General features: G+C 66.2%; 72 protein-coding genes, 1 tRNA gene, 2 pseudogenes and 2 CRISPR repeat arrays (2 of these 77 cut by a window edge). Of the genes and pseudogenes, 40 read left to right on the forward strand and 35 right to left on the reverse strand.

Going from position 1 to position 51,745, the window contains the following annotated elements:
• From BN976_RS17410 to BN976_RS17445, 8 genes and pseudogenes are all read right to left on the reverse strand, one after another.
• Positions 1 to 471, reverse strand: partial view of a hypothetical protein gene (locus tag BN976_RS17410; RefSeq protein WP_036372495.1) — the start only. It extends 1,674 nt beyond the left edge of the window; the window shows 471 of its 2,145 coding nt (coding positions 1-471); its start codon is at positions 469 to 471; the stop codon falls past the left edge of the window.
• Positions 468 to 2,288, reverse strand: coding sequence for a hypothetical protein (locus BN976_RS17415; protein ID WP_036372496.1), 1,821 nt, complete (start codon positions 2,286 to 2,288; stop codon positions 468 to 470). The genes BN976_RS17410 and BN976_RS17415 overlap by 4 nt, the downstream gene beginning before the upstream one ends.
• 3 nt (positions 2,289 to 2,291) lie before the next feature.
• Complete coding sequence (locus BN976_RS17420) at positions 2,292 to 3,623, reverse strand: site-specific integrase (protein ID WP_235622068.1); 1,332 nt, start codon at positions 3,621 to 3,623, stop codon at positions 2,292 to 2,294.
• Positions 3,624 to 3,816: 193 nt separating this feature from the next.
• Positions 3,817 to 4,662, reverse strand: a pseudogene (locus BN976_RS17425) (type I restriction-modification system subunit M); the annotation flags it as partial.
• A gap of 155 nt (positions 4,663 to 4,817) precedes the next feature.
• Positions 4,818 to 5,120 (reverse strand): hypothetical protein, encoded by a 303-nt coding sequence (locus BN976_RS17430; protein ID WP_036372498.1) that lies wholly within the window; start codon positions 5,118 to 5,120, stop codon positions 4,818 to 4,820.
• A 39-nt stretch (positions 5,121 to 5,159) separates the two neighbouring features.
• Positions 5,160 to 5,459, reverse strand: a complete 300-nt coding sequence (locus BN976_RS17435; protein ID WP_036372500.1) for a hypothetical protein — start codon at positions 5,457 to 5,459, stop codon at positions 5,160 to 5,162.
• Positions 5,460 to 5,523: 64 nt separating this feature from the next.
• A complete protein-coding gene (locus BN976_RS17440) occupies positions 5,524 to 6,828 on the reverse strand; it encodes a hypothetical protein (RefSeq protein WP_051558470.1) in 1,305 nt (434 codons plus the stop codon).
• A gap of 62 nt (positions 6,829 to 6,890) precedes the next feature.
• Entirely contained in the window at positions 6,891 to 9,155 is a 2,265-nt protein-coding gene (locus BN976_RS17445) for a hypothetical protein (protein ID WP_145977964.1), read from the reverse strand.
• 151 nt (positions 9,156 to 9,306) lie between these two features.
• Here BN976_RS17445 and BN976_RS17450 point away from each other — a divergent pair, with 151 nt between their 5' ends.
• Positions 9,307 to 9,543, forward strand: a complete 237-nt coding sequence (locus BN976_RS17450; RefSeq protein WP_145977965.1) for a hypothetical protein — start codon at positions 9,307 to 9,309, stop codon at positions 9,541 to 9,543.
• A 72-nt stretch (positions 9,544 to 9,615) separates the two neighbouring features.
• On the opposite strand, the gene BN976_RS17455 is transcribed toward BN976_RS17450, so the two are convergent.
• Positions 9,616 to 9,855: a hypothetical protein gene (locus BN976_RS17455; RefSeq protein ID WP_036372503.1), complete on the reverse strand. Its 240-nt coding sequence runs from the start codon at positions 9,853 to 9,855 to the stop codon at positions 9,616 to 9,618.
• Positions 9,856 to 9,857: 2 nt separating this feature from the next.
• Complete coding sequence (locus tag BN976_RS17460; protein ID WP_235622069.1) at positions 9,858 to 10,934, reverse strand: transglycosylase SLT domain-containing protein; 1,077 nt, start codon at positions 10,932 to 10,934, stop codon at positions 9,858 to 9,860.
• 165 nt (positions 10,935 to 11,099) lie between these two features.
• Between BN976_RS17460 and BN976_RS34425 the strand changes: the two genes are divergently transcribed.
• Together BN976_RS34425 and BN976_RS17470 are read left to right on the forward strand one after the other, a co-directional pair.
• Entirely contained in the window at positions 11,100 to 11,930 is an 831-nt protein-coding gene (locus BN976_RS34425; RefSeq protein ID WP_235622070.1) for a chymotrypsin family serine protease, read from the forward strand.
• Positions 11,927 to 12,529, forward strand: coding sequence for a hypothetical protein (locus BN976_RS17470; protein ID WP_036372504.1), 603 nt, complete (start codon positions 11,927 to 11,929; stop codon positions 12,527 to 12,529). The genes BN976_RS34425 and BN976_RS17470 overlap by 4 nt, the downstream gene beginning before the upstream one ends.
• A gap of 410 nt (positions 12,530 to 12,939) precedes the next feature.
• Here the strand turns inward: BN976_RS17470 and BN976_RS17475 are convergent, their stop codons facing one another.
• The 3 genes from BN976_RS17475 to BN976_RS34430 are packed head-to-tail and all read right to left on the reverse strand — an operon-like array spanning position 12,940 to position 14,959.
• Positions 12,940 to 13,410, reverse strand: a complete 471-nt coding sequence (locus tag BN976_RS17475) for a hypothetical protein (protein WP_051558473.1) — start codon at positions 13,408 to 13,410, stop codon at positions 12,940 to 12,942.
• Entirely contained in the window at positions 13,407 to 14,318 is a 912-nt protein-coding gene (locus BN976_RS17480) for a tRNA(His) guanylyltransferase Thg1 family protein (RefSeq protein ID WP_084182323.1), read from the reverse strand. Before BN976_RS17480 ends, BN976_RS17475 begins: the two co-directional genes overlap by 4 nt.
• Entirely contained in the window at positions 14,315 to 14,959 is a 645-nt protein-coding gene (locus BN976_RS34430) for a molecular chaperone DnaJ (protein WP_235622071.1), read from the reverse strand. Before BN976_RS34430 ends, BN976_RS17480 begins: the two co-directional genes overlap by 4 nt.
• Positions 14,960 to 15,536: 577 nt before the next feature.
• On the opposite strand from BN976_RS34430, the gene BN976_RS17490 reads away from it, so the two are divergent.
• Complete coding sequence (locus tag BN976_RS17490) at positions 15,537 to 15,875, forward strand: DUF732 domain-containing protein (RefSeq protein ID WP_051558474.1); 339 nt, start codon at positions 15,537 to 15,539, stop codon at positions 15,873 to 15,875.
• A gap of 69 nt (positions 15,876 to 15,944) precedes the next feature.
• Here BN976_RS17490 and BN976_RS17495 read toward each other — a convergent pair whose 3' ends face one another.
• Entirely contained in the window at positions 15,945 to 16,517 is a 573-nt protein-coding gene (locus BN976_RS17495; protein ID WP_036372511.1) for a 5' nucleotidase, NT5C type, read from the reverse strand.
• A 129-nt stretch (positions 16,518 to 16,646) separates the two neighbouring features.
• On the opposite strand from BN976_RS17495, the gene BN976_RS17500 reads away from it, so the two are divergent.
• The 12 genes from BN976_RS17500 to BN976_RS17545 all read left to right on the forward strand — a co-directional run bounded on the left by BN976_RS17500 (position 16,647) and on the right by BN976_RS17545 (position 20,698).
• Positions 16,647 to 16,994 (forward strand): hypothetical protein, encoded by a 348-nt coding sequence (locus BN976_RS17500; RefSeq protein WP_051558475.1) that lies wholly within the window; start codon positions 16,647 to 16,649, stop codon positions 16,992 to 16,994.
• Positions 16,991 to 17,368 (forward strand): hypothetical protein, encoded by a 378-nt coding sequence (locus BN976_RS17505; RefSeq protein WP_036372515.1) that lies wholly within the window; start codon positions 16,991 to 16,993, stop codon positions 17,366 to 17,368. Before BN976_RS17500 ends, BN976_RS17505 begins: the two co-directional genes overlap by 4 nt.
• The gene (locus tag BN976_RS17510; RefSeq protein WP_036372517.1) at positions 17,365 to 17,907 is read left to right on the forward strand and encodes a DUF262 domain-containing protein; all 543 of its coding nucleotides are present in this window, start codon (positions 17,365 to 17,367) and stop codon (positions 17,905 to 17,907) included. The genes BN976_RS17505 and BN976_RS17510 overlap by 4 nt, the downstream gene beginning before the upstream one ends.
• The gene (locus BN976_RS17515; RefSeq protein WP_145977966.1) at positions 17,892 to 18,089 is read left to right on the forward strand and encodes a hypothetical protein; all 198 of its coding nucleotides are present in this window, start codon (positions 17,892 to 17,894) and stop codon (positions 18,087 to 18,089) included. Before BN976_RS17510 ends, BN976_RS17515 begins: the two co-directional genes overlap by 16 nt.
• Positions 18,086 to 18,511 carry a hypothetical protein gene (locus BN976_RS17520; RefSeq protein ID WP_036372521.1) on the forward strand — a complete coding sequence of 142 codons (426 nt, stop codon included), beginning with the start codon at positions 18,086 to 18,088 and terminating at the stop codon, positions 18,509 to 18,511. The genes BN976_RS17515 and BN976_RS17520 overlap by 4 nt, the downstream gene beginning before the upstream one ends.
• Before the next feature lie 4 nt (positions 18,512 to 18,515).
• Entirely contained in the window at positions 18,516 to 18,689 is a 174-nt protein-coding gene (locus tag BN976_RS33835) for a hypothetical protein (RefSeq protein WP_158498026.1), read from the forward strand.
• Between the two features lie 109 nt (positions 18,690 to 18,798).
• A complete protein-coding gene (locus BN976_RS17525) occupies positions 18,799 to 19,233 on the forward strand; it encodes a hypothetical protein (protein WP_145977967.1) in 435 nt (144 codons plus the stop codon).
• Positions 19,230 to 19,469, forward strand: a complete 240-nt coding sequence (locus BN976_RS17530; protein ID WP_036372526.1) for a hypothetical protein — start codon at positions 19,230 to 19,232, stop codon at positions 19,467 to 19,469. Before BN976_RS17525 ends, BN976_RS17530 begins: the two co-directional genes overlap by 4 nt.
• A 15-nt stretch (positions 19,470 to 19,484) precedes the next feature.
• Entirely contained in the window at positions 19,485 to 19,703 is a 219-nt protein-coding gene (locus BN976_RS32120; protein WP_051558476.1) for a hypothetical protein, read from the forward strand.
• Complete coding sequence (locus tag BN976_RS32125; protein WP_051558477.1) at positions 19,703 to 20,035, forward strand: hypothetical protein; 333 nt, start codon at positions 19,703 to 19,705, stop codon at positions 20,033 to 20,035. Before BN976_RS32120 ends, BN976_RS32125 begins: the two co-directional genes overlap by 1 nt.
• Positions 20,035 to 20,247, forward strand: a complete 213-nt coding sequence (locus BN976_RS17540; RefSeq protein ID WP_036372532.1) for a hypothetical protein — start codon at positions 20,035 to 20,037, stop codon at positions 20,245 to 20,247. The genes BN976_RS32125 and BN976_RS17540 overlap by 1 nt, the downstream gene beginning before the upstream one ends.
• 52 nt (positions 20,248 to 20,299) lie before the next feature.
• Positions 20,300 to 20,698 (forward strand): hypothetical protein, encoded by a 399-nt coding sequence (locus BN976_RS17545; RefSeq protein ID WP_051558478.1) that lies wholly within the window; start codon positions 20,300 to 20,302, stop codon positions 20,696 to 20,698.
• A 28-nt stretch (positions 20,699 to 20,726) separates the two neighbouring features.
• Here BN976_RS17545 and BN976_RS33840 read toward each other — a convergent pair whose 3' ends face one another.
• Together BN976_RS33840 and BN976_RS17550 are read right to left on the reverse strand one after the other, a co-directional pair.
• Entirely contained in the window at positions 20,727 to 20,885 is a 159-nt protein-coding gene (locus BN976_RS33840; protein WP_158498027.1) for a hypothetical protein, read from the reverse strand.
• A 1-nt stretch (position 20,886) separates the two neighbouring features.
• On the reverse strand, positions 20,887 to 21,081 hold the full coding sequence (locus BN976_RS17550) for a hypothetical protein (protein WP_036372534.1): 195 nt from the start codon (positions 21,079 to 21,081) through the stop codon (positions 20,887 to 20,889).
• A gap of 786 nt (positions 21,082 to 21,867) precedes the next feature.
• Here BN976_RS17550 and BN976_RS33845 point away from each other — a divergent pair.
• The 4 genes from BN976_RS33845 (at position 21,868) to BN976_RS32130 (ending at position 26,528) form a co-directional block, all read left to right on the forward strand.
• Positions 21,868 to 22,428 (forward strand): hypothetical protein, encoded by a 561-nt coding sequence (locus tag BN976_RS33845; RefSeq protein WP_158498028.1) that lies wholly within the window; start codon positions 21,868 to 21,870, stop codon positions 22,426 to 22,428.
• 64 nt (positions 22,429 to 22,492) lie between these two features.
• Complete coding sequence (locus BN976_RS32730) at positions 22,493 to 23,161, forward strand: helicase associated domain-containing protein (protein ID WP_158498029.1); 669 nt, start codon at positions 22,493 to 22,495, stop codon at positions 23,159 to 23,161.
• Positions 23,158 to 25,734: a DEAD/DEAH box helicase gene (locus tag BN976_RS17570; protein WP_051558480.1), complete on the forward strand. Its 2,577-nt coding sequence runs from the start codon at positions 23,158 to 23,160 to the stop codon at positions 25,732 to 25,734. The genes BN976_RS32730 and BN976_RS17570 overlap by 4 nt, the downstream gene beginning before the upstream one ends.
• A gap of 35 nt (positions 25,735 to 25,769) precedes the next feature.
• Positions 25,770 to 26,528 (forward strand): hypothetical protein, encoded by a 759-nt coding sequence (locus BN976_RS32130; protein ID WP_051558481.1) that lies wholly within the window; start codon positions 25,770 to 25,772, stop codon positions 26,526 to 26,528.
• A 129-nt stretch (positions 26,529 to 26,657) separates the two neighbouring features.
• On the opposite strand, the gene BN976_RS33850 is transcribed toward BN976_RS32130, so the two are convergent.
• Positions 26,658 to 26,834: a hypothetical protein gene (locus tag BN976_RS33850; RefSeq protein WP_158498030.1), complete on the reverse strand. Its 177-nt coding sequence runs from the start codon at positions 26,832 to 26,834 to the stop codon at positions 26,658 to 26,660.
• A 189-nt stretch (positions 26,835 to 27,023) separates the two neighbouring features.
• On the opposite strand from BN976_RS33850, the gene BN976_RS17580 reads away from it, so the two are divergent.
• Entirely contained in the window at positions 27,024 to 28,013 is a 990-nt protein-coding gene (locus tag BN976_RS17580) for an IS481 family transposase (protein WP_036373165.1), read from the forward strand.
• A gap of 121 nt (positions 28,014 to 28,134) precedes the next feature.
• Here the strand turns inward: BN976_RS17580 and BN976_RS33610 are convergent, their stop codons facing one another.
• Together BN976_RS33610 and thrC are read right to left on the reverse strand one after the other, a co-directional pair.
• On the reverse strand, positions 28,135 to 28,332 hold the full coding sequence (locus BN976_RS33610; RefSeq protein WP_145977968.1) for a hypothetical protein: 198 nt from the start codon (positions 28,330 to 28,332) through the stop codon (positions 28,135 to 28,137).
• Positions 28,333 to 28,430: 98 nt separating this feature from the next.
• Positions 28,431 to 29,462 carry a threonine synthase gene (thrC, locus tag BN976_RS17585; protein WP_084182325.1) on the reverse strand — a complete coding sequence of 344 codons (1,032 nt, stop codon included), beginning with the start codon at positions 29,460 to 29,462 and terminating at the stop codon, positions 28,431 to 28,433.
• Positions 29,463 to 29,763: 301 nt separating this feature from the next.
• Here thrC and BN976_RS17590 point away from each other — a divergent pair, with 301 nt between their 5' ends.
• Together BN976_RS17590 and BN976_RS17595 are read left to right on the forward strand one after the other, a co-directional pair.
• Positions 29,764 to 30,063: a DUF6247 family protein gene (locus BN976_RS17590; protein WP_235622072.1), complete on the forward strand. Its 300-nt coding sequence runs from the start codon at positions 29,764 to 29,766 to the stop codon at positions 30,061 to 30,063.
• Positions 30,064 to 30,153: 90 nt separating this feature from the next.
• A complete protein-coding gene (locus BN976_RS17595) occupies positions 30,154 to 30,903 on the forward strand; it encodes a metallophosphoesterase family protein (RefSeq protein ID WP_036372544.1) in 750 nt (249 codons plus the stop codon).
• 63 nt (positions 30,904 to 30,966) lie between these two features.
• Here BN976_RS17595 and BN976_RS17600 read toward each other — a convergent pair whose 3' ends face one another.
• On the reverse strand, positions 30,967 to 31,305 hold the full coding sequence (locus BN976_RS17600; RefSeq protein ID WP_036372547.1) for a hypothetical protein: 339 nt from the start codon (positions 31,303 to 31,305) through the stop codon (positions 30,967 to 30,969).
• Between the two features lie 579 nt (positions 31,306 to 31,884).
• Here BN976_RS17600 and BN976_RS17605 point away from each other — a divergent pair.
• The 6 genes from BN976_RS17605 to BN976_RS17630 all read left to right on the forward strand — a co-directional run bounded on the left by BN976_RS17605 (position 31,885) and on the right by BN976_RS17630 (position 35,220).
• The gene (locus tag BN976_RS17605) at positions 31,885 to 32,553 is read left to right on the forward strand and encodes an exonuclease domain-containing protein (protein WP_235622073.1); all 669 of its coding nucleotides are present in this window, start codon (positions 31,885 to 31,887) and stop codon (positions 32,551 to 32,553) included.
• 39 nt (positions 32,554 to 32,592) lie between these two features.
• Positions 32,593 to 33,588 (forward strand): nucleotidyltransferase domain-containing protein, encoded by a 996-nt coding sequence (locus BN976_RS32735; protein ID WP_084182326.1) that lies wholly within the window; start codon positions 32,593 to 32,595, stop codon positions 33,586 to 33,588.
• On the forward strand, positions 33,589 to 33,987 hold the full coding sequence (locus BN976_RS17615) for a HepT-like ribonuclease domain-containing protein (protein ID WP_036372549.1): 399 nt from the start codon (positions 33,589 to 33,591) through the stop codon (positions 33,985 to 33,987).
• Between the two features lie 13 nt (positions 33,988 to 34,000).
• Positions 34,001 to 34,390 carry a hypothetical protein gene (locus BN976_RS17620; protein ID WP_145977969.1) on the forward strand — a complete coding sequence of 130 codons (390 nt, stop codon included), beginning with the start codon at positions 34,001 to 34,003 and terminating at the stop codon, positions 34,388 to 34,390.
• Between the two features lie 31 nt (positions 34,391 to 34,421).
• Positions 34,422 to 34,631 (forward strand): hypothetical protein, encoded by a 210-nt coding sequence (locus BN976_RS17625; RefSeq protein WP_036372554.1) that lies wholly within the window; start codon positions 34,422 to 34,424, stop codon positions 34,629 to 34,631.
• A 160-nt stretch (positions 34,632 to 34,791) separates the two neighbouring features.
• Complete coding sequence (locus tag BN976_RS17630; protein WP_145977970.1) at positions 34,792 to 35,220, forward strand: hypothetical protein; 429 nt, start codon at positions 34,792 to 34,794, stop codon at positions 35,218 to 35,220.
• On the opposite strand, the gene BN976_RS17635 is transcribed toward BN976_RS17630, so the two are convergent.
• From BN976_RS17635 to BN976_RS17645, 4 genes are all read right to left on the reverse strand, one after another.
• A complete protein-coding gene (locus BN976_RS17635; RefSeq protein WP_145977971.1) occupies positions 35,221 to 35,508 on the reverse strand; it encodes a hypothetical protein in 288 nt (95 codons plus the stop codon).
• Positions 35,501 to 35,806, reverse strand: coding sequence for a hypothetical protein (locus BN976_RS17640; protein ID WP_051558483.1), 306 nt, complete (start codon positions 35,804 to 35,806; stop codon positions 35,501 to 35,503). The genes BN976_RS17635 and BN976_RS17640 overlap by 8 nt, the downstream gene beginning before the upstream one ends.
• Positions 35,803 to 36,012 carry a hypothetical protein gene (locus BN976_RS33615; RefSeq protein WP_145977972.1) on the reverse strand — a complete coding sequence of 70 codons (210 nt, stop codon included), beginning with the start codon at positions 36,010 to 36,012 and terminating at the stop codon, positions 35,803 to 35,805. Before BN976_RS33615 ends, BN976_RS17640 begins: the two co-directional genes overlap by 4 nt.
• A gap of 105 nt (positions 36,013 to 36,117) precedes the next feature.
• Positions 36,118 to 36,756, reverse strand: coding sequence for a hypothetical protein (locus tag BN976_RS17645; RefSeq protein ID WP_036372561.1), 639 nt, complete (start codon positions 36,754 to 36,756; stop codon positions 36,118 to 36,120).
• Between the two features lie 225 nt (positions 36,757 to 36,981).
• Between BN976_RS17645 and BN976_RS17650 the strand changes: the two genes are divergently transcribed.
• Positions 36,982 to 37,446, forward strand: coding sequence for a hypothetical protein (locus BN976_RS17650; protein WP_145977973.1), 465 nt, complete (start codon positions 36,982 to 36,984; stop codon positions 37,444 to 37,446).
• 232 nt (positions 37,447 to 37,678) lie between these two features.
• Here the strand turns inward: BN976_RS17650 and BN976_RS17655 are convergent, their stop codons facing one another.
• From BN976_RS17655 to BN976_RS17665, 3 genes are read right to left on the reverse strand one after another with little or no spacing between them, the layout of a single operon-like run.
• Entirely contained in the window at positions 37,679 to 37,864 is a 186-nt protein-coding gene (locus tag BN976_RS17655; RefSeq protein WP_036372565.1) for a hypothetical protein, read from the reverse strand.
• A gap of 6 nt (positions 37,865 to 37,870) precedes the next feature.
• Entirely contained in the window at positions 37,871 to 38,080 is a 210-nt protein-coding gene (locus tag BN976_RS17660; RefSeq protein WP_036372566.1) for a hypothetical protein, read from the reverse strand.
• A complete protein-coding gene (locus BN976_RS17665; RefSeq protein WP_036372569.1) occupies positions 38,080 to 38,334 on the reverse strand; it encodes a hypothetical protein in 255 nt (84 codons plus the stop codon). The genes BN976_RS17660 and BN976_RS17665 overlap by 1 nt, the downstream gene beginning before the upstream one ends.
• 184 nt (positions 38,335 to 38,518) lie before the next feature.
• Here BN976_RS17665 and BN976_RS33855 point away from each other — a divergent pair, with 184 nt between their 5' ends.
• Genes BN976_RS33855 through BN976_RS17675 form a run of 3 tightly spaced genes read left to right on the forward strand, consistent with a single transcriptional unit; the run spans position 38,519 to position 39,453 of the window.
• Positions 38,519 to 38,674, forward strand: coding sequence for a hypothetical protein (locus BN976_RS33855; RefSeq protein ID WP_158498031.1), 156 nt, complete (start codon positions 38,519 to 38,521; stop codon positions 38,672 to 38,674).
• 18 nt (positions 38,675 to 38,692) lie between these two features.
• Positions 38,693 to 38,875, forward strand: a complete 183-nt coding sequence (locus tag BN976_RS17670) for a hypothetical protein (RefSeq protein ID WP_036372571.1) — start codon at positions 38,693 to 38,695, stop codon at positions 38,873 to 38,875.
• 8 nt (positions 38,876 to 38,883) lie between these two features.
• A complete protein-coding gene (locus BN976_RS17675) occupies positions 38,884 to 39,453 on the forward strand; it encodes a putative endonuclease domain-containing protein (protein WP_036372574.1) in 570 nt (189 codons plus the stop codon).
• 196 nt (positions 39,454 to 39,649) lie between these two features.
• Here BN976_RS17675 and BN976_RS17680 read toward each other — a convergent pair whose 3' ends face one another.
• A complete protein-coding gene (locus BN976_RS17680; RefSeq protein ID WP_036372575.1) occupies positions 39,650 to 39,991 on the reverse strand; it encodes a hypothetical protein in 342 nt (113 codons plus the stop codon).
• A 166-nt stretch (positions 39,992 to 40,157) separates the two neighbouring features.
• Here BN976_RS17680 and BN976_RS17685 point away from each other — a divergent pair, with 166 nt between their 5' ends.
• Complete coding sequence (locus tag BN976_RS17685; RefSeq protein ID WP_036372576.1) at positions 40,158 to 40,406, forward strand: hypothetical protein; 249 nt, start codon at positions 40,158 to 40,160, stop codon at positions 40,404 to 40,406.
• A 141-nt stretch (positions 40,407 to 40,547) separates the two neighbouring features.
• On the opposite strand, the gene BN976_RS33620 is transcribed toward BN976_RS17685, so the two are convergent.
• The 4 genes from BN976_RS33620 to BN976_RS17705 all read right to left on the reverse strand — a co-directional run bounded on the left by BN976_RS33620 (position 40,548) and on the right by BN976_RS17705 (position 46,480).
• A complete protein-coding gene (locus BN976_RS33620; RefSeq protein WP_036372579.1) occupies positions 40,548 to 40,799 on the reverse strand; it encodes a hypothetical protein in 252 nt (83 codons plus the stop codon).
• Positions 40,800 to 41,140: 341 nt separating this feature from the next.
• Positions 41,141 to 41,845: a CRISPR direct-repeat array (repeat unit 29 nt).
• 94 nt (positions 41,846 to 41,939) lie between these two features.
• Positions 41,940 to 43,253: direct repeats of the CRISPR family, unit length 29 nt; unit sequence GGATCAATCCCCGCTTGCGCGGGGGAGAC.
• A 440-nt stretch (positions 43,254 to 43,693) separates the two neighbouring features.
• A complete protein-coding gene (locus tag BN976_RS17695) occupies positions 43,694 to 43,885 on the reverse strand; it encodes a hypothetical protein (RefSeq protein ID WP_036372586.1) in 192 nt (63 codons plus the stop codon).
• 85 nt (positions 43,886 to 43,970) lie between these two features.
• A complete protein-coding gene (locus tag BN976_RS17700) occupies positions 43,971 to 44,411 on the reverse strand; it encodes a MerR family DNA-binding transcriptional regulator (protein WP_036372587.1) in 441 nt (146 codons plus the stop codon).
• Between the two features lie 536 nt (positions 44,412 to 44,947).
• On the reverse strand, positions 44,948 to 46,480 hold the full coding sequence (locus BN976_RS17705; RefSeq protein WP_036372588.1) for an HNH endonuclease signature motif containing protein: 1,533 nt from the start codon (positions 46,478 to 46,480) through the stop codon (positions 44,948 to 44,950).
• Positions 46,481 to 46,541: 61 nt separating this feature from the next.
• Here BN976_RS17705 and BN976_RS34435 point away from each other — a divergent pair, with 61 nt between their 5' ends.
• The 4 genes from BN976_RS34435 (at position 46,542) to BN976_RS32745 (ending at position 49,596) form a co-directional block, all read left to right on the forward strand.
• Positions 46,542 to 47,642, forward strand: a complete 1,101-nt coding sequence (locus BN976_RS34435) for a hypothetical protein (RefSeq protein ID WP_235622074.1) — start codon at positions 46,542 to 46,544, stop codon at positions 47,640 to 47,642.
• Positions 47,643 to 47,703: 61 nt separating this feature from the next.
• The gene (locus BN976_RS17715) at positions 47,704 to 48,309 is read left to right on the forward strand and encodes a biotin transporter BioY (RefSeq protein WP_011780434.1); all 606 of its coding nucleotides are present in this window, start codon (positions 47,704 to 47,706) and stop codon (positions 48,307 to 48,309) included.
• Complete coding sequence (locus tag BN976_RS17720; RefSeq protein WP_011780433.1) at positions 48,302 to 48,997, forward strand: energy-coupling factor ABC transporter ATP-binding protein; 696 nt, start codon at positions 48,302 to 48,304, stop codon at positions 48,995 to 48,997. Before BN976_RS17715 ends, BN976_RS17720 begins: the two co-directional genes overlap by 8 nt.
• On the forward strand, positions 48,994 to 49,596 hold the full coding sequence (locus BN976_RS32745; protein ID WP_011780432.1) for an energy-coupling factor transporter transmembrane component T family protein: 603 nt from the start codon (positions 48,994 to 48,996) through the stop codon (positions 49,594 to 49,596). The genes BN976_RS17720 and BN976_RS32745 overlap by 4 nt, the downstream gene beginning before the upstream one ends.
• Here BN976_RS32745 and BN976_RS17730 read toward each other — a convergent pair.
• The 3 genes from BN976_RS17730 to BN976_RS17740 form a co-directional block, all read right to left on the reverse strand.
• Positions 49,554 to 49,648 (reverse strand) — tRNA-Ile (locus BN976_RS17730). The genes BN976_RS32745 and BN976_RS17730 overlap by 43 nt on opposite strands.
• Positions 49,628 to 50,698, reverse strand: coding sequence for a cation diffusion facilitator family transporter (locus BN976_RS32750; RefSeq protein WP_084182328.1), 1,071 nt, complete (start codon positions 50,696 to 50,698; stop codon positions 49,628 to 49,630). Before BN976_RS32750 ends, BN976_RS17730 begins: the two co-directional genes overlap by 21 nt.
• Positions 50,695 to 51,105, reverse strand: coding sequence for an ArsR/SmtB family transcription factor (locus BN976_RS17740; RefSeq protein ID WP_011780430.1), 411 nt, complete (start codon positions 51,103 to 51,105; stop codon positions 50,695 to 50,697). The genes BN976_RS32750 and BN976_RS17740 overlap by 4 nt, the downstream gene beginning before the upstream one ends.
• Before the next feature lie 95 nt (positions 51,106 to 51,200).
• Between BN976_RS17740 and BN976_RS17745 the strand changes: the two genes are divergently transcribed.
• Both BN976_RS17745 and arsB read left to right on the forward strand, forming a co-directional pair.
• Complete coding sequence (locus tag BN976_RS17745) at positions 51,201 to 51,569, forward strand: ArsR/SmtB family transcription factor (protein ID WP_011780429.1); 369 nt, start codon at positions 51,201 to 51,203, stop codon at positions 51,567 to 51,569.
• Positions 51,566 to 51,745 (forward strand): annotated as a pseudogene (gene arsB / locus BN976_RS17750) (ACR3 family arsenite efflux transporter) (its annotated part continues 925 nt past the right edge of the window); the annotation flags it as partial. The gene BN976_RS17745 and the pseudogene arsB, both read left to right, overlap by 4 nt.

Below are 51,745 nucleotides of genomic sequence, written 5' to 3' on the forward strand. Positions count from 1 at the left end.
GCCCACGTTCTCGCGGGAGCCGCGGTGTCGTTTGAGGTGCTCGGCGTATTCGTCGTAGATGGCGTCGGTGACCGCACTGAATTTGTGAATGTCCTTCTCTGCCAGCCACGTCATCCACTGCCGCAGGAAGCGCGCGAACGTGCACACCGTTGCCGGAGCGAGTTGACTACGCGCCGCAGACGAGCGCTCCAAATCTTCTAGCGGTGTCGGCTTGTTGATGCTCGCCCAGATCAGTCGCTTGGCCGTGGCTACATAGCGCGGCGGGAAGGTGTCGAAGGCGATGCTCAACGCGCCCGACACGGTCTGCTTCTGTACCAACGGTGTGAGATCCCACCGGTTGTCGCCCACGGTGGAGAGATCTCCTCGCCGTGCTTCAGGCACGCGTTCGATGTCGGCGATGACCGGTTCGGCGTCGTCAAGTTCGAGCTGACCAGTCTGTTGTGGCCACGAGTTGGCTGCTGCGGTGCTCACGCGTCAAGATTCCTTGCGATGAGCGCGGTGACGACTTCGCGGTCAGCGTCGGTGACGTGGCGGCGGGCATCGCCGATCTCGGCGTTGGTTGCGTTCTGGTCGAGAATCGCTTGCAGTCGGCCGTAGTGGTCTCGGTAGTCGGACTCCCACCGGGCTGGGGCAACGAGGGTGGCGACGTTGTCGAGGGCATCCAGCAGTGTGACCAGCCGCGGCAGATGATCAGGGGTGATGACGGCGTTTGTACAGGTAAAGCAGGCGAAGAATGAGGCCGGACATGGCTCGCCTGGGTGGGCGGAGAATGGGCTGTTCAAGAAGTCGGTGCACGCGGTGGCGGCGGTGTCGAGGCTTCCAGCGAGCAGTAGCTTCAGTGTCGGCACCGGGATGCCAAGCTGTGTCGCGGAGGTTTCCGGGTCGGTGCGGGCGGCGGCCACTTCAGCGGCATTCAGCGAGCGGATCGTGACCGTGGCTTTGGCGTGAGCCACAGCATCGGCTTGTCCGTCAATGATGGTGTCGGCGGCCCCTTCTGCGGTGGCCGGGTCTGGGCTGCGGTAGGTGTCTTCGCTGACGGATTCGCTGTTCTGCCGGGCATGTTGGTTCAACACCTGCTCGGACAACCGCAGCCTTCGCAGACTCACCCGCAACGCTGTCCCGCCGTCTGTCAATAGGCCCGCATCGGCCATGTAGTGATCGCCGATGCCCGCGGTCAACCATTCCTGCCGGAACGGACCATCGCCGGTGAGGTTCTTGTGCCGGTGGGCGATGAGCAACTTCTCCGACGGGGTTCCGAGCACTTCCAGTGCCGTGCGGCATGGCTCGGTCAAGCGGACGGCGTTCTCCCACAGCTTGCCGGCCTCGCCGGCAAGGATTTCGGCGCTGAAGCGCTTGATCCCTCTTCTCGGTTTGTCGGTGTTGACGGTATATACCGAGTCTTCACCAGCACCGTCGGATGCCCTGACCGACGTGACCGTGAGGTTGTCCATGACCGAGAGGTTGAATCCTCGCTCACACACGAGAAGTACCATCAAGAAATAGATTTCCCGTATAGACGGGAACAGCGCCTGCGCCGGATTCGACACACCGGCCAGGTCGAAGCAGCCCTTCAGGACCACCCGGTTCGCGAGGTACTGAGAGGGAAGCATCCCGTTTCGCGACAGATACTCCAGAAGGGATCCTGTGTTCCAACGAGTCCCGCCGACATTGAACGTGATTCCGTCCCCGACGTCGCCAACCTCGCGGTACTGGTGCAGCCTCTCGGTGTTGGTCCGGATTCTTCGGAGCGCTTGACGGACCTCGCCCTTGGCGGCATTGCGGATCCGTCCGAACTCGTCGCGGCTCAAGGAATCATTCTCCGGCAAGCGTTTCCGAGGCTTCACCGCCTTCGCGCGCATCGCCTTCCGTGTGGTTTCAGGAAGGCGCGGGGACTCCGACAGCACGGCCCGCATGAGGTTCACTTGCCCCGGCCAACGGGCCTGGCTTTCCTTGACAGTCCGCCACGCCCACCACACCTCGGGACCGAAGTCAGCAATCGTGTGGACCTCAGGAAACTCCGTACACAGGTAGGTGATCAGTTGCCGCGCGGCACTCACCGCCGCATCCACGGTCGCCAGTGTGCGCCAACGACCACCGGATTGGGATCCGTTCGCCAGTGCGGTGACCAGGTCGTCGATCAGTTCGGCGGGCCCGTGGACGTCATCGAATGAGAATGTCCTCGTGCGTCCCGCCTCGTCGGTGAAGCAGAGCTGCCGAAGCTCAGGGTCTACCGGGCTGGGTCGGGCGTACTTGCCTGCCGGGAGTGCCGCTGTTCTACGCGAGGCCACCGCTCACTGCTCCTCGGTGTCGACGATGCCGGGAGCCGCTGCCGCGATGTGCGTGATGAAGTCGGCGATCGATGCGTCCTCGGCCATGTCGTCATTGAGGAACAGGTCTACCTGCAGTCCCGACACGGGTTCGAGATAGCAGTTCCGTGTGGTTTCCAAGTTTGCGTGGCCCAGTAACGTTTGAACTAAAACCCAAGGGTCACCGAAGATGTGGCGATACTCGCGGCGTTCGGCAGGGGTGATGCCCATCTTGCGTTCGTGTGCGTAGATCAACGTGACCAACATCCTCAGGGCGAACGAGTGGCGCAGCATATGCGGGTGACAATGGATGTCTACCCCAAGGGTCTGACACCGATCGTTGGCCGTGGAGAAGATCGCCTCCCAGGTGCGATACGGCAACGGCAAACCCGCTTCGGATAGCCACACCATCCATGGTTCAAGCCCGCGATCAGTGTTGATGTAGAAGTTGAGCCGATCATCCGCGTCGAGACTGTCCAGCGGGATCGTCCCCTTGCTGCCGTCCCGGTTGGTGAAGTGGACACGGCGGTGATGGTCCACCGTGTCGACGACCTTGATGTCGGTCAGTGCGTCGTAACGACCTTCGGAATGGGCCCGGACAACAGCCGCCGCTCGGGTTGAAATACGGTAATTGTCAATGCGTTTCAGTGCTGCGGTACTGATCCAGAAATCGCGGCCGCGACCTTTCGCGACGGCTTGACCGACTCGGGCCTTGGCGTAGCGCACTTGGCTGTCAGCGTTGGGGATTTCTCCCAGGACCAGTGTTCCGGCTTCCCGCAGTCGCAGTCCGCTTGACCATAGAGCTTCGGCGAACGCGACGTTGCGGCCGTCGTTGCGGCCTCGCCAGGTCGCATCCCGTCGTCCGTCGCCGCGGTAGCCGCCGAGGCCGACGTCGCGCCAGCGTTTGTAGGCTCGGGGCGTCAGCCACTTCAATTGGACCGAGCGGACAGCGTTCGGCTGCAGCCGCGTGGAGTCCGAGTCCCCAGTCGAGCTGGACTGGTGCCGGCTGACAGGAGAAACAGCCACGTTGCCGCGCCACTGCTGCCAGTCGTAGAACTTCTTGATTGCCGCCAGATCTCGTGAAAATGTAGCCGCACCAACACGATCCGGGTTCTTCTGGTCGCGTCGCCGCCAGAACTCATAGTCGGCAAGATGCTCGAACGTCGCTGTTCTCCAGTCGATGCCTTGAACGGACAGGAAGGAGAGAAACAGCTGGATGTCCGGGGCGTAGGACTCCTGCGACCCGGCCGCCAACGATTGGAACGCCGCCGACCGGAAGAATTCCAGGACCTCAACGTCCGGACGGCCATCGGCCATCAGGAGAAACGGCTGCCCGGGGCGAATTCCGAGCGCAGCCTCACGCTCGGCTAGATCCGGGAAGTCTGCAAGGACATCGGACCTCGCGGTGTACGACCGGCTAGGCTGGCGCGCCCAACACAACCTCCAGCGGGAGCCGTCGTCGTGTTGTTCCACAGCAACAGAACCTGCCACAACACACCGACATTCTACGGAAAGGCGGGTTCGACATGCAGTAGTCGAAGGTGCGGTCCCAGAACTGATCATCGGACAGGGTGTCACCGAGGCGGATATTGCCGGCGTCCTGGCCTTTGGCGAGCATGTCGGACTTGCAGATGGCATAGGACTGGTCGTTGATCTCCTGGCCGTAGAGGCGCAGCCGCGCATCGGGGTTTCGCTCCAGGAGCCGTTCCTCGGCGACCGAGAGCATGCCGCCGGTACCCGCGGTGGGGTCGTAGATGGAGCGGATGGTGCCCGGCTCCAGCAGTGCCTCGTTGGCCTCGGCGAACAGCAGGTCGACCATCAGCCGGATCGCATCGCGCGGTGTGTAGTGCTCGCCGGCCTCCTCGTTGGAGGCCTCCGCGAACTTGAAAATCAGGAACTCGAATAGGTCACCCATCTCAGCGTTGGGCACCGTGTCGGGGTGCAGGTCGACCTCGGCGAACTCGGAGGCGATCAGGTAGAGCCGGTTCTTCTCGTCCAGGGTGGCCAGCTCGTTTTCGAACTTGAAGCGCTCGAAGACGTCGATGTTGGCCGAGAAACTGGTGATGTATTCCATCAGGTTGGCGCGCAGGCCCTCGGGCTCTTTCAGCAGCAGGTCAAAGTCGAAGGCACTGGTGTTGTAGAACCCGAGCTTGGTCTTCTGTTTCACCTTCACGTCGAGTGCGCCGCCGCTGTACTTGTCGGCCAGGGCGCGCACCTCGTCGCGGGTGGGTTCCAGGATGCAGTCCAGTCGCCGCAGGATCGTGAACGGCAGGATCACCCCGCCGTACTGGTGCGGCTTATAGACCCCGCGCAGCTGATCAGCGATGCCCCACACGAAATTGCCCAGCTTGCTCAAGCTGATCTTCCCCTCTGTCACGTCCTGCGTGGATGAACTGTAACCGCAGCCGGTGGCGGTATGGGGGAGGTCGGCGCACGCACTCCGAACAGCAAAGAGCCCCGCAACGAGTAATCGTTGCGGGGCTCTCGGGGTTTGCCGGAGGGGGAGGTCGGCTACGCCCCGGTCATCTTGCCGCCGGCGATGCTCTGGTCGTAGCCGATGGTTTCGGCGATCGCCTGGTTGGTCGTGGAGGTGCACTGCTTCACGACATCGTGGACGCTGTTGATCGCGGCGTTCTGCTGCTGGGAGAACTCGGTGGCCGAGTCCATGCCAACACCCTGAACGGAGCCGGACAGCTTCTGATACGAGGTCAGCTGCTGGCTGGCCTCGTCCTGCAGGATCGCGAGATCCTTTTCGAGGTCCGCGACATCGGAGCTGGCACCGGGGATGTCGAGGTGGAGTTTTCCTGCGGCCATGTTCTAAGTCCTTTTCCTAGTTCGGTTTCGGTGGTTCCGCTACACCCGGAGGATCGCGGCGCCCTCGTTCTCCTGGCGCTCCATCTGAACGCGGATCACTTCGCGGGTACCGGCGACCGCTGCGTCGGCGGTGTTGAGGACGTCGGTGAGCTGCTTGCGCGACTCGGATTCGAACTTCGTCTGGAAGGCGGTCATTGTCGCCGAGATGTAGTGCGCGCCGGCCAGGTCGGCGATGTTGGACCCGAGCGCGTCGAGGCGGACACGCATCGCGTCGGTGTGCCCCTGCAAGTCGTCGCAGATGGCGAGAGCTTCTTCGGGGGTGATGCCCACAAGTGACATGGTGTCTCCATTACCTTTGTCGATCGAGGATGTTCCTGGTCACAGGGTAACGCAGGATGCAGAATCAGCCCCCGTTGTAAGCATCGATTAACGCATTTATCCCGTGTGTGATACCGGTCGCGTTGCCGGACGTGTAGGTGATGCGCCGAAACTTCCCTGAACTGGTCGGGTAGGACGCCACGATCCCCTTGCCGCGCAGAAACACCAGCGCCAACGCGCCGGGATCACCGCGGGGGACATCAACATTGCTGGTAGACACGGTTATTTGTGCCAGCGCGTGAGTGGTTGACGCGGCGATTTCGGCGATGGCTGTCTGTGATGCTGCCGGCGTTTTGGCTGCCCGCAGTAGCCGGGTAGTGGCCGCACGGGTGCGCTCACGAGCTGCGGTGTCGTCGGCAAATGCGTCTGCATCTACATCGGTATCTACATCGGCATCAAAGAGCGCGGCGGCGGCTTTGTCGCCGGCCAGTTCGTCGACGACCGCGGCGGGCAGCACGATTGGGCGCGGCAGCGGATAGGCCGGCCAGCCCCCGTCGGGGTTCAGCAACTCCAGGATCGCCGATGCGGCGTCGGTGGCCTCGTCGGCGCGGCGCAGTCGGCGGGTGAACACCACGCTGATGTTGTTGACCAGCGCGCATACCACTTCCCGCGTCGTCAGGCCGATCACGAACGTCACCCGGGGCACGTCGCGCACGGCGGCCTCCAGTCCGAACTGTTTGAGCTCTGGCGGCACCTGGGCGCGAGCGCGTCGCTGTGCGTAGAGCAGTACGGTGCCGTACACGGTGAGGTTGGCGTGGCCGGTGACTGCGCCGAACATCGCTTCGGCCTCGGCTGTCAAGCGTCCCTGTGGATCCAGCGCGCCCCACGCGGTGAGGTCGTGGGTGATCTGGGCTTCGGAGGTCAGCAGGTGCGGAAACGTCGGCCCCAGCTCGGCGGGCATCCGGCGGACCTTCCCGGTAGCCGCCAGCCAATGCCAGTGCGACACCGTGAAATACGGCGATGTCTCAGTGACCGGTGCGGCTGCGGCGTTGTCGGCCGATAGCCACTCGCCGATGCTGCGGTGCGTGCCATCGGTGGGCGCCTTGTCACGTCCTGGGACCAGTGCGCGCATCGCTGCGCGCAGGGCGGGGGAGACGATCAGCGTTCCGTCGGCGCCCATGCGGATCTCGGACTTGGCTGCCTCGGCGATCGGGGCAATCTGCGGGTTGTGTTCTGCTGCCAGGTCGATGAGCGAGTGCCGGCGGGCCTGTGCCTCGTCGCTGGGGCGGCCTCCGGCCGCCTCTGCTGCCGTTTCGGCGGCGCGGTCTGCAGCGTCGTCCGGGGCGGGGGCCGTGCTGTCGAGTAGGGCTTGCAGTCGCGGATCAATCACGGCGGTGATGATGCCCAGAAATGCAGCCGGTCAGCGCAGGCGGCGCGCACACCGTGAGGAGGTCAGCCCAGTGCACGGCCCTGGTAAGCGACCTGCTGCGGCAGCCCGCCGGTACCGCGCGGTGCGGACTCATCGGCGGGTGCCTGCGCCGGCGGCGCAGGTGTGGCCACCGGCGGCGCGGGCTCGGCGGGTGCGGCGGGCTCGGCGGACTCGGCGGGCTCGGCGGGCTCGGCGGGTGCGGGCGCAGGGGCGGGTGCTGTACCAGCCTCCGGCGGGGTGGGAGCTGCAGGCGCGGGTTCAGCCGCGGGAGGAGGCGCTGTCACGTCCGCTGCGGGAACGGCTGCCTGGGGCGGCAACGGCTCCAGCGGGGGCAACGGGGCCGCACTCGCTGATGACGGCGCCGTCTGCGCGTCGCCGGCGGGTGTCTCCTCGGGCAGTTCGGGCAGCGGCACCTCTGCGATGAACCCGTCTTCGCCGACGACGGAGTCCAGGTCAGTCACTTCGCCAGTGGAGGTCAGCACGCGGCCATCGCCGAGGTAGATGCCGGACTTCTCCGCACCGATGACGGCGTTGCCTGTCTCGGCCTGGGCCGGGTCGATCGGGTCGCCGAGCGATGTGATGTCCATGCCGGCAGCCTTGGCGGCGTCGAGCACGGAGACCGGCCGATCTTCCCCGGCACCGGCCATCTGCAGCATCATCTCGCCGATACGTGGGTCAGGCACACCGGCGACCTGCACGTTGGCGCCGTCAACAGGGACCGCCAAGTCGAACGGCTTGACCGTTTTCTTTGACAGCGGCACGGCATCCTTGTCGACTTTGCCGTCCCCGTCCCTGTCGACCGGCTTGCCGTTGGCGTCGAGCTGGTGGGTGCGCGCATCGCTGCCCGGAACACCTAGCCCGGACACCGGGGCAGCTGCGGGCAGCACCACGGTTGGCGAGGTGGCGGCAGCCCGGTCGCTGTCGGCGGCGCGTGACGCGGCGGTGTCGACGGCGGCTGCCTTGTCGTTGGCCGGATCTGCACCGCGCAACGCTTTGAGCAGTTCTTCTGGCATCGTTTTGACCGCCTGATTGAGCGGTTCGGCGGCTTGGGCCAGCGGCTTGGCGGCCTGCTGTGCCGCCTGGGCCAGGGGCGCCATGGCCTGCGCGGGGTTGGGAATCTGCGGCATCGCGCCGCCTCCGAGCCCGGAGAGCAGCTTGGCCAAATCGTCGGTGGATTTGCCGCCGCTGGCGTTGCCCGATCCCGCACTCGAGCCGGGGCCGCTAACACCGGCAGGTGCACCGCCCGCCCGCGCAGCGGGGGCAGCCGAGGTGGGTGTGGCTGAACCTGACGCGGGGCGAGCCGCCGGTGCGGCGGCGGAGGTGCCGGCAGCGGTGGCCGGAGCGGGAATGCGGGCCGCCAGCGCGCCGATGTCACGTCCCTGTCGTTCTGCCGCATCCGCCTTGTCCAGATGTGCCGCGACGGCAGAGATCTCCGTCAACCGGCCTTCGCGGGTCGCGACGATCTCGCTGATCTGACGACGTTTGTCCAGTGCTTCGCCGCGCATCTGATGGAAGGTGTCATTGGCTGCGACGCCGCCCGCGGCGAGCATCGTGTTCAGCGGGCGCGAGTCCTCCGCTGCGGTGCTGAGCCGGGTGATCGGCTCCCGCAGCGCGTCGAGCTGCTGATTGATCAGGTACTCGCCGCTGCCTTCCAGGGCCGTGCGCAGCTCTTCGATCCGCGTGCGCCACAACGGGATGAGTGTGCTGGCTTTGTCGTGCGCCCCGCCGAGGGTGGAGACGTTGGTCCCGGTCACCGGCAGCCTGGCCCCGTCGGGGAACCACGCCAGGCTGGGGTTCACACCGAACAACGTGGTGTTGTGGGACTCGATAGCCGCGTCGAGCCGGTCGAGCGCAGCGGAGGCCTCATCGCTGAGGAGAGGCAGTGACGAGTTGCCGGGCAGCCAGAGTCGGCCGTCACTGGGGGCATCGGCTGGCGCCCCGGCCGCGACGGGGACCGCGGGCGCAGGGGTGGGAGCTGCGGGTGCTGGCGCTGCGTCCAGGCGCGGATACTGCTCGGCGAAAGTGTTGGCGATCTTCACCGGGTCGATGAGGGTGTGGCGGTCCAGCTCCCGCGCCATGTCTGCTGCCGCTCGGTCGCCGTAAGCGGTGCGTGCCCAGTCGATGAGCTGGCGGCGCTGCTCGGCGGTCGACATCGCCAGGATGTTGGCCAGTGCCGGCCCGCTGTGGTTGCCGCGCGACACGTCCCCGAGGATCTGGTTGTAGGCGATGGCGCTTTGCAACGCGGCTCCATCGGCGCGGATCTGCTCATCGGTCATCACGGGCGGCATCGCATCTCCTGGGTCCCCGGCCCGGCCGCCGCGCGGCAGCCGGATCCTGTCTGCCGATTCCTACACCCGTGCGGGTGTGCGTGGGGGTCACGGCGCGGGAACCGACCACAACTGTCGAACAGGTGTTCGGCATCGCAGTATTGTGGAGGACGTGACAGATCACGGTCTGCGGCGCACCCGGCTCGGCTGGGCCGAGCCGCCCCCGCCGCCGCAATGCGTAAACGGCCACCCGCTGCGCGGAGGAAACGGAATGGTCGTCGGCATCGCACACTGCGCTCACTGCGGGCTGCACCGCGCGATCAGCTGTGGTTTCTGCGATGCGGTGATCTACCGTCCGCCGCGAACCGAACAGTGCAGTTTCGTCGCCATGGACGGCCGGCGCGGCTGATCTTGCTCGAACAGCAGCACGCCCCGCACCGATGTTGGGGGAGGTCGCGGTGCGGGGCGTGCTGGGTCTGGGCTATCCGTTGTCGGCGAAGAACCGTCGCACCCACTCCGGGCCGAACTCGCCGAAGCGGCCGGGGTCATCGACGTGGGTCTGCATGCCGCTGGCGGTCACCATCGTCACTGGGCCGCCGTAGGTGCTGCCGACAAACTGCACCGTGCTCGCGGATTCGCCCGGATAGGTGACAGCGACCGAATAGCTGATCTGGCCTGCGATTCCGTTCTCTCGGCGGATCTCACCGAGCTGCGGGGCCATCGTCAGTACCCCACACCGCGGCCGGTGCCGCGTCCCATGAACGCATCGAGCCCACTGCCGGTGTGCAGATCCACCTTGTAGCGCGAGTTGATGTAGCGCCACGCTGCGGCGATGTTGGCGTGCGGGTCATAGATCGACAGCGACGTCCCCGGTGCGTGATAGGCGGCGAACGTGCCCGGAATCGTCTGCATCAGACCGCGGCTGCTGTTTCCCGGAGCGCCGTCGGCCTGCGCGGCGCCGCGGGCATTGGAGTCCCACCGGTTCACCGCGTTGGTCGAGCCACCCGACTCGCCGCCGATGATGACGCGAGTCGCCTCGACGAACGTACCCAGCAGATCGGGGCTGACCCCCGCCGAGAGCAGGCCGGCGTGGATGTCGGTATCGGTCACCTGCTCCACGGGGTGTGCGTCATAAATGATCGCGGACTTGTCCACCGCGGCCTCGGCCACCAGCGGATGCACCAGCAGTGTCGGAGCCGGCACGGGTCCGGGTGTCAGCACCAGCGCCCTCGACGGAGCCGGGCCGGGGATCGCTGCCGGTACGACGACCGCCCCGGGGATCGCTGCGGGATCGGGGACTACCACGGGTGCAGCGAGCGGCGCATCGATGCCGGGTAGCGCGCCGGCAGGCACCGTCGCCGAGAGCAGTGTCGGCACGGTGGTCGTGTCGGCCGGGACCGGTACGAGCACGACCGGCCGCTGCGGTTCGGCCATGACCATGTCCGGCGCGGGCGCCCCGAACGACTCCGGGGCTGGTCCGGCAACGGGCAACGCCGCGGGCACGGGGGCAGTCGGCTGTGCGGGAATCGGTGCGAGTGGCGGCACAGTCAATGCGGCTGCCATCAGCGCCGGGGGAGCGGGCGGAACTGGACCTACCAGCTGTGCTGGGCCCGGCGCCGCGCCGGCGAACTGGCCGTGCAGCGCCACTGGAGCCGCGGGAAAGACAGCGGTGTCGGTGACCGGAACGGGGGCCGGGGCAGAGGTTTCCGCCGCTGCGGTCCCTTCGGCCAGGGCAGTCAGGGCCGCAGCTGCCGCCGCAGCGGCCAACCCTGACAGAGCCAGTCGTGTGCCAGCAGACATAGGTTCGGACTCCCTGTGTTTCAGTCGCCCGTCGGCGCAGGCGTGTGCGGCAGAAACTAGACCGAAGCTCATCGCAGACACGGTCGCGGCGCGAACGCAATGCCGATACCGATGCCTCGCGCGATGCACGTAGAGGTTTATGCACCCGTAGGTATGCTGCCCGCCATGACAGCCAGAAAGCACCGGCGCCGCAGGCTCACTCGTGCTTGTGCCACGACCGCCGCCTGTGCGGCGTCAGCAGCCGCGATCACACTGACTGGCACCCCGACAGCTGTCGCTGCACCGATCGATGCCGGTGCAGTTGGTCCATGGGTAGCCATCGCGGGGGTGTACGGCACCGGGCATATCGCGGACTTCACCGCGGCGTCGGAACCCGCACCCGGAGTCAGCATCCTGCAGCCGGCGCCCGACGGGACCGCCTCGCTGTGCACCGCCGGATGGGCGGTGATGAGCGTGCGCCGCGACATTGGCTATCTCACCGCGGGACACTGCGATCAGGATGAGGGCTCACCGCTGTGGATGTACACCGACACGCACGGGCAACAACGGATGTCCCTGCTACCGCTCCAGAACGCCGAGCGTGGCGCCGATGATGGCGGTCGCTCCTATGACGCGGCGCTGTTCTTCCTCTCGCCCGACCAGCAGTCCAGCGGATTCGGCACCGACGTCGCCGACGGCGTGCACCTGCGCGGGGTACTCACCGTCGACCAGGCGCAGACGCTGGAACCCGGAACCCCGATCTGCATGCACGGTTCGCGATCGGGCATAACCTGCGGCCCGCTGATCGCCGCCGGCAGCGACGAACTGCTGTGGGGAGGCGCCGCCGTCAAAGGCGACTCGGGTGCACCGGTTTTCGTGGTCAACGCCGACGGGGACGCCATGGCAGTCGGTACCCTCGCCGGCGGCCCGGCGGTCGATCAGAACTACGCGACCTACCTGGCACCGGTGCTGGACCGACTCAAGCTGCGTGCCATCGTCGAACAGGCCGCCCAGTGACCGCCACTGCCCAGCGCCACCTGAGCGCGCACGGGGCACAGCAGCTGTACGACACCGCTGCCCACGCTGCGACCACCGCGCTGACAGTCGCCGCTGCGCTGGCCGATCCGGTGCGGTCGCAATCCTCGCGCACCATCTATCCGCTGATCGGCGCGGCTGCCAGTGGCGACGGTGCACAGGCGCGGGCCCGCTGCGGGCCGCTGTGCACGCTGGTCGCAGACGTCCTTGGTGCTGCCGGTGACGACGATCCTCGGGCGAAACTGGTGCTGGCACTGGAGCGCTGGCTGCTGCACCCGGGTCACCGCACCGCCGAGGAACTGGTCGAAGCCGCAGCTGATGTCGTCGGTGCGCTGTGGGCCGCCGATCCCGACACTATGGACCAAGCGTGGCTGGTCGGCGCCGGAACCGATGCGGCACTGGACGCTGCGCGGGAGAACCGCCTCGATCACTGCGGCGCGCAGGTGAGCCTGATCGCCGCTGCGACTGCCTCGCTGGTACCTCTGGTATGGGTGGCCCGCGAACTCGACGTCACCCGAGCGGTGATCTACCGCCACACCCGCAGCGCCGAACCGGACCGCTGGCGCGAACTGCTGCCCTGAACAGCGCGGAACTCGAAGACTTCATCCCCCGCAGGGAACCATCGGCCGCCACAACCCCGACGGCGCCGGAACGGCAGCAGGTCGGACGCGCAATCCAGAACACGTTCGGCGCCGCTGCCCAGAGCGGCGATGAAGCTCCCATCGTCGCCGGTGAGTGTCCAGGTGTAGTCACCGGTACGGGTCAAGACTGCGATCGGCGCACCACGATCAGCGCACACCGCGGCGGACCTCCTGCACACAGAGCGCGCAACACGCCGTTCCGTGATGCAGCCAGTCGCCGCATCCGGGGCAGGTGTGCAGGTCGAGATCGCATGCGGGGCAGAGGGGATCACGCGGTGCAGGCTGACCGTGCACAGTCTGTGGCGTGACCACCGTCGTCACGGCGGCACCGTCGTGCGCTGCCTGAACGCTCACCTGAGTTTTGTTTCGCCGCGGCGCTTATCTGCCCGTTCACGCAGGCTGTCACCGCCGTTGTGGGCGATGACCTCCGCCAGCGTCATCGGCGGCAGCAGCGGTGCCGGCCACCAGCTGGGCCCCTGCTGCCAGGTCCGCTTGCGGTAGCACCAGTCGTTCTCGCCGCGCTTGCGATAGAAGCCGAGATTGGCCCCGCCGTCGATGTCGTACGGCGCGAACTCGCGCATCCGACTGCGGTAACTGGGGCGGTACCAGTACGTGCAGTAGTCGTCGAGGTGGGCGGCCACCATGCGCACCTCGTCGTCGGTCGGCACGAGTCCCGGGTCCAGGTAGGGAGTGTCGTTCACCACGATGCCGGTGACGTAGTGCCACCGGGGATATGCCGAGTTCAGCAGCGGCACCCGCAGCTCGGTCGCCATTGCGGTCTGCGCCGCGTCGATGTCGGTGCCGGGATGATAGGTGCTCACTGGGTGTCTCCGTTGGTCGTTGCCGGCGAGCGAGTGTCTTCGATGGCCTCCCACCGGTCTGCGTACAGCCGCCCCCGGCGTATCGGCAGGCAGATGAATGTCCCGTTGTGTGCGCACTGCGGGTTGCGGCACTGGTAATTGGCGAGCGCCGCGTGCACGGTCAGCGGGACAGAGCAGAACGGACAGGGACGGTGGGTGATCTGAAACGGGGCGGGTTCTGCGATCGTCTCGTCAGCGGTGTTCTGTGCCTCGCGGATCCAGGCGTCCACCTGCGCGTAATCGATGCGGTCGTGGCGCAGGTCTCCGCCAGGCAGCACGAATGTGCCGCTCTTCATCTGGTCGGTCAGCCGTGTCCAGTTCACTCCGCGGGTGTGCAGCATGTCGTGGATCTCGGTGTGGCTCTTTCCCTGCAGCTGCGCGTGAGTGAAATGCGACTGGGCCAGCATCTGGAGGCTGTTGCGTTCCCAGTCACGCTGGCGCCACACGAACGCATTCGGTGCGTCCTCGCGCGGGATCGAGAATGCCCGTGAATCGAACGTCGCCAGCTCCGTGCCGGGCCAGGCTTTGTTGAACGCGGCGGTGAACAGCGATGCCGACAGCGACACCAGCTTGTGCACTTTGTTGCCGAACCAGGGCTGCGACTGCAGCGATGACAGATCGTCGATCAGGAACGTCGCCTCATCGGACTGCACGTAGGCCAGCCGGAATCCAGCCATGTCCGCGGCGGTGTACTGCGCCGCGATGACCATGGCGCGGATGATGTCGCGATCGAACGGCCGCTGGCACTCGCGCGTGAACGTGTGGAACGCGCGGCCGTCGACACGGATCATCACCGGTGTGCGCGGCATCAGCGTGTGAGCGGAGGCGGCCTCGTACTGCTTCATCCGCCCGCCGAGACTGTCGTTCACCGGATCTTCCCAAGGCGCCGCAGCAGTTCGCCAGCCGCGACAATTTCGGTCCACATCTTCGCGTTCTCGCCGGTGTTGGCGACGCGATCGGGATGGGCGTTGGCTCGGGCCACGCGATACACCCGGTTCAGATCGGTTTCGTCGGCCAGTCCCGACACCCGCCGCAGCAGTGCCTCCGCGTCCTCGGCGCCGGTGGCCGCGACTGCCCCGGCTGCCGGAAGCGCCTTCCATCCCGCGTACTGCTCGTTGGCCGAGGTGATCCCGTAGCGCTCCAGGCGACGCAAGCCGTTGAGTCCGAGCGTGATCGCCCGCAGGTTGTCGGTCCAGCTGTCGAACTTGGCGCATGGGTAGGACAGCGGCCCCACCATCGACTCGATGTAGAGCACCACGCCGGGGTGATCGGGACGTGCGTTGGCCCGCGGCAGACCATCGACCTTGCGGAAGTCACCTTCGCTGAGTGCCATCGCCAGCACCGACGGCGCGTTGCGGCTGCCGGTGCCCAGGTACCACAGCTCGCGGTCGAGTTCGCTCAGCGTCGTCGACAGCGGTGCCGAAAACGGTGAGCGCACGTGCTCGGTCGGGAACGGGCCTGGCCAGCTCTGGCTGGGACGCAGAACCATTCCGTCGGGGTATCGACTCACGGCTTTTGCTCCTTTGCAGGGTTCTCTAAAACAGAGAATATCTCACAAGCGGTGGGCAGGTGATGCCTGGTGGCGGAATCAGCTACGACGACCGCATCTGAGACCACCGCATCTGAACTGCGGACGGATCGGCAAACGGGGCGCGAGTCACCAGCCGGGCGGTGAGCGGAGTCGTCTGAGGCGAGTCGCGGGGCGCGGATCCGGTGACCGCTCCGGACGCTGTTGCTGACGGGGTCACTCGAATGGGCCTCTGGGGTTCCACCGTGGGGTCACTCGGAAAAGTGCCCTGACCTGAGACGATGCAAAAATGGGGTCTTTGGGGTCTTTGGGGTCTTTGGGGTCTTTGGGGTCTTTGGGGTCACCCACAGGGTCCATCCACCCCCGAAGGCTTCCGATACAAAAGAAAACCTCCTCCGGAGTTCTCCAGAATGACTGTCACGTCCTCCTGATGTGGTCCGGTTCGGCACGCCGAAACGCTGATGTCGCGGCTCGGGAAGGGCGCGGGCCGTTTAGGGCGCAAGATGCGACCCCTGGTGCCGCTACGGCGCCGCCAACCGTCACGAGAGAAGAGAACGCCATGTCCCGTATCCGATCCCAGATGCTCGTACGTACCGCCGCGGCCGCACTCGCCGGCGCCGCCGCGCTGACCGTCACGGCAGCTCCCGCCTCGGCGTGGCCCATCCCGATCACGGGTGAGCAGCAGAATTTCATCAACCAGGCGCGCAACGCAGGTTTCCCGGGCGGCGACGACAACATCCTGATGGCGGGCATGCAGGCCTGCCGGGTCCTCTACACGCGCCAGGGCCACGACGCGGCGGTCGCCTCGGTGATCGCGCCCTACGGCGCCAGCCCCCAGCAGGCCGCAGCACTCGTCGGTGCAGCGCGCGGCATCCTGTGTACACAGGCCCCCGGCTGACCCACACACAACACGGGACGTGACAACGCCGGGGATGCAGTTGCGTACCCGGCGTTGTGCTGTCAGCGTTCAGGCAGCGCTGCGCACAAACCGGCCGGCGCGCACCATCGCGGCGAACTCCGCCAGCGACGTCACCCGGGGCCCGTCCACATGGCGGTTGTAGGTGGTGTCGCGCACCACGCCGTGACGTCCTGCGGCGCGGATCTCGGCGATGTTGTGCGGGGCGTCATCGAGGTAGACGTCGCAGCCGGACCGGCTCTTCACCGCTTCGAAATGCAGCTCGTCGAAACCGATCCCGTGCTGGTGCAGCCACTGCGACAGGCCGGACCGTCCGTCTGGCTCGGGGTCTCGTGCGGTGACGATCGTGACGCGGTGCCCCGCAGTGCGCAGGTGGGCGACCGCAGCGGGGGCGGTGGAATCGAACAGCGTCAACTTCTCGAGCCCGTCGAGGTGCACCGCTCGCATGACCGCAGCTGCCGTCGCGGCGTTGGGGAACCATCCCGGCTCCACCAGTCCGTACGTCAGGGGTGCGGCGTCGGCGATCTGGTGCCCGTGGATGCGGCCCATCTGCGCAGCTGCGCCCATGTAGTCAGCCAGGACGCCATCGACGTCGAGGCCAATGTGCAGCTTCTCGGTGGGCACGGGATTCTCCTTCTGGGCCGGGTGTGGCTCATCGTTGCCGGGCGGTCCGACAGCGCGGCTTGCGCATTTGTCGCCCGCCGTGTGTATTCTCTGTTTTAGAGAATCATAGCCGACCGGAAAGGGCTGACTGTGACCGCCACCGTGACCGTTTACCTCAATGACAAGACCGATTTCTTCGGCCCATTCGACGCCGCCACCGCCCAGCTTCGCGAGGCCGTTCGATTCGACGTGGACGCACCGGCAACCGCCACGGAGCTGAACCGGTTGCTCTCCTCTGTCTTCGAACAGCTCAACATCGACGCACCCGCCGCGGACTGGGCACGGCGTTACCGCGATGAGCGCAACCGCAGCCTGTCGGTCGGTGATGTCGTGGTGGTCGGCGAAACTGCCTGGGCAGTCGCGCGGCTCGGATGGGACCAGATCACCAGCGATGCCCTGGCCGCCGGACTTGGACGCCAGACCGGAACGGCCCGATGAGCGCCCCCGCCCTGCCGGTCCTGGACACCTCACGTGCGGACCTCGTCGCCGCCATCGCCGCCGTCGGCGCCAAACACGGTGTCGCGCACCTCGACGCGCACCCCGAAGGCGACGTCATCGAATGCGTCTGCGGCTGGTTCTACGTCCGCGAGGACCACGAGCTGCACCGTGCCAAAGAGATCGCCGCGGCACTCGGCGCAGCGGCGATCCACGCACCGGTGATCGTTGCCGAGGACGGCACGTGCACACCGCGCTTCTCTGAGACCTTCGACGACCGCAACCAGGCTGCGAAAGCGGCTCACGACGAGGGCCTCCCGGTGGGCACCGCCTACATCACCGCCTGGACCACTTCTCATGACGGGACTGATCAGTGAGCGCCGTCCTGCGCCAGTACCGCGTCACCAGCACCGCGCGGCCCGCCGAGTTCTTCTGCGACACCTCCGATGCGCCGCGGTTCGACCTCGACCAGCCCTACCAGCGCGGCGTCGTGTGGGGCCTGCGACGACAGCAGAACCTGATCAAGTCACTGCTCATGGGCATCCCCGTGCCGGCGATCATGCTCAACGACCGATTCGGCGCCGAGTTCAGCCACCCCGGATACTCCCGCGACCGCTGCTGGAGCTACGCCGTCGTCGACGGAAAGCAGCGCATCACCGCCCTGCGCAGGTTCCTGAACAGCGAGTTCAACGTCCCCGCCGGGTGGTTCGCCGACGGTGCGGACGGCGAGGTGCGCTTCGCGGACCTGACCGTCACTCAGCAGCGCCGCCTGCGTAACACGCCGATCGCGGTCACCGAAGGCCAGTTCGCCACCCTCGACGCGGAACGCGAACTGTTCGATCTGCTCAACTTCGGCGGTCTCGCGCAGGGCGAGGCAGACGACGACAACGGATGGGCGCCATGCGAGCGAAACTGAACTGCATTGAATGCCTGGTCACCGGCGCGGGGAAGCAGCGCGCGGAATTCATCGTCAACGGTCAGTCGGTGTGCGAACGCCACGTCCTGGCTCCTGTACGCGACCGAAGCGAGGGCGCGTACGCCTACACATTCGCCGCACCCGACGGGCAGATGACGCTTGAACCGGTGTATGCACCGTGACCGATTCGACGCGGCCGGGGGACACCGAAACCGCAGCGAAACTGGACAAAACAGCAGAGCCGGCCGTCGTGCTCGCCGACATTCTCTGGAGAAATGCGCACCAGGCTGGCGCACCGATTACCTCGCACAAGGCGGAGTCTCTGGCAGCGGCCGTACTGGCGGACCTGCGGGCGCACGACTGCAGGCTGGTCGGACCGCTGCCTGTGCCGGACATGATCGGGGCCGTCGGCAGCGTGTGGACCGCCAGCAGCGAGCAGCGGTTCGACGGGCCGATCGGCGACGTGCAGTATCGCCCCGACACCGGACGCATCGAGATCCGCGACGACCACGAACGCGACTACGCACTCGATGACGTCGAACGAGACGCCCTGGTCCTTCTGGCAGCCGTGGCGGTGGGCAGAGCAGCAGCGGGGGACGTGTGACCTCATGAGAGTTGTGCAGATCAGCGAAGGCTATTTCGAGGTGTCCGACGGCGATAAGTGGTGGACGCTGCGTCGCAACGGATTCCGCGGGTGGCTCATCTGCAACCGGCGCGGTCAGGTGGTCGCATCCGGCGGCCCGACCGGCAAGAAACTGATCCAGGCGGTGCTCACCCGATGACCGCCACCGACACCGCGTGTCCCGAATGCCTCAGCGGGCCCGTGGATTCAGACGGACTCACCACCGGAAACTGCGCCGCACCCGGCGGGCCAATCGACCCATGTCCAGCGTGCTGGGCCTGCACCTGCGACGGGAGCTGCTGATGGACACGCAGGCGATCCGCGATTCCGTCGCCGCGGCACATCAACCGCGCCAGGTTCCGCATTACCCCGGCGCACTCCTGTGCTCCTGCGGCAAGTTGGAACCGCTCGACAAGCGCCCGGTCTACATCGAGTTCACCGCGGCCCATGTGATCGACGCGTACGTCGCTGCGCTACAGATCGCGGCAATCGAGCTGGTGCAGCGGGCCGAGTTTGCGCCGCCGCGTGCCGCCGGCGACTACAACACCCCGCGATGCCCTGCTGGCTGCGACTGCTCCTGCTGCTACGGCTTCGCCGACAAGTCGTGCCACTGCTTCGCCGATCCGTGCAACTGCGGCGGTGACCGCGCGGCCCATGGCCAGAAAACGCTGACAACCGACCCCGAGGAGACCACCGGCCGATGAACGGCGTCGAACAGGCAACGCCCCTGCCGACCGGCACGGTCGAGGCGACCAGTGCAGAGGCGAATCACCACCGCGGCGATGTCTGGATCGCTGCCGGGTGCACGTACCCGGTCGGCACCGTCTGGTGGCTCTACGAGACCGGCACCTGGTCGGGAGGGTTCGTACGCTCCATCGACCGCGCCGTGTCACGCGACGTCGCGCTGCGGGTACCCGCCATCGGTGTCGAACGTGTTTGAGCGGGGAGGGTTTTCGTGCGCGGCAGACTGACCGGACCGTTGCCGCGCTGGTGGCGCACCGATAACCAGCTCACAGGCTTTCAGCACCACACCACCGAATCAGCGGCGCAGCTGTGGCACTTCCTCGCCGAACAGACCGCCAAACACCGCTCCACGGTCAGGATCTGGCACACGCGCCGGCTGATGATCGTCTGGGAGACCGAACACCGCGCAACAGAACAGGGGAGCGACTGATGAGCACCGACGGCAACGGCCGACGCCAGGGACCGAGCGAACGGGGCCTCCACGGCCGCGGACTGGTCCTCACTCCCGACCCCGACGCCATCGACTACGACAGGCTGCTGTCGGCGGCTCAGCTCGCTGACGATTCCGGAACCTCCGTGGTTGCCCGCAACCTCTGTTTCTCCTGCCCGTCCGACACGACCATCCCACCATCGATCAGCGGGAGATCGCGCCACATCAGCGTCCGACACGAGACGTGGTGCCCGGTCCTGGCCCGCCAGGAGGGTCGGGAGCTGACACCGGCACAGGTGCGGCGGCAGCGCCGGTACATGGATCACGGCTGATGGCCGCCTGCGAGGCATGCTGGACCGCCGCCTACCCGATCGCCCGGCGCACCGGCCGATCCCAGGTCGAGGTCTATCACCAGCTGGTCGCCCAGAATCCGGTGCACGACGGCGACGAGTGTCCCCGCTGCGGTGGGACCGACACCTGGGTCGCACGCGGCGGGGACGAGGAGCCCGACCTGGTGTGCCGCAGCTGCAGACTCGGCACCTGACGCGCACGGCGGTCCGCTGTACTCCGACCGTGCACCGCGCGAGACTGGCACCGTGACCGACGACCCGCCGCACATCATCGAAGCCGTGCCTGTCGACGAGGCGGGGCTGACCTGGATCCGCTGCTCGGACGAGAGCACAGCCGAGATCCCCACCGGCCCGGTCTCCACCGTCGGCGAGCTGCTGGACCCTCTACAGCACGTGCCGCGGGCCACGCCGCTGCTGACCGACGGTTACGAGGGCGGATACACCGGTGCGGGAGTCCGCGTCACCGAGGTGCAGGAACTGGCTGGTCTGCCCACGCACATGGGATCGTTCCTGTTACCAGCCGACGCGGCAGCTGAGGTGGCCGGTCGCGGCGTCAGCGGCTGGGCGCAGATGCAGGATCCGCAGCGGCCGGCACCTGTCGGTGATCCCGTCACCGCGGTGGTGCTGTACCGGCAGGGCCGCTGACCGAACGGTCCTGCCGCCGCGGCATCGATCAGCCGCCGCTCACCTGCACGTGGCGGTGCACCTCGGCGGTAGCCATCCCGAGCAGTTCGGCGAATCGCTCAGCCGCGGCTCCGCGAGCCGAATCGGCGCATTCGGTGTCGACGCTGACCGGCTCGGCGATGTCGGGATGGGTGGCCACGTAACGCATCTCAGATCACCTGCTCGAGTGTCACGCCGGGGGCGAACGCCTCGGGGCTCGTGCTGCAGGCCCCGCGGCGGTGCAGCACCCACGCCACATATCGGGCACCGCGCCCGCGTGCAGCAGCAGCGTCCTCGGTGCGCACCGCGGCGGTTCCGTTGATGTTGGCCGGCAGTGCTTGGTGGAACACGCGGTAGGTCGGCATGGCTGGCATCGTGGCAGCACCGCGGACCGATCAACGCCTGCGACGCGACCGGTCCCAGCTAACGCCACCGAGGCTTTGTACGCCGCGTGTGCTCCGCAGTGGAGACGCCACCTGTCACGAATCTGTTACCCAGCTCACAGGATTTCGTAGACAGTTGTCGGACGCCAAACCGCTGGCGCAGAACGCATGAACATTTTCGGTTGACGCACTTTTGAACAGCGGAAACTGTCAGCGCGGCGTGCAATCACGGCGCTACCTGCAGTGCAGCATCCATGTCGCCTGAAGGGGGAGGGGGTCGTCAAACATGAAGAAATTCAGTGAAACACTTTTCGCTACAAAAACGGTCTTATTGTCGGACGCGAAAAAGTAGAATTGCCTGATAAATACATATAACTAGATACACTAACTAAAAACATGAACGAGTAAGAGAAACTGTCACCATTCACCGCGCCGATAAACCGCTGTGAGCCACGCCATAGGCCACCGTGTAGAGACGGTTACCGTCAGACCCCCTCCCCCCTCTGGCGACATCAACGCAACTGTCCAGCTCACGCCGAGATCACCGAAAACTCTGACACTTTCCGCAGGTCAACGGTGCGCCAACCGGAAAAGTTAGTGCGATCTGCGCCAGTGGATCGGCAACGCTGCGAACGTCGATGCGGTGCCACCGCGGCGAGATCGACGGCGCCGTCTCCGGTCTCGGCAAAGAGGAACAGCCCTGCACACCGCCGAGTGGAGGTCGCGCCGCGTTGACCGCCTCTGCCTATGCCGGCTTAGCGTGCGCACATGTCGTCGAGTCGCCCGCCGCGCACCGGCACGGGGAACGTCGCGGCAATCTCTGTGTGGCCAGGGCGGGCGGTGCGCGTAGCCGCGGCTGCCTTGGCGGCCGCCGGTGCCGTAGCGCTGAGCGGCTGCGGGGGAGCCGAGGCGCCCGCCGACCCACCGCCGGCGGTCACGGTCACCGTGACGGTCGCCGTCACCTCGACCGTGCGTGTGCCGGCCGCCCCGAGTGAACCGAGGCCGTATGAGCGCACACCGGCCCCCGACGCCCAGCGATGGGCGGTGCGCACTCCCGCCGGCATGGTGTGTGGCTTCGATTCGGCGGAGATCACCTGCCGCGGCGACTACGACTCCGGCGCAACGGCAATGCGGTGGCGGGTCGGCGCTGCAGCAGCGGAGCCGGATGAGGACGTGACAGTGCCCGATGACGGACAGGAGCTGGCCTACGGCACCCAGCGCAACGCGGGACCGTGGTCGCTGCAGATGTCGGAGGACGGGATTACCTTCACCCACAACGGAACCGGCGCGAAGGCGATGTTCAGCCGTGCCGGGGCGACAATCGGCTAGCGGCTGCGTCGGCGTGTCGTCACCGACTTCGATGCACGTGCATCGGGACGTGCATAATGCACACATGCCTATAGAAGATCGTGCTGGCCGTCGCCAGTGGGGGCGGGGATACGTGGCGCTGGTGGATTTCGTCTCCACCCATGGCCATAGCCGAACCCCACGCGGGTACCGCACGGCCCAGGGCTTCGACCTTGGCATGTGGGTGGCCAATCAGCGCCGCGCCTATCGCGAATCGACACTGGGCGCCGATCAGATCGAGCGCCTGGAACTGTTGCCCGGGTGGGTCTGGGAACCGCACAGCCAGCGGTGGGACGAGATGTACCGCGCCGTAGCCACACACCTGGATACCGACCAGGAGATCCCCACCGCTGCGGTGTCTGGGGACGGACACCCGCTCGGCGCCTGGGTGGGTGCACAGCGCGTCGCCTACCGCCGCGGTGCACTGACTGCAGAACGGATCGCCCGACTGGAAGCGCTCCCGGGATGGGTGTGGTCGTACCGGCAGTCCACCTGGGAGGCCGGATTCGAAGCACTGCGCCGGTACGCCGCCGAGCATGGTCGCACCGACGTTCCACGTGACCACGTCACCGCCGACGGATTCCGCCTCGGCGACTGGGGGCACCGCCAGGCGCTGGAGATCAACTCCGGTCGTATACCGCTGGGCCGATACCAGCAGCTGGTGGCGCTGCGCCGCACCTGCGAATCACCGACCGAGACAGGGGAATCCGCATGACATCCGCCGAACTGCTCAACCCACCGCCCCGTGACCTGCGTCCGCACCAGCGCGACGCCGTCAACGCCGTCGACACCTCACTGGCCCGCCAGCAGGTGATCATGGCGTGCGGCACCGGCAAGACCCTGACCGGCATGCACGCGGTGGCCAAGCTGCTCGCCGGCACGCCGGGACGGGTTCTGCTCCTGGTGCCGACGCTGACCCTGCTGGAGCAGACCTACGCCGCGTGGCTCGCGGATGCCCCGTTCGACTTCGACGCCTTGGCGGTCTGCTCGAAGCTCTCGGCGGTGGAACGCCGCGCCGTCGGGGTGGAGTCCGACGCTGATGTCGATGAGCTGTCGCTGCGCGCCACCACCGATCCAGATGCAGTGGCCGCATTCCTGGCCGGCGCTGGCACCCGCATCGTGTTCGCCACCTACCAGAGCCTCGGGGCGATCGTCGACGCCCACCGCGACGGTGCACCCGACTGGAACGTGATCGTCTGCGACGAGGCCCACCGGACCGCCGGAGCAGCCGGCAAGGCGTTCGGCCGCGTCCTGCGCGACGAGCACGTTCCAGGGGACCGCCGTCTGTTCCTGACCGCCACCCCGCGCGTGCACACCGTCGCGCCCAAGGCGTCCTACACGGGCGGCGAGACGCTGCTGATGTCGATGGACGACGAGAACGTCTACGGGCCGCAGGTGTACACCTTGTCGGTCGCCGAGGCCGTCGAACGCGCCATCCTGAGCCAGTACCAGGTCGCCGTCATCGGCGTCTCGGACGCCGAGCTGTCTAGCGCGGCCCAAGTGCTCGACACCATCATGGTCGACGGACACGAACTTAAAGCCGACCACGTCGCCTCAATCATCGCGCTGTCGAAAGCGGCCCGCAGTAACGGTCTGCATTCGGTGATCGCCTACTTCAACAGCAAGGCAGCGAGCAGGGCGTTCGTGAAAGCGTTCCAGATAGTGCACGCCGCCAGGTCGATGCTGCTGGCCGGCGGCACCGCCGAACACATCGACGGCGACATGAAACTCGCCGATCGCGCCGCATCGCTGTCCCGCTTGGCGGCCGTGCACGACGACGGGTTCCACCTGGTGTCCAACGCACGCTGCCTCACCGAAGGCATCGACGTCCCGGTCCTCGACGGTGTGCTGTTCGGGGAACCGCGCAGCTCCCAGATCGACGTCGTGCAGTGTGTCGGGCGCGCCATCCGCAAGAATCCGCGCACCGACGATCCGGCGCTGATCGTGCTCGCGGTGCGCACCGGCGACGGCCAGGACGTCGAAACCGCGATCGCCGAAGCCGGTTTCGCCAAAGTCCGCCAGGTCATCGCCGCCCTCGGCGACCACGACCCGCGCATCGCCGAAGCCGCCCGCACCCTGGCCCGCGACCGTGACCGCAGCGGCGACGCGGGCGACGGGGACCGGCCCACCTCCGACGAACTGGACCAGGCCCGGCAGCTGATCAGCCTCACCGTCTCACCGGAACTGCTGCACAACGGTTTCGGACTGCGGATGCTGCTGAATGATTTTGACCGGGCGTGGGAGCGTGGTTACGTGGAGCTGTGCAGGTACGTCGCGAAGAACGGCGACGTACGGGTTCCCCGTGACCATGTCACCGTGGATGGTTTTCGTTCCGGAATCTGGGTGGCTATGCAGCGTCAGGCTTACTGTTCGGGGAAGTTGTCTGCAGATCGGTCCGCGCGACTGGAGGTGTTGCCGGGCTGGTCATGGGATCAGCTCACCGATCAGTGGGAGCGGGCTTTCGCAGTGTTGACCGCCTACATCTCGGAACACGGAAACGCCCGTGTCCACAATCGCCACGTCACCGGTGATGGTTTCAACCTCGGCGCGTGGGTGAGTAACCAGCGTCAGGTTTTCCTTTCGGGGAAGCTGTCCACCGATCGGTCCGCGCGACTGGAAGCGCTACCTGGATGGTCATACGCTCCGGTCGATGTGAAGTGGGAGCACCGTTTCGCCGTTTTGAGCAGCTACGTCGAAAAACATGGAAACGCGCGAGTCCCGAAAAGTCACGTCACCAGTGACGGTTTCAACCTTGGGTCGTGGGCAGTCCACCAGCGCCGCGCTTACCGGTCGGGGACGTTGTCTGCAGATCGGTTCGCGCGACTGGAAGCGTTGCCCGGCTGGTTTTGGCATCCGGTCGACGAGCGGTGGGAGCACGGTTTCGCCGTTTTGAGCAGCTACGTCGAAAAACATGGAAACGCGCGAGTCCCGAAAAGTCACGTCACCAGTGACGGTTTCAACCTTGGGTCGTGGGCAGTCCACCAGCGCCGCGCTTACTGTTCGGGGAAGTTGTCTGCAGATCGGTTCGCGCGACTGGAGGTGTTGCCGGGCTGGTCATGGGATCAGCTCACCGATCAGTGGGAGCAGGGGTTCTCCGATGTCATTACCTACGTTACGAAACACGGAAACGCCCGCGTCCCTGCGCGTCACGTCACCAGTGACGGTTTTAACCTCGGAACGTGGGCCTGCACGCAGCGCGCCGCGTACCGCAACAACAAGCTCTCCGCGGACCGGATGGCCCGTCTCGAAGCGCTCCCCGGCTGGGTCTGGGACGCCTCGGCGAAATGACCGGCGACTCGCAGCACGGTCCGGCATCTGGGCCAGTGCAGCCCCCGCCCGTTCCGTACACCCGTGACGAATTGTGGGATGACGGTTATCCGACCGATGCGGCGCTGGATCTGATCACCGGCTTCACCGGCACGCACGCGGAGCTGTTCGCGCTGGTGCGGATGCTGTGGAGCCCATACGGGGTCATGCACGTCGCGCCGACCGACGACGGTAGTGAGATCTCAATCGTGCTGGCCACCGGGGGCTGGTCGGGCAACGAGTCGATCATCGGCGCCTTGGAGAACTCGTTCTACGTGCAGATGCGGCTGTGGCATTCCGCGACGCGCGGTGGCCGCCACGAGTATCGCGTTCGGGCCGGCGAGTGGAACTCGCCGCTGCCGGCGAACCTGATGGGCACCCGTGCTCACGTGCTCAGTGCCGAGGCTCTGGTGCCGTCGCTGGCCGCCGTCGACGAATTCGCAGCGGACGGTGAGGTGTCGGATGTGGTCGCGGACCGTACCCGGACGCTGCTCCGTCAGATCCTGGTCGACGTGGTGGTGCCGCCGACGGTGGCGCCCGACGGTGCGGATGCGCTCTCGCTGTACTGGGCTGCCGAGGAGATGTCGCTGACCGCGATCGTGCATCTCGACAGGTACTGGTGGAGCGTGCGTTTTGGCGACGAGCACACGACGGGGGAGGGCGCCCGGTTCCCCGCGGCGAGCTTCGTCGGCTGGCTCGGGGAGTTCAGCGCGGAGGTGTATCGGCGGCGGGCTGGAGGAACCGCGCGGACACTGCAGCCTCGACGGATGCCCTAGTGCGGGACGGTGGGGGCGGTCAAGGACGGGCTGGCGCAAGCGGCCACACAGCGAGGACGTGACAGCGATAAACTGGACCAACGCTCGTGGGGTGGAGGTAATGGTGCGCACAGTGCGACAACGCGCGTGCTACCTGCTTGGCTGTACCGCCCGTTTGCCGTACCGGACCGCCTCGACGAACTCGATGGTCCGAGCAGCGGTTCGATCGAACTCCCCACGCGTATCGCGTGGCGCGGGCGCACAGTGTTCGACCTCGGCGTAGAGGAAGACGTCGTCGTCGTCGCCTACAGCGCGGTTCTTGCTCACGGAACAGCTGCGGATGTTCAACAGTGGGTGAATGCTGATCTCGTACAGGCCGTACTTTGTCGCTTGCGAGTTCCGCGGCTAGTTGTACTGACCACGGACGTTAAGTACGGCGTGGCGTGGTGACATGAAGAAGACCTCCGAGTGAAGTGCGAGCTGTCTAGGAACGCATCAACCACCTCGGAGGTCTTCGTGTCCCACCGTAATGCCCCGTTGTCAGAAACCGGTCGTCTGCGCCTGGCTCGTTGCGTGGTCGAGGATGGCTGGCCGTTGCGTCGAGCTGCTGAACGCTTTCAAGTCGCGGTGAGTACGGCTGCACGCTGGGCCGGCCGCTACCGCGAACTGGGTGAAGCCGGCATGGCCGATCGCAGCTCACGACCACATCGAAGCCCTAACCAGACACCGACCCGCACCGAACGCCGCATCATCAAGGTTCGGGTGATCCGACGGTGGGGCCCAGCCCAAATCGGGTACTTGTTGGGCATTCATCCCTCGACCGTTCACCGGGTGCTGACCCGCTACGGCGTGGCTCGGCTGCGCTGGCTGGACCGCTCTACCGGCCGGATCATTCGCCGCATCGAGACCTCGGCTGTGGGCGAGCTGGTCCACGTTGATGTCAAAAAGCTTGGCAAGATCCCCGCCGGCGGGGGCTGGCGGATGCTGGGTCGCGCGAAGGGCACCCGCAACGCGCAAGCCGACAAAAGCTCCGGGCAGCGCAGCAAGTACAGCCATCCGCTACGCGGGCATCACTTTCTGCACACCGCCATCGATGCACACTCACGACTGGCCTACAGCGAGCTGCTTGCCGATGAACGCAAGGAGACCGCGGCCGCGTTCTGGGCCCGCGCCCAAGCTTGGTTCACCGAATGTGGCATACCCGTACAGAAAGTGTTGACCGACAACGGATCCTGCTACAGATCACACGCCTTCCGGGACGCACTCGGTGATATCGAGCACCGCCGCACCCGCCCCTACCGGCCCCAGACCAACGGCAAGGTTGAACGCTTTCACCGCACCCTGGCCGATGAATGGGCCTACGCACGGCTCTACACCAGCGACGCTGAACGCTGCGCCGAATACCCCCGCTGGCTCCACACCTACAATCACCACCGCGGCCACACCGCACTCGGCGGTCAACCACCTGCCAGCCGCGTACCTAACCTCTCAGGTCAGTACAGCTAGTGCACGCGGAGTGGGACCGCGTGCTTCGGCTGCTGCACACCTGATCGCGCCGCTTTCGGCCAGGTGTCGAAACCGACAGTGCCCCGCCGAGTAGCGGGGCACTGTCGTCTCGCTTCGGGTATCAGTCGCCGTACTGCAAGGGCTTCCCGTCGTGGATCCCACCCTTGCAGTGGCGCGGGTTACCGCCCGGGTTGTACTCGACGTCTCCGCCGCCTTCACGGCACTCCGCGATGGAGATGCTGCCCGCGGAATCGGAACCCAGTTGAAGTATCGAGGCTTCATCGGCCGGAGCGAAAGCGGTTGAAAGCCCTGCGGACATGGCAAAGTCTCCAGTTCACGGTGGTGCAACTCCGGGGTGGAGCCGCATTCCCGGGGAGAATGGTCTGTCCGCCAGCAGATCGACGATTGAGGCGCGACTCAGTCGACTCCAAGAGCCGCAGCGACTTCCGCCACATCACCCCTGATGCGGGAGAGTTGAGGCGCAGTGTCCATCGCGGTAGTCGGGTCTTTGAGGCCGTTGCCGGTCACGGTGCAGACCACCGTGGAGCGCCGCGCGATCCAGCCGTCCTCGACCGCGGCGAGAAGTCCGGCGATCGACGCAGCAGAGGCCAGCTCGACGAACACGCCCTCCGTCTCGGCCAAAAGCCGGTAAGCGGAAAGGATGGCGTCATCGGCGGCTGCGCGGAACTGTCCGCGGGACTCATCGCGTGCGTTCACGGCCTGGCTCCAGGACGCCGGGCTGCCGATGCGGATCGCTGTGGCGATGGTCTCCGGGTTTTGCACCGGTGCCCCCTCAACGAGGGGTGCAGCGCCGGCAGCCTGCACGCCCAACATGCGTGGACGGCCTGTGGCGTTCCCGTCCGCGGCGTACTCGCCGTAGCCTTTCCAGTAGGCGGTGATATTGCCGGCGTTGCCGACCGGCAGGATGTGCACATCGGGGGCATCACCAAGTGCGTCGACGATCTCAAAAGCCGCGGTCTTCTGACCCTCGATGCGCACAGGGTTCACCGAGTTGACCAGCGCGATGTCGCTGAACGCAGCTGCTGTCTTGCGCGCAAGCTCAAGACACTCGTCGAAGTTCCCGTCCACTTCGAGGATGGTGGCGCCGTACATGACTGCCTGGGCCAGCTTGCCCATCGCGATTTTCCCCGCGGGCACCAGAACGGCACAGTCGAGGCCGGCGACAGCAGCGTATGCCGCAGCGGATGCGGATGTGTTCCCGGTGGACGCGCAGAGCACCGCGCGCTTTCCGGCCGCTTTCGCCTCGGTCACCGCCATTGTCATACCGCGATCTTTGAACGATCCGGTCGGGTTGAGACCTTCGACCTTCAGGTGCACTGCGCATTCGGTCAGTTCGGAGAGCGCGCGGGCCGGCAGCAGCGGCGTTGCACCTTCGCGCAACGTGACCGGCGTCCATCCCGTATCCCAGGTATCGCACACGGGGAGCATGTGCCGATAAGCCTCGATCAGGCCCGGCCAAGGCTGGTGGGTGGCAGTCACGGCGTCGTTGCTCCTTAATCAGCCAATTCTCTATTTTAGAGACTAGCACTGCTGCTCGACGGATACCTCGCGCCGTACGCCGCCTCGATAGGTGGCGCGACGTGACAGCTCCCGTAACTGCGACGATAGTCCAGCCGTGCAGCTGTGCCACCAGGTGCCGTACCCCGCGCGGCGGCACAGCTGAGCCGGCGCGTGATCGGCCGCTTCGGCCGCAGGTTCGGCGGAGCTGAAGCGTGCGAAACTCGAGAGCGTGGCGCCTACGTCGATCGGAGTGGACCGTACCGGTCCGTCCATCCGCGCAGTCCTGGCCGAGCGCGCAGCTGCTCAGTGCGCAGAATTCGAGGCGGAGTTCCGCATCGCCCTGGCCGAGGCCGACGACGATTTCGATCTGGGCCGGGTGCAGGCTGTCATCGACAAATGGTGGCCCATCGCTTACTCGGTTCTGCACCCGCCGACCGCCGAGGAACGCGCTGTGGTCGCCCGAGCCCGGGCTGGTGACTGTTCCGGCCTTTGGGAGCGGGATGATCACGGGAGCTGGGTGCGGGTCTAACTGCTGTCACGTCCTCCAACAGCCGCGGAACCTCCGCGTGTCGCCGATAATCGCTGGTCCGGTGTCGGTGCGGCCTGCGACCCTGGACAGATGACGACGACCGTTCTGCAGGAGCCGGGCCCGGGCATGGTCATGCTCGCCGGCGACTGGCACGGCAACACAGGCTGGGCAACATCGCTGATCATCTCTGCGGGTGTGCGCGGTATCCGGGTGATCCTGCAGCTCGGTGATTTTGGGTTCTGGGTGCCGGGACTGCGCCGTGACGACTACCTCGACGAGATCGAGAAAGCGTGCGTGCGTCAGGGGGTGACGGTGCTGTGGGTGGACGGGAATCATGAGTTCCACCCGGGGCTGAACGAACTGCCAATCGACTCGGCCACGGGGCTGCGACCGATCCGGCCGCACATCTTTCACCTGCCGCGGGGTCTGCGCTGGCGGTGGCACGGCAAGACTTGGATGGCTTTGGGCGGGGCGCACTCCGTCGATCGCCCGATGCGCAAGCCCGGTGTGAGCTGGTGGCCCGAGGAACGTCTTACCGAAGCTGATGTCGCCCACGCGATCAGCGGTGGACCGGTCGATGTGATCGTCGCGCACGATGCTCCGGACGGCTACGAGATCCCCGGCCTGCCCGGTGGTTTTCCGCCCGCGGAGCTGTATGCCGCTGACCTGCACCGCGCCATGATCGGTGAAGTCGTCGACGCCACCGCACCGAAGGCGTTCTACCACGGCCACTATCACGTCCGGTACACCGCCTATCGGGGTGAAACCCGCTGCATCGGCCTGGCCGCCGACGGGGACAGCTTCGTCAAGAGCATGATGATCCTGGATCTCACGGTCTGACCGCAGCTTCGGAGGGGACAACGAAACGGCAGGTAGTGGAGCCGGATGGAGCGGCATACTTCTCTACTGGTCTGGGTCAACAGAGATCGACCCGCCGAGGAGCCACTGGGAATCCCCGTTCGACACAAAGGGGAAACCGGCGCGCCACTGGACTTTGCGTGCCTCGGGATCTATCCGGTACAGCGCGTGGATGCCGTCCCAGATGGTGTTGACGGCGTTCTTGATGTCTTCGCGGTCGGGGTAATTGCCATCCGCGAGGAATGGCGCCTTGTTGCAGCCGGTCGGATCTCCGATCTGCGTGGTGAGATACTTATCGACTGCGTGCGCTATTTCAGCGGTTAATTCCTGCGCAGCTTTGAGCTTTTTGTTCTGCGACTTCCACCTGTGGCTGTCCTCATTCATGTGTCGCGCCAACTCGGTAGGCCCGCGACTGATTGGACATTGGCGGAAAGTGTGCAGTGACGATTGCGCCTTCGAGTCGGTTCGTCGCTGACCGTGTCTGCTTGTCGGTGAGCCCGACCTCATAGCCGAGCTGCGCGTGGGAGACCCGCCACCACAGGTGCCCGTCGCGTTCGATGCAGTCCGGCCCACCCACCGCGCAGCGGTACCTGATGCGTGCGAGAACAATCGCCGCGGCGGGACCGTGGCGCCTGATCTCCGCGGGGAGCACACGGATGTCAGTGGCATGCCCGGCCGGTTCGTGCGCGACAGGCCCCGGCTGAGGAGCGCTGACGGGATATAGCGGCGGTCGTGTCGGCACATCGACTCCAATCCATGGGCTGTGCGGTGGAGCCGAAACCTACCCTGCTGCGGCATTTCCGCAGCGTGCGTGTGCGCGACGCGCCGAGCCGGCTGCCTGAGTAAGTCGTCGACAGCTGGGTACTACAGAACAGCAGATCATGCGACCAAGCGGTTGGTTCGTATCGGCGTGTCGACCCGTTGCTCGCTGCGATGTCACACGTCGCGGGCACAGTGACGGCCATGTTGCACAACGCAGATCGTCTCGCAGTGATCGACCTGGAGACCACGGGACTGGATCCGCACACCGACCAGATCCTGGAGATCGGCGTCGTCATCATCGACGAGGCGCTGGCCGAGGTCGACGCGTTCTCCGTTCTGGTGGCCACGCCTGCCACTCGGTTGTGGGCCTGGGAGACCGATCGGGATCGGCATATGGGTGCTGATCTGGGTGTGGCCAAAGAGATGCACCTGGCCAACGGTTTGGTCGACGAGCTGCTGGCCGCGCCGGACGGCGAACGCAGCGAGGTGATTTCGGCTGTGTCCGACGCGGTCGAGGGAGCCGGCGCGTTGATCGCCGCGGTACTGGACCGCCACGACATCACTGATCCGGTGCCGATGGTTGGCAGCTCGGTGCGCGCGTTGGATGGGCCGTTTCTGGAAGTGCATGCACCGGCGCTGGCGGCGCGGTTCACGCATCGGACGATCGATGCGTCGGCGCTGACCGAGTTCGCGCGATTCGTCGATCCCACCGGTGCCGCAGCGGTGATGGCGACGGTCCCCGACTCCGGGCACCGGACGCTGGGGGACTGTCGGCGCTCGCTGTTCATTCTGCAGGCGTTCGCTCACCACTACGGCATCGGTGCGTCGGCAGCCCTATCCTCCGCGCGATCACAGGTCACAGCTCTCTGACCCTGTATTTTCCTTAAGCTGTAATCTAGATTACGAGTTATGAAAACATCAGCACTGCTGCCCATCTTGCGCTCACAGCTGCAGGGCGAGCTGCTGGCGCTGCTGTATCTGCACCCTGAATCCGAGTACAGCCTGACCGAGGCGGCCGCCCAGATCGGGGCCAGCGTGCGTGCGGTGCACCACGAGGTGGGCCGGCTGGCCGACGCCGGGCTGGTGCAGGATCACCGCCGCGGCAACATGCGCCTGGTGCGGGCCGCTGACACCCGCCTGTCACGGCCGCTCACCGAGCTGCTGGCACTGACCTACGGACCGTTGCCGGTGCTGGCTCAGGAGCTGTCGAGTGTCGCGGGAATCGACGAGGCGTACGTGTTCGGTTCCTGGGCGCGGCGCTTCACCGGCGAACCCGGACCCCCTCCCGCCGATGTCGACGCCCTGGTCATCGGAACCGCCGATCTCGATGACCTCGACGACGCTGCACGTCACGCCGAGAAGACGCTGCTGCGGCCGGTGAACGTCACTCGCGTGCTGCCCCACCAGTGGGCCGATCCGGCGCAGGACGACGGGTTCCTGGCAGATGTGCGCGGCAAAGCCCGCGTTTCGATCGAGTGGGGTCCGCGCCGCGGAGCGGGATCGAACTCCGCATCCTCCAGCATGGAAACCGGAGAGAGGAGTGAGCCGATGTCGGCGGTTGCCGTTGATTCTGCAGCGGTATGTGGGATGCCTGTTAGCCGGTCTATGACGGACCAGGAGCTGCAGGCGGTGCTACCGGTGCAACTCGACGAACTGCGCCGCGTGCTGCGCGCGCAGCACGTGACGTCGGCGTACCTGTTCGGTAGCAGGTCCCGCGGCGTGCATCGCCGAGATAGTGACATCGATCTGTTGTGCGTGCTGTCGCCGGAACATCGGACCTTGGATGCGCTCGTCGCGCTGCAGGACGCCGCTGACGCGCTGTCGCCCGTGAAGGTAGATATAGCCACCGACATCAATCCGGCGTTCAAAAAGACAGTTGCCCGTGATCTTACGAAAGTGATGTAGATGGATCTGGATAGTGTTCAGCGAGAGAAGATTTGCGGACACCTCGAGTTCGGCGTTTCCCGGCTTCGGGACTTGAAGAACTCGGCGGTTCCGTCCCGTGCGGCGCTGGACAACGTCGATGTCCGCGACGCCGTCCTCATGAAGCTGCAAGGCGCCGGTGAATCCTTGTATGGCGTTGAGCGCACGATTAATCCGAAGCGCAAGGAGGATTCCAAAGATCCGCACTATCTCGATGTGCGGTACCCGAGCGAACACTGGAAAGGTGCGCGCAGCCTCCGAAACATCATCTCCCACGGGTACGTGACGGTCGACAACGACATCGTGTGGGACGTCATCCAGAACCATGTCGACGGCCTCATCGCGGACATGTGTGCGGTCATTCGCGACCTCTCGCCGTAGCGCGGGATAGCTGGTGACGCGCATCGACCAAACCAGCCGCGCTCGCGCCCTACTGGACCGTGCGACAGAGAGCGCAGCGGCGGCGCAGCGCTGCTTGGACGTGCAGATGTGGTCGGCGTCGGCGGCAGCTGCCATCCGCGCGGGCGAGGCGGCCGCTGATGCGGTCACGGTGTCGGCAGCCGGGCGTGCCGTCACACACCTGCCCGCCGTGCCGGCAGCCGACGAGCTGCAGAAGGCGCTAAGTGGCGATCGCGAGAGCGTGTTCGCGATGCTGGCCCTGCATGAACTGATGAGCAGCGAGGCCGGGGTCTGTCGCGGGCACGAGCTGGCGACCGAGGAGGTCGCCCGGGCGCTGATGTCGCACGCGCACACGCTGATCGCGGTCGCGGTCCGGCGAGTGTGACTGCCAATCGGGGACAACGAAATCGCAGGTAGTGTGCCCCGCGTCGGCGGATCTGCTGGTTGGCCGGCCGGTCGCCAACGCCGCGCAGGTGGGCCGGACGCTGGGGATCTCGGCGGATCACCCGCGCCGGTACCTGGCTCCGTTGATCGCTGCCGGCATCGTTGTCGAGTCGGCGGGCCGTACCCGCGACCGGATCTGGCGTGCACCCGAAATGCTGGCGTTGCTGGACGATTTCAGCTGAATGTGCGCGTTGGCGGCTCTGCTGTGCCGCACGCCTGCACGTGTCGCAGTGCCGGTGTATGTTGCGCCGATCCGGATATGCCGGATCGATTGCACCGGGGGTGTAGATGGCAGCGCAACGGAACGCCAGCAGCGACGATCCACAGCGGGAGCCTCGGCGTGTGTTCGTGATCTCGACGGCGCTGCTGATAGTCCTCTACGCAGCTGTCGTCTGGGGGTGCACACGTGTGACGGTTGAAGTGCAGGGGGTGACCCACCCTGTGGTGGCCGTTGCCGGTTGGTGGGCTGCGTTTCCGATTCTGACGCTCTTCACAGCTGTGCTGTTTCGCCTGACCGACTGGGGATCGCATACGTGGTCGCGCCGCATCGCAACGGGAATGGTGGTGGTTCTCGCAGTTGCGACAGCGCTTGCCAGCTGGTTCCCGCTCATCGCGTACGCCGACGCGATGAGGTATCCGTTATGGCCGTGGCTGTTTCCCGCCCAGTTACATCTCCTCATCGCTACTGGACTGATGCTCTTGATAGCGCCCAGAGCGCAGTCGCCAACGTCCGAGGATGAACAGTCCGATCCGTTGATGTCGGACCGGTGATCAGACCTCGAAAGTGACGATCCAACGGGGATCGCTCTGCTCGATCGCAGCGGCGGCCTCCACGCACACCGCGCGGGCGCGTTCATCGTCATCGAGCCCGAAGCGGTGTGCAATCGCTTCGGCCACAGCTGCAGTATTGGTTCCGTCCCACTGCCCCGTGGCCCGCTGCCCTTGCGGTGGGTACGCGTCGGCGCGTCCGTGCCGTGATACCCGGATGGCCTCGGTTTCCCGGTGGTCCCACACGTCGTAGTCCAGGTGCACGGTGACGTGGACGGTACAGCTACTCACCGGACCACTCCGCGAAGTTGTCCGCGGTGACCATGAACTGGGTGTGGTTGATCTGCACCATGTCGCCTTCGCGCAGTTGGCCGTCCCCGCCGTGAACTTCGGCAAGGGCCACTCGTGTTGGTGCGACGAACCCAGCTGAGGTCTCGTTATTGATCTGACCGAGAACGTATTCCATCGTCAGCGCCGTGGATCCCACGTTGGGCAGCGAGAACTGGCCGACGATGGTCAGGCGGGCGGTGCGGTCGGTGAATGGGCCGGCGACCTCGTTGGCGTAGATGCAGACGCGGGTGTCGCTCATGAGAAGAACGCGCCGCTCTTGTCCGCCACGACGTGCGCCGCGGTGGCCCACGCGAAAGTGACGACCCCGCCGCGGCCATCACTGCGTGTCACTGAGGCAAACGAGTTGGCCCAGCCGCTGATGCGTGCGGGCTCCCCGTCGAGGGTCACCTTCGTTTCACAGAGTCGTTGGCGTTGGGCGTCGTCGAGTCCACCGTGTGTTGGCATGCGCGCGATGATGGCAGCAGCAGCGCGGGAATCCGGTGCCCGGCACGGAGGCACCGTGTCCGCGTGTCTCGTACAGGATCGGCAGCCGGCGGTGCTGCCACTCACCTATGGAGCGAATGTGAATTCGACGCAGCTGATACTTGTCACCGTTCCGCCGTGTGCAGCCGAGCTGGCAGCTTCGACGATCTGCATCGCGCGCTGCTCAGCTCCGGCTGAATCCCATGCCTTTACCACGAGTGTCACGATATGGTCTCTCCCTGTGGCTGAGTCGATGACCGCGTCAACGTGCGGGTCGATGCCTGGACCTGCGGCGGACCTGCTGGCGAGTGACCCCAACTGGCGCACGAATTCCTCGAGGTTTGTCACGTCGCACAGCATCTTCGCGCGCCACAGTGGTGCACCCGGGGCGTGGAGAGCACGGTTGTGAAAATCGCGCCAACGCAACCCGTTCTCGATCACGCCACTGCGAGAGCCGTTGGTGCGGTGCGTGATCGATCGAGGAACACCGCAGGCCGAGACGAACTCGTTGATGTCGAAGTTGGGATCGGAGTACGCGAGAACCTGCCCAACTACCCACGCAACGTTGGTTCGCAACCGATCAGTCTCGTCGTCTTCGAGTCGGCCGGCACTGGGGCGGCTATCAAAATCGCGCTGGTGTCCTGCGCGATCCAGTCGATACGGTGCGTCTGACCAGTCGTGGTCAGCGATTTCGGCGGCGAACTCGCGCGCGACACGACTCAACATCCGGGCCTCCTATAGACCGAGTCACTGCCCTCTCCCTAATGAGGTGGCACAGGTGACTACGTGCGGTACTCAGCTTATCTCGATGAACGGGATTGAGTCGCAGCTGCGGGCACCGGATAGCTGACAATCACAGCCCCCATGCCGCGGGTCAATTGATGGGTGCGCTCGTAGGCGGCGCAACGTAGCGTCCACGACAACCCACCAGACAGGCGAGAGGACACGATGATGGCGAACGAGCACTGGAAGACGATCGGGGCCACGTCGTTGGCTCCGGGGATGCATGTGTACGTTCACCCGGACCTTCCCCGGCCCGTGGTCGCGCTACTGCACCAGCACCACCGCGAGAATCCCGAGAGAGAACGTGTTGTTCCCGGCTACCTTGACATGAACGTGGAAGTGCAGCCGGTCCCGGAGCTGACGGGGATGGTCGCAATGGAATCTCCGTGGACACCAGCCGAATCCGCGCCACCGGCGGCCCAAGAACCCGAGTCACTGATCCTGCCCGCTCCTGCGGGCCTGACTGCCACCTCGAAGGACGGTGACAGCCTTCCCATCGTCGCGTTCGAGGTTCGCGCGCCCGGGAACGCCAACAGCCTCGTTCCACTGGTGCTCTCCTCTGATGGCTCTGTTGGGCGCCTCTTGGTCGACGCTGAGACGGTGTCGGCGGACTGGATCGCGGATCCTGAGTAGCGCAGCAACCCGATCCCCGTGTTCGTTGATCGGGTTGCTGCAACCGTTCGCGCGTTGGGCCAGCTATAGCCGATCCGTTAGCCGTTCTGCCACTTCCCAACTGATGCCTCTCACAGCTGTCAATCGCACCACGCTGTCGGCGATGCTGTTCTGGTGCGGCCCAGCTCGCAGAAACCGCACGGGAGGTTGGGACTGCGAGGGTTGGTGTCGGGGCAGGTAGACTCCGCCGAGATCAGCTCAGAACTGTCAGCACTTCGGCCTCGGCCTGTGTCCAGTGGCGTGGGGGAGCTTCGCCGGTGAACGTCACCTCGTCCCACTCGATGGTGAAGATGCCCGGGCGCATCCCGTGGTCCGTCCAGTCGACGACGGCGCCGATCGCACCGTCGGCCGTCTTGACCACATTGCCGAGTTCGACCATGGCGCTTTACCGTTCGATTGAGTAGATGCGGGTGTAACTGAACCGTTCGAGGTTCTGCTGCGATTTGATGGCGGTGAGCTGGCCGGCGGATTCACCGTCGGCGATGATCCCGTACAGGCGCAGTCGCCCATAGGCGTCGTAGCCGGGCTCGGCCAGGATCGCAGTGGCCTCCTCGTAGGTCAGGGTCTTCTCGACGCCGTCACCGATGATCGACATCAGCAGTTCTCCTCCATCCAGCCCCGAGCGGTGATCAGACCCAGCGGGCCGTCAGCCACCGTCTCATCGGGTTTTCCGTAGTTCTTCACGACACACGTCGCGGTGTTCAGTGGTGTCCACGCGATCAGGATCTCGATGCCCTCGCGGCCGTAGATGACCTGCTCCTGGTCTTCGAAGCACGGAGTCACCGAGATGGTGGTCCACCCGTGTTGTGCGGCGACCTGTTCGAGCACCGCGCGTCCGTTGTAGGTCATGCCGGGAATCGTGTCAGTGGCACACAGTGCAGCGGGTACGCGGCGCGATCCACGATGGCCACCGGGTACTCCGGCCCATCCGTCCGCATCGTTCGGTCGGTGTCACGTCCTGCGGACGTCCCGGCTGGACAGTGCGCGCGCCGCACCTCCCGAGACCTGCTTGTTCTGGCCTACGGTCGGCGCCATGGCACACGACATCACCGTCAGATTGACCCTGTCCGACAACGGCGACGTCGCCCAGCTGGTCGGTGAGGTGGCCGCAGGCAAGCGTGCGTCCGTCGACTTGGAGGGCACTGACCGCCGGTCCGGGACGCCGGTCACGGTCCGCGTCTACCCCTGATCCGCGAGAGGCATTCGGATGGCATCGATCACGATGACGCTGCGCTATCGCGCCGACACGTCGAAATACCCCGCGCATGTCCAGACGCAGGCCCAGGCCGCCCAGCATGACATCGACAACTACGCGAACGGCGAGATCAGCCTGGCGGAGCTGTTCGACGCAGTCGGTGAGGATCAGCTGACGTTCGTCGCGGGGGACTGAACGACTGCATGATCGAGTTCCTGCTGCACCCGGTGGTGCCGCTATCGCTACTGGTGGTGTGGGCGGTATGGGCGCACAACCACCGCAAGACGCCGCCGGTGTTGCCGAAGATGGATCGCAGCCGGGCACGGCCCGGTGACTTGTCGGCCGGCGGGTCGACGGCCACGTCGAAGACTGAACAGCGAGTGCGAAAGGTGCTGGAGGACGCGGGATATGCGACCTATCCGCAAGGCACGCTGATGTGTATGGGACGTGACAGTGCCGGCAAGAACCGGTTCTTCACCCCCGACATCTTGGTCCGGCGACCGTTCGCCGTTGTCGAGGTCGATCCGCACCACTGGCACGGCACACCGGACAAGATCGCCGAGGACATCATGCGCAACCGGTTCTATGCCGCACGGGGTCTGCGGGTGGTGCGGGTGCGCATCGCCGGCACGCAGGCGCTCAGCCCCAACGACGTCGTGATCGAGCAGTCGGATTTCGATCCGGCCCGTGACAGGACCGCGGTGCTGCGAGCGGTCGCCGGCGCGCGGATGCTGCCGCCGACGTTCTGGACCGTCCCGGCGGCAAGGACGTGACACACGGCCCTGTACGTCCCCCATGCTCAGCGTGCCGTGCTCCGGGCCCGCACTACTACCCGCCTGATCCCGGACTACCGTTACCTGGTGTGTGGCTGTGTGATTCGTGCGTGGACCCGGAGCTGGTACGGGCTCGGCTGGCGCGAGAACCGCGGCGGTATATGCGCCTGTCCGGGTCCACGCAACGGATCGACGATCAGCGGCGGTAGACCGCGGAGTACCAGGTTGTGCAGCCTTCCACGTACACACCCACCTCGCCGAGAGCGTTCTGCAGGGCTTCGTGCGACTGGTGGTCGCCGTAGTCGAGATTGAACGCCCGCGCATGGTCGCCGCCGTCATGGGTGACGACCAGCAGCGACCGTGTGCCGTATTCCTCGCCGCGATCGGCCCATTGCTCAGGGGTGTAGAACCGTCCGCCGCCGCCGTGCTCCATCAGGTCGTGTTTGTCGAGGAACGCGCGGATCGTCTCCGCCGCGGTGCGGCCGGTGCCACGCAGGTCATCGGGGATCGGCCACAGGGTTTCGGCTGCTGTGCTCATCAGATGTCTCCTCGGTGTTGGTCGGCCGGCGTTGGTGTCCGGCGCCGTCACCGTGCCGCGAGGGCGGGATCGGTGACCGCCGCGGCGCGTGCGCGCCCCACTCGCCGGCAGGGGACCGGCGCCGGCACAGTCGCGCTGCCATCAGCCGACGAGAGGAACCATCGCCATGGGCAGCCCGAACTACGAACAGCTGCGAGTCGACGTGCTCAACGCCGCCCGCGAAGGCCGCGCTACCTATCTGCCGGCCGGTGCGCGCGACAACGCCACCGCCCAAGTGTTCATCGACGGTCAACTGATCGGGCAGGCGTCCACGCTGATGCACTTCGTGCGCGAGGATCCGGACAACACCACGCGGTTCGGGGAGCGCAAGTTGATCCCCGGGTGCGACCACCAGATCCCGGAACAGCTGCGCTGAGGCTGGAGCGAGACACAGGGCTCGGCAACAAGTGACGGCGCCAGGGCCAGCCGTGTTCTCGGTCCGTACTGCATTGGCTGTCAAGGTTGTGTTGACTTGCACCCAGTTTCTCTCCGGGGCACTGTACGGACGACGGCAAGGTTAAAACGCCGTATCGCCAATTGCGAGCCTGAGTTTCAACAGCCGGGTGTGCGTGTCGGCGACCCGAGTAGCGGCCGTTACGACTGTGGTCCTGAAGTAGCTGAGTTGCTGTAGCTGCTCTGGGGTCATCCCGCTTTCTGTCGGTCCAACGGCATCGGATAGGTAGGCCGATGCCACCTGCGCCGCTTTGTGGGCTTCGCCGATGTGGTAGTCGATGGCGTCCTGTTCATTCTTGCTTTTCGGCGCGGACATATTTGGATGGTCCTTCCTGTTCTGTATGCGTGCGTACCGCGATCAATCCCCGCGTGCGCGAGGGGAGACGACGGATCATGCCAGATGCCGGCGAGCGGCCAGATCAATCCCCGCGTGCGGGGGAGACCTCATCATGGACAACGGTGCCGTACCCCGTGGGATCAATCCCCGCTTGAGCGGGGGAGACGGCGTTCGTCATCGCGGATGGAGTCACGAACGCGGATCTCTCCCCGCTTGCGCGGGTAGACTCCCCATCGAGGCCGAATTCCATTGCAGCCCTGGATCAATCCCCGCCTACGCGGGGAGACCGAGAATGGCACGACAACCAGCGGCTGTCGATCGGATCAATCCCCGCGTGCGCGGGGGAGACCTCAGCTCCAATGTCCGCGTGTACGCGTCGACTGGATCAATCCCCGCGTGCGCGGGGGAGACGCCCAGGCGGCCGCCGAACGGGCTGCCGTGGTGGATCAATCCCCGCGTGCGCGGGGGAGACTCCATGCGGCGGCTGCACCAGGCGGACCACGCAGATCAATCCCCGCGTGCGCGGGGGAGACTCGATCGGATTCAGGAACAGCTCGACGTGGACGGATCAATCCCCGCGTGCGCGGGGGAGACACTGCGGGACCGAGGGTGCACAGGTCCAGTGTCGGATCAATCCCCGCGTGCGCGGGGGAGACACTGCGGGACCGAGGGTGCACAGGTCCAGTGTCGGATCAATCCCCGCGTGCGCGGGGGAGACTGCCGACGCCGTTCACGCGATGAGCAATCCTCGGATCAATCCCCGCGTGCGCGGGGGAGACTTTCGGCGATGGCGCCGGTCGTCAGCGTCTTTGGATCAATCCCCGCGTGCGCGGGGGAGACGTACCGGGCACGTTCGTCCAGATCGCACCGGAGGATCAATCCCCGCGTGTGCGGGGGAGACTGCCCGGATCCTGAACGCTGTCGACAGCGAGTGGGATCAATCCCCGCGTGCGCGGGGGAGACCGGCCACGCTTGATCGGGATGACCGCCGCGTGGGATCAATCCCAGCGTGCGCGGGGGAGACTGGTGGCGTCATTCCTGTCGCTGCGCGACTCGGTGATCAATCCCCGCGTGCGCGGGGGGAGACGCCATCGCCGGGTCCGCACATCCATCGGGACCGGATCAATCCCCGCGTGCGCGGGGGAGACTGAACGACGCGACGATGGCGACCACGAGCGGAGGATCAATCCCCGCTTGCGCGGGGGAGACTCGAGGCCATCGTGCTCCGCGCCGCAATCCCCGGATCAATCCCCGCTTGCGCGGGGGAGACCTGCGGGTGGGCGCACTTGGCGATCGTTGCGCCGGATCAATCCCCGCTTGCGCGGGGGAGACGACGATCCAGCTCCCGCGGCCCGTCGGTCATGGGATCAATCCCCGCTTGCGCGGGGGAGACAGCCCTCCGCGGGTGGCACTCCGGGTGGCTCTGGATCAATCCCCGCTTGCGCGGGGGAGACCTGAGTGGGATCGCTCTTGCGTTTCTGTAGCAGGATCAATCCCCGCTTGCGCGGGGGAGACCGATCAGCACCAGCGCCGCTGCCCGCACCGCAGGATCAATCCCCGCTTGCGCGGGGGAGACGATCGGCCGCTGGCCCGCCAGGTCGAGCAGCACGGATCAATCCCCGCTTGCGCGGGGGAGACGGAGCATGCCTGGCGGGAGGCGCAGCTCGCAGGGATCAATCCCCGCTTGCGCGGGGGAGACTTCGAGCGCGATGACGGGTATGGAATCGACTGGGATCAATCCCCGCTTGCGCGGGGGAGACGCCGAGGATCAGCCAGGCCAGCAGCTCGCCGCGGATCAATCCCCGCTTGCGCGGGGGAGACTCATCGAGATCGAGGGCACCGTCGCGCTTTCGGGATCAATCCCCGCGTGCGCGGGGGAGACCACCCAGGCGCTGGCTGCACTGGCCGACGGTGACGGATCAATCCCCGCGTGCGCGGGGGAGACCGTGTACACCGAGACCGACGAATTCGGTTCTGGATCAATCCCCGCGTGCGCGGGGGAGACCCCGACGACACGCAGGTACTCGCGCCACAGCTGGGATCAATCCCCGCGTGCGCGGGGAGACCTCATACAGCGCCTCGGCGACGCAGGCATCTGGGATCAATCCCCGCGTGCGCGGGGAGACCTCATACAGCGCCTCGGCGACGCAGGCATCTGGGATCAATCCCCGCGTGCGCGGGGGAGACATGAAGCGGTGGTCGAAGTCACGCGCGTGTGGGGATCAATCCCCGCGTGCGCGGGGGAGACCGAAGAGCGCGTCGGCCACGATCGCCCGGCCCGGATCAATCCCCGCGTGCGCGGGGGAGACTGGTGGCGTGGGCTCGCGGGTCGGTCATGGCGTTGGATCAATCCCCGCGTGCGCGGGGGAGACCCGCGGCATCAAACTCGATCCCCCGGCTATTTGGATCAATCCCCGCGTGCGCGGGGGAGACAAGAGGCGACCTGCGGGTTTACCCTCGCCGTTATCGTTTTGTTACCAAAGAACCTGTGCGTTTCCTGAGAACGTGGTGCGGGCAGGGTGAAACACCGCCTAGCCACGTTGGGCGAGCGGAAAGCCGCAAGGATGCCCTCTCGCGAGCGCAGCGGTGGTCGTTCCGGTAATTCGGGGTGGTGCGGGTGCTCCTGGTGGTACGGGTCGCGGTCTTCGCCACGATCATCCAGCTCGACGCAGTGGAGCGCAGCTGCGGAGTTGGTGGTCGGTGTTCAGTTGTCAATCTTGCAGGAGAACTCACTAATTCTCTAATTTAGAGACTAGCGCACACCGCAGCCTACCGCGCGGCGCGGGTGCCATCTGGTCGAAGCTGTCGAACAGCGTGGCCCCGGAGCCGGTTTCAGGCGTCGGCTTCGCGGTTCAGGGCGGGTGGGCGGCGAACTATCTCGCGACAAACGACAGGAACACGCTCTGATTCTCGCCGCTGGCTGACACGGTGATGTCGCCGTCGGCATGCACCGGGTCGCCGCCGGCGGTGCGGATCTTCGCGGCTACCGATTCGAGCGCAGCCGCGAGTGCTTCTGCGTCGTCGTAGCCGTCGGTGGATGCGTTCAGATTCAGGTTCATCGACATGTCGGCAGACTCTCAGCTGCCGAGCCGGGGACGGGCGCCTGGCGCGGCGGACTTACGGATCCGATCGATCAGCCAGCGAGACCGGTCAGCCTCTGTCTGCCTCGATGACGTCGCAGAGTGCGCGGTGGTACAGCTCCACGTTGATGCGGGCGTGCTCAAACTGGGTCAGCGCCGCTGCGAGTGTCGTCTGTCCGGATCCCGAGCCATATCGCGACGCAGCGGTGAAGTCGATGCCCAGCGGTTCGGTCGGGTGCTCGCGAGCTTCGTTGATGTCGTTGCGCACCGCTTCGAGTTCGAGGAGCACCCGGTCGAGCATTCTGGCGGCCTGCTGTAGGTGCCGGTCGCGATGTCGCTCCAGCAGTGCCCGGCATTGTGCCCAGGTCGGCACGGCGTCATCGGGGATCAATGGATGGCCCTGCGGTGTGCGCTCGGCGGGCAGCAGTCCGTCGGCCACCAGAAACTGCAGTGTGCGCACTTTGATCCCGCACCGTTTCGACACCTCGGAGAGTTTCAACAGCTCGCCCATCCGGCATACCCCCTTCGCGTCCGAGCCTCGACGGTAGCGCCCCGACCCGCAGCGCCGGCAACGTCCGGCGAACCGTTCCGCAGCTGTGGGCGCAGGCGTCGGCGGACCTCCGGCGGCCCGGTGCCGGCGCGCATCAAAACGGCCCTGGCGTCAAGCACGCAGACGTGACACGCTGAATCGGTCCCCGTCGTTTGTCAGCGCAGTTCAGAAGCCATTCCGCGCTCGGTTAGAGTGACACATCGGTGACACTCAACGGGTAATCCGATAGCGACCTAAACGAGCATTTTCCCAGTTCAGCGCCGTCGGCTCAGTTGTAGCGAGCTGGGAAAACAGTGCTCTACACTCCTGGGGGTCAAGTGGTCGCAGGTTCAAATCCTGTCAGCCCGACAGTGAAGCAAGAGGCCAGGACCGGTGTGAGCCGGGCCTGGCCCTTTGCGTTGCGGGGGCCGACGTGTTGCTGGGAGCCGAAGTGGCCGCCGAGGCACGAGGCGGCTCCTGTCTCGGGTCGCGGTTCTGTCGCGTGAGATCGTCGGCCATCAGGCCGCCTGATCTCCTGGTGGTGCGGGGCCGCCGGGTTTACCGGCGTCGTCGGTTGGGCGGGGGCCGTTTGTCTCGTCGCCGCGCGGATTTCCTTGAGCGGATCCCGCTGATTCGATCTCCGCTTCAGTGTCGTTGTGGCCCTGGGGTTCTGGTTCGTCGGGTGGGTGCAGGAGGCGTTCGGGGCGGTGGTAGTTGTTGATTCGGGCTTGGCCGGTGTCCAGTGATGGTGGGGGAATCCATTCGACTTCGCAGCGCTCGTTCATGCGGGTGGTCCAGCCGCCGTTGTTGTCGACGCTGCGGTTGTCGGGCCCACACGCCAAACCGAGTTCGTCGACGTTGGTGTTACCACCCTTGGCGAAGTCAGCCTCCACATGGTGGCCCTGACAGCCGTAGGCGCCGACGGTGCAGCCGGGTTTGGTGCATCCGCCGTCGCGGGCGATCAGCATGATCCGCTGGGCCGGGGAGGCGATCCGTCGAGTGCGGAACAGATCCAGCGCTGATCCGGTGGCGCGGTCGAACACCGCGAGGTAGTGGTTCGCGTGCCCGGCCATCCGGATCACCTCCGCGATCGGCATCACGGTGCCGCCGCCGGTGACACCGACCCCGGCGCGCGATTCCAGGTCTTGGAGGGTGGTGCGGATGATCACCGACACCGGCAACCCGTTGAGCTGCCCCAACTGTCCGCTCATCAGTGCGATGCGCCCGCCGGCGAGGAGCGCGTCGTGTTGGCGTTGAGCCAGGCTGCGCTGATCGTGGTCGATCTGGGCCTGTGACGGCGTGCCTGAGGTGCACGGCTCAGGATCGTCGGGATTACACATCCCGGGGGCGGCGAATTTGGCGAAGATCGCCTCCCACACCGCCCAGGCTTCCGGGGTCAGCGTCGCCGACACGTCGACCATGCCGTCCTCGCGCTGTTTGTGTTTGGTGACCGCGCGCTTGCGGGCGCGTTCGCGCTCGTCGGGTTCGGGTCCGTCCTGATCGAGCAGGAACAAGGTCCGGTCCGCGGAGTCTTTGAGTTCTTTGGGGCCGTTGCCGACGGCGGTGCGGACCAGGTCGACCTCGATGCGCTCCCGCGTCGCGGTGTCCACGAAGCCGGGCAACTTGGCCATGGCTTTGCGGATCACCTCGACATGCTCGGCGTTGATCAGCCCGTGGGCTTGGGCGGCCGCAGTCGCGGGCAGCACCGGCGGCAACGCTTCTCCGGTCATGGCTTGGCGTGGCGCCAACACCGCGGCCTCGGTGAGCCGGCGATGCGCCTCGCTGGTCGAGATCCGCCAACGGACTGCCAGGACCTCTTTCCAGGATTTGGCACCCATCTGGGGCGGGGTCGTCTCGGCCTGCAACCGCGCCAACAACCGGTAACTCAACGCGGGCAGTCGACACCCCACAGTTTCGAGCTCATCAAGAGCCGCAACGAGATCGGGCCGAGTCAGCAGGTCGACATCACACGCCGCCATGTCGTCGAACGCAGTGCGCAGCGCGGTGACCGCGGCCTGTACGTCGCTTCCCGACATAGCTCGAACATACATTCGACCACCGACAAAACCGGACCGCTCCGACAGCTCATCCTCGGTTCAGTCCGGTGCTGCAATGCCGGCGAGCGATGTGGTGCCTCTGCGCGCATTCAAGCCTGGCTGTCGGAGGCTGGGCGAATACTGCCCACAACTGAGCGTCGCCCTGCGCGGCGCCGATCCGGCAGGGGGAACCATGGGAAATCGGGCCAACATCGTGTTGGTGGATCATGACGGCTGGCAACTGAGGTACTCGCACTGGGCGGGGTGCCGGATGCTCGACGCCTTGCTCGCGGGACCGGAGATGGCTACGCGCTACATCCTCGCGCAAGAGACCAGTGAATTTTGGACTGACGATCTGTGGTCCGACGGTGGCCTGCTTCTGGACCTTGTGGCGCACCGGCTGCTGTTCTTCGGCGAGGAAATCATGACGAGGATGAACGAGCGGCGGGCCATGTTCCAGGTGTTGGAGATCTTGTGGCCGGGCTACTCGATCTCTTGGGCGTATGGTGCGACTGCGGAGATCGCCGCATATGTCGGTGCTCGAATCCCTCTGTGCGACAATCCCTCTCGCCCGGAGCTGAAGACGGCAGCGGACACCGATCGCTTACATCACCTTGTCACCGTCACTAGTGGCAACGGCCGTGTTCGAGCCTGGCCACTGTGGTGGGGCAGCAGTGCCGCGTGGCACGGTCCGCAACTGCTCGACATGCTGCCCGGCACCGGGAAGTCTTCGCTGCGCCTAGGCATCTTGCCCGAGAGTGGTGTGCATATCGACGAGACGAACGAGACCGTCGGAGTATGGGTTACCAACCCGAATCCCGGGCTCGTGTGGTGGTTACCGCAATTGTGGCCGGGTTGGCGCGCCGAGTTCTGGGAGGACCGTTACGAAGAGCAGCTGCGCCGGTGTGGCCCGCTCATCACCGCCCCCGCGCTCGACGTCGACTCCGGCGCTGCTGAGGCTAAAGTGCGGCTGAAGGAGCGGATTTTCCAACGGCGCGAAGACAGCCCTGCGGGTCAGCTCAGCCGTCTCGCCGAGCTGCTCGTCGCCGCCGGGTTGCCGATCCCGGAGGTCAGCGCATCGGCGGTCGTGGATGTGGGTGCGCGACCGAGCCCGGCCGAATGGGCGTGCTTTGAACGCGCCTGCGCAAGAGTCCGCGCCTCGGGGAACGCGGCCTGATCCGGGTGTTGCCGGGCAGGGGAGGTGCCGACCGCCTCGCGCTTTCGCCCATAATCCTCGGGTGAGTGCTCAGACTTCCAAGCTCGGCCGGTTCGGTCGCATCGAGTCCCGCGACCTCACCCAAGCGGCGGTCTTCGCCGGCCTGCTCGCCGCGCTGGGCCTTCCGGGCACCCTGAGCCTCGGACCCACCGGCGTCCCGATCACGCTGCAGACCCTCGGCGTGATGCTGGCCGGGTCGATCCTCGGCCCCCGCAAGGGTGCGCTGGCGGTCGCTCTGTTCACGATCCTGGCCGTGGCCGGGCTACCGATCCTGGCCGGTGGTCGCACCGGTCTGGTGGCGCTGTCCTCACCGACCGCCGGCTTCTTCGTCGGCTGGCTGCCCGCCGTCATCGTGATCGGTCTGCTGACCGCACTGATGATGCCGCGCTACCGCGTGCTGTGGGGCATCGCGATCAACGTCGTCGGCGGGATGGCCGTCATCTACCTTTTCGGCACAGCAGGCCTGATGCTGCGCACCGATCTGTCCTGGTGGGCTGCGTTGTCCACCAACGGCATCTACCTCGCCGGCGATGTCACCAAGGCGGTGTTGTGCAGTTACGTGGCCGCACAGGTCCACCGGGCCCGCCCAGGCCTCATCGCCCCCGTCCGAACTCGAAGCGATGACTGACGACCCGCCCGCCGCCATCGTCATCGACGGGGTGTCCCATTCCTACGGCGAGCGCCCCGTGCTGCGTGAAATCTCGCTCACCATCACCGAGCGCCGGGTCGGCATCGTGGGCGCCAACGGCAGCGGAAAGTCCACGCTGGCAAGGCTGTTCAACGGATTGGTGCTGCCCGACTCGGGGGCGGTACGCGTGCACGGCCTGGACACCAGGCGTTCCGCCAAACAGGTGCGCCGGCTGGTCGGTTTCGTGTTCACCGATCCGGACCGCCAGATCCTGATGCCCACCGTCGCCGAGGACATCGAGCTCTCGCTGTCCCGGCGGTCGCTGGACCGGCAGACCCGCACCGCGAAGGTGGCGCAGGTGCTGGAACGGTTCGGGCTGGCCGGACACGCCGATCAACCCGCGCACCTGCTGTCCGGAGGACAGAAGCAGTTGCTGGCGCTGGCGACGGTGCTGGTCACCGAGCCAGCCGTGGTGGTGGCCGACGAGCCGACGACGCTGCTCGACCTGCGAAATGCGCGGATGCTGCGACAGGCCTTCGCCGCGTTGCACACCCAACTGGTGATCGTCACCCATGATCTGGACCTCGTCGATGATGCCGACCGCGTGATCGTGCTCGACGACGGCCGAGTGGTCGCCGACGACGTACCGTCAGTCGCGCTTTCCACATACCGGCGGCTGATGACATGACGATGCTGGGGGATTACCGTGCGGGAACGTCGTGGCTGCATCGCATGCCGGCCGGCGCGAAGTTGTTCGGGCTCGGTGTTCTGATCGTCGCGATGACGGTGTGGGTGGATTCACCGGTCCGGCTCGCCGTCGTGGCCGGAATCGTTCTGGCAGCCGTGCTTTCGGCGCGGCTAAACGTTCGGGCGCTGATCCTGCAACTCCGGCAGGTGCTGTGGGTGGTCGGGTTCATCTTCGTGTTGCAGGTCGTGCTCACCGACTTGCATCGCGCGCTGGTGGTGTGCGGGGTGTTGCTGCTGGCAGTATCCCTCGCGGCGATGGTGACGCTGACGACGCGGACGACCGACATGATCGACGCTGCGACCCGCGCCATGAAGCCGTTGGCGCGGTTCGGGTTTCCGGCCCGACAGGTGGGCATCGCGTTGGGCCTGACCATCCGGTCGATCCCGCTGCTGGTGGAGATCATCCGGCAGGTGGACGAGGCCCGCCGGGCGCGTGGGCTGCGGGTCACCCCGCGGATCGTGTTCGTACCCGTCATCGTCGGTGCGCTGCGTGCTGCCGACGATCTCAGCGAGGCGCTCATCGCCCGCGGACTCGACTGAGGCTCTCCCGCCGGATCATGAGTCCGGGGCTCTAACCGACTGAGCTACCGCCCCGAGCGCCTTGGTCGCTCGATGCAGGATAAGCATGCACCAGCGCGGTCGACAGCTTCGGCACCGCATGGGTCAGCGTGTGTTCGGCGCGGTGTGCGATGCGGTGCGCGTCGGCGAGCGTTACCGCGGGATCGATGTCCAACTCCGCTTCGGCGTGCAGGCGATGGCCGATCCAGCGCATCCTGACAGTGCGCACTTGTGACACTCCGGGCTCGGCGGCGAGCGCGGCCTCGGCGGAGTCGACGAAGGCGGGGTCGACCCCGTCCATCAGGCGCCGGAACACATCCCGCACCGCCGTGCGGAGCACCGCGAGGATCGCAACGGTGATCAGCAGGCCGACGATGGGATCCGCCAGCGGGAAGCCCAGCGCCGCACCGGCGGCGCCCAGCACCACCGCCAGCGAGGTGAATCCGTCTGTGCGAGCGTGCAATCCGTCGGCGACAAGCGCTGCCGAACCGATCCGGCGGCCGACCCGGATGCGGTAGACCGCGACGATCTCGTTGCCGAGGAATCCGACCAGGCCGGCCGCGGCGACCCATCCGACGTGTTCGATGGCGACGGGGTTGATCAGACGGCGGATCGACTCGACGCCGGCGACGACGGCGGACAGCGCGATCATCGCGACCACGAACAGCCCGGCGATGTCCTCGGCCCGGCCGAAGCCGTAGGTATAGCGGCGGGTCGCGGCCCTGGTGCCGAGCGCGAACGCGATCCAGAGCGGGATGGCGGTCATCGCGTCGGAGAAGTTGTGGATGGTGTCGGCGAGCAACGCGACCGAACCCGACACTGCCACGATCGCGAGCTGGCCGACCGTGGTGGCGCCGAGCACGAGCAGGCTGATCTTCACCGCCCGGATGCCGGCGGCGCTGGATTCCAGTGCGTCGTCGATGCTGTCGGACGCGTCGTGGCTGTGTGGGGCGAACACCTCGCGGATGGCTGTGCGCAGTTTCCCGCCGTGCGGATGCCCATGATCGTGCGGATGGTCGTGGTCGTGGTGGTGCGGGTGGTCGTGGTTCTGCGGGTGCGCCGCGGCCCCGGTGGCGTGGCTCATGCGCCGCGACCCTTGGCGGGTGCCGCGGCCGTGTCGGCGTGCAGCATGGCGAGTTCGGCCGCGTCGCGGTGATGCCCGGGCACCCCGGGCCCGGCGTGTTCGGCGTTGAATACCGCGTCGGTGACGAGCTGCCTGATGTGGTCGTTGTCCAGGCTGTAGAAGACGCTGGTGCCTTCTCGGCGGGTGCGCACCAACCGGGCCATGCGTAGTTTCGCCAGGTGTTGCGACACCGAGGGTGCCGGCTTGTTCACGTGTGCGGCAAGGTCATTGACCGACATCTCGCGGCTGACCAGGGCCCAGAGGATCTGCACGCGGGTCGCATCGGCGAGCATCCGGAAAACCTCGACGACCAGGTTCACCTGGTCGTCGGGCAGCCGACGGCCGCATTGACCATTACCTGCATTCATACGCAGATAGTAGAACGCATCCGGCCCACGGGGCAATGCCGACGTTCACGCGCCGTTCGTTTGCGTCTTGATTCGATGACTGTCAATATCGATGTATGTCGAAGTCAGCGGCGCCGCGTGCCGACGACCAATGCTGTCCGCCGGGTGCGCTTCTGCGTAAACCTCTGTCCGCCGCGGCCGCCGCGGACATGGCAGTCAGGTTCAAGGCCCTCGCCGATCCGGTGCGCCTGCAGTTGTTCAGCGCGATCGCCAGCCATGACGGAGGTGAGGCCTGCGTGTGTGACCTCTCCGCCGGTATCGAGGTGTCCCAGCCCACGGTCTCGCACCATCTCAAGGTGCTCCGGGACGCCGGACTGCTGACCTCGCAACGCCGGGCCTCCTGGGTCTACTACGCCGTGGTCCCCGAGGCGCTGGACAGCCTGGCGGTCATCCTCGGCGCCGACGCAGCGAGCGTGCCCGCATGAGTGACACGTCCACGGCGTCGCCGGTAGTCGTCGCGAAGCTGTCCACCCTCGACCGCTTCCTGCCCCTGTGGATCGGCGCCGCGATGGTCGCCGGTCTGCTTCTGGGCCGCTGGATACCGGGCCTGAACACGGCGCTGGAAAGCGTTGCCATCGACGGTGTTTCATTGCCGATCGCG

The sequence above is a fragment of the Mycolicibacterium austroafricanum genome (assembly GCF_000612725.1).
GTDB classification, from domain to species: domain Bacteria; phylum Actinomycetota; class Actinomycetes; order Mycobacteriales; family Mycobacteriaceae; genus Mycobacterium; species Mycobacterium austroafricanum.

Coding starts and splice junctions, on each gene's coding strand:
- BN976_RS17420 (WP_235622068.1), bottom strand. CDS start 3,623: ATGGCCGATGGCCGTCCGGACGTTGAGGTCCTGGAATTCTTCCGGTCG.
- BN976_RS17430 (WP_036372498.1), bottom strand. CDS start 5,120: ATGGCCGCAGGAAAACTCCACCTCGACATCCCCGGTGCCAGCTCCGAT.
- BN976_RS17435 (WP_036372500.1), bottom strand. CDS start 5,459: ATGTCACTTGTGGGCATCACCCCCGAAGAAGCTCTCGCCATCTGCGAC.
- BN976_RS17445 (WP_145977964.1), bottom strand. CDS start 9,155: ATGCCGCCCGTGATGACCGATGAGCAGATCCGCGCCGATGGAGCCGCG.
- BN976_RS17455 (WP_036372503.1), bottom strand. CDS start 9,855: ATGGCCCCGCAGCTCGGTGAGATCCGCCGAGAGAACGGAATCGCAGGC.
- BN976_RS17460 (WP_235622069.1), bottom strand. CDS start 10,934: ATGTCTGCTGGCACACGACTGGCTCTGTCAGGGTTGGCCGCTGCGGCG.
- BN976_RS34425 (WP_235622070.1), top strand. CDS start 11,100: ATGACAGCCAGAAAGCACCGGCGCCGCAGGCTCACTCGTGCTTGTGCC.
- BN976_RS17490 (WP_051558474.1), top strand. CDS start 15,537: ATGTCCCGTATCCGATCCCAGATGCTCGTACGTACCGCCGCGGCCGCA.
- BN976_RS17505 (WP_036372515.1), top strand. CDS start 16,991: ATGAGCGCCCCCGCCCTGCCGGTCCTGGACACCTCACGTGCGGACCTC.
- BN976_RS17515 (WP_145977966.1), top strand. CDS start 17,892: ATGCGAGCGAAACTGAACTGCATTGAATGCCTGGTCACCGGCGCGGGG.
- BN976_RS33835 (WP_158498026.1), top strand. CDS start 18,516: ATGAGAGTTGTGCAGATCAGCGAAGGCTATTTCGAGGTGTCCGACGGC.
- BN976_RS17530 (WP_036372526.1), top strand. CDS start 19,230: ATGAACGGCGTCGAACAGGCAACGCCCCTGCCGACCGGCACGGTCGAG.
- BN976_RS32125 (WP_051558477.1), top strand. CDS start 19,703: ATGAGCACCGACGGCAACGGCCGACGCCAGGGACCGAGCGAACGGGGC.
- BN976_RS17540 (WP_036372532.1), top strand. CDS start 20,035: ATGGCCGCCTGCGAGGCATGCTGGACCGCCGCCTACCCGATCGCCCGG.
- BN976_RS33840 (WP_158498027.1), bottom strand. CDS start 20,885: ATGCGTTACGTGGCCACCCATCCCGACATCGCCGAGCCGGTCAGCGTC.
- BN976_RS17550 (WP_036372534.1), bottom strand. CDS start 21,081: ATGCCGACCTACCGCGTGTTCCACCAAGCACTGCCGGCCAACATCAAC.
- BN976_RS33845 (WP_158498028.1), top strand. CDS start 21,868: ATGTCGTCGAGTCGCCCGCCGCGCACCGGCACGGGGAACGTCGCGGCA.
- BN976_RS32730 (WP_158498029.1), top strand. CDS start 22,493: ATGCCTATAGAAGATCGTGCTGGCCGTCGCCAGTGGGGGCGGGGATAC.
- BN976_RS17570 (WP_051558480.1), top strand. CDS start 23,158: ATGACATCCGCCGAACTGCTCAACCCACCGCCCCGTGACCTGCGTCCG.
- BN976_RS33610 (WP_145977968.1), bottom strand. CDS start 28,332: ATGTCCGCAGGGCTTTCAACCGCTTTCGCTCCGGCCGATGAAGCCTCG.
- thrC (WP_084182325.1), bottom strand. CDS start 29,462: ATGCTCCCCGTGTGCGATACCTGGGATACGGGATGGACGCCGGTCACG.
- BN976_RS17595 (WP_036372544.1), top strand. CDS start 30,154: ATGACGACGACCGTTCTGCAGGAGCCGGGCCCGGGCATGGTCATGCTC.
- BN976_RS17600 (WP_036372547.1), bottom strand. CDS start 31,305: ATGAATGAGGACAGCCACAGGTGGAAGTCGCAGAACAAAAAGCTCAAA.
- BN976_RS17605 (WP_235622073.1), top strand. CDS start 31,885: ATGTTGCACAACGCAGATCGTCTCGCAGTGATCGACCTGGAGACCACG.
- BN976_RS32735 (WP_084182326.1), top strand. CDS start 32,593: ATGAAAACATCAGCACTGCTGCCCATCTTGCGCTCACAGCTGCAGGGC.
- BN976_RS17615 (WP_036372549.1), top strand. CDS start 33,589: ATGGATCTGGATAGTGTTCAGCGAGAGAAGATTTGCGGACACCTCGAG.
- BN976_RS17640 (WP_051558483.1), bottom strand. CDS start 35,806: ATGAGCGACACCCGCGTCTGCATCTACGCCAACGAGGTCGCCGGCCCA.
- BN976_RS33615 (WP_145977972.1), bottom strand. CDS start 36,012: ATGCCAACACACGGTGGACTCGACGACGCCCAACGCCAACGACTCTGT.
- BN976_RS17645 (WP_036372561.1), bottom strand. CDS start 36,756: ATGTTGAGTCGTGTCGCGCGCGAGTTCGCCGCCGAAATCGCTGACCAC.
- BN976_RS17650 (WP_145977973.1), top strand. CDS start 36,982: ATGGCGAACGAGCACTGGAAGACGATCGGGGCCACGTCGTTGGCTCCG.
- BN976_RS17655 (WP_036372565.1), bottom strand. CDS start 37,864: ATGGTCGAACTCGGCAATGTGGTCAAGACGGCCGACGGTGCGATCGGC.
- BN976_RS17660 (WP_036372566.1), bottom strand. CDS start 38,080: ATGTCGATCATCGGTGACGGCGTCGAGAAGACCCTGACCTACGAGGAG.
- BN976_RS17665 (WP_036372569.1), bottom strand. CDS start 38,334: ATGACCTACAACGGACGCGCGGTGCTCGAACAGGTCGCCGCACAACAC.
- BN976_RS33855 (WP_158498031.1), top strand. CDS start 38,519: ATGGCACACGACATCACCGTCAGATTGACCCTGTCCGACAACGGCGAC.
- BN976_RS17670 (WP_036372571.1), top strand. CDS start 38,693: ATGGCATCGATCACGATGACGCTGCGCTATCGCGCCGACACGTCGAAA.
- BN976_RS17675 (WP_036372574.1), top strand. CDS start 38,884: ATGATCGAGTTCCTGCTGCACCCGGTGGTGCCGCTATCGCTACTGGTG.
- BN976_RS17680 (WP_036372575.1), bottom strand. CDS start 39,991: ATGAGCACAGCAGCCGAAACCCTGTGGCCGATCCCCGATGACCTGCGT.
- BN976_RS17685 (WP_036372576.1), top strand. CDS start 40,158: ATGGGCAGCCCGAACTACGAACAGCTGCGAGTCGACGTGCTCAACGCC.
- BN976_RS33620 (WP_036372579.1), bottom strand. CDS start 40,799: ATGTCCGCGCCGAAAAGCAAGAATGAACAGGACGCCATCGACTACCAC.
- BN976_RS17695 (WP_036372586.1), bottom strand. CDS start 43,885: ATGTCGATGAACCTGAATCTGAACGCATCCACCGACGGCTACGACGAC.
- BN976_RS17700 (WP_036372587.1), bottom strand. CDS start 44,411: ATGGGCGAGCTGTTGAAACTCTCCGAGGTGTCGAAACGGTGCGGGATC.
- BN976_RS17705 (WP_036372588.1), bottom strand. CDS start 46,480: ATGTATGTTCGAGCTATGTCGGGAAGCGACGTACAGGCCGCGGTCACC.
- BN976_RS34435 (WP_235622074.1), top strand. CDS start 46,542: ATGCCGGCGAGCGATGTGGTGCCTCTGCGCGCATTCAAGCCTGGCTGT.
- BN976_RS17720 (WP_011780433.1), top strand. CDS start 48,302: ATGACTGACGACCCGCCCGCCGCCATCGTCATCGACGGGGTGTCCCAT.
- BN976_RS32745 (WP_011780432.1), top strand. CDS start 48,994: ATGACGATGCTGGGGGATTACCGTGCGGGAACGTCGTGGCTGCATCGC.
- BN976_RS32750 (WP_084182328.1), bottom strand. CDS start 50,698: ATGAGCCACGCCACCGGGGCCGCGGCGCACCCGCAGAACCACGACCAC.
- BN976_RS17740 (WP_011780430.1), bottom strand. CDS start 51,105: ATGAATGCAGGTAATGGTCAATGCGGCCGTCGGCTGCCCGACGACCAG.
- BN976_RS17745 (WP_011780429.1), top strand. CDS start 51,201: ATGTCGAAGTCAGCGGCGCCGCGTGCCGACGACCAATGCTGTCCGCCG.